Raw genomic sequence first — 47354 nt, 5'->3', positions numbered from 1 at the left:
CCGCCGTCCTCCCCGGGCCCAATGACGCCTGCTGGTGCGGCAGTGGCTCCAAGTACAAGAAGTGCCACCGTGGCGCGGACACCGTGGAGGCCCGCAAGAAGGGCGGCGACACGAACCGCAAGGGCATCCGCCCCGGCATCGTCAGCCCCCGCCGCGTGGTGCCGCTCACCATCGGCCGGCCGGACTACGCGGACTCCGTGGCCGGCCGTCCCTCGCGCTCGCGCAACGAGCCGGACGTGAAGTCGCCGGAGGTCATCGCGCGCATGCGCCGCGCCTGCCAGGCCGCCGCCCAGGTGCTGGTGGAGACCGCGCAGCACGTGCGCGTGGGCATCACCACGGACGAACTGGACGCCATCGCGCACGAGGCCTACCTCAAGCGCGGCGGCTACCCCAGCACGCTGAACTACCACAAGTTCCCCAAGTCGCTCTGCACCTCCGTCAACGAGGTCATCTGCCACGGCATCCCCGACAGCCGCGCGCTGGAGGACGGCGACATCGTCAACCTGGACATCACCATCTACCTGGATGGCGTCCACGGCGATTGCTCGGCCACGTACCTGGTGGGCAACGTGGAGCCCCAGCACCAGCGCCTGGTCCAGATCGCGAAGGAGTGCCTGGACATCGGCGTCGCCGCGGTGAAGCCGGGCCAGCCCATCAGCGACATTGGCCGCGCGGTGGAGGCCCACGCCGTGAAGAACGGCACCAGCGTGGTGCGCGCCTACTGCGGCCACGGCATCGGCGAGACCTTCCACACCGCGCTCCAGATTCCGCACTACTACGAGCCGGAGGCCACCACCGTCATGCAGCCCGGGATGGTCTTCACCGTGGAGCCGATGATCAACCAGGGCCACTGGGACCACCGCACGTGGAACGACGACTGGACCGTCGTCACCGCGGACGGCATGCGCAGCGCCCAGTTCGAGCACACCCTGCTCGTCACCGACACGGGCGTGGAGATCCTCACCGTCCCCTGAGTGAGGCTTTCCCCCTGAAACACCACGGGCCCCGGACGCGCTTCGCATCCGGGGCCCGCTTCATTTCCAGCCGGAGCCCTACGCGCGGCGGCGGCGCAGCTTCAGCGCCAGGCCGCAGAGCATCAGCAGGCTGGTGGCGCCCAGCGGACCGGGCACCGTGCTCTGGCAGTTGCAGCCGTCGGGCTCGTCCGGGTCCACCGCGTCGTCGGTGACGAACACGGCGGTGCTGCGCGCCGGCACCGTGAAGCCGCCCGTGGCCGCGTCGTACGCGGACGTGCGCACCACCGGGTCCGTGGACGCCTGCAGCACCGGGTGCAGCTTGAGCTTCAGGGACTTGTACCCGTCCGACTTGAACGTCTGCGCGTCGTCCGTGCCGTTGAACAGGACGATGGCGCGCTTGCCCTCCGCGTTCGTGCCGTGGTCCTGCATGGCCATCACGATGAGGCCCGGAATCTGATCCGGACCGGTGTTCTCGAAGTGCACCAGCTGCTTCACCTCGTCACCGGTGCGCAGGCGGAACAGCCGCGAGCTCTTGCGGATGGTCAGCATCTCCTCGAAGTGGTCGCGCGCCCGGAGGATGTCCGCGGACGCCGGCTTCAGCGCCGCGTCCGCCAGCAGCGGCCCGAAGAGCGCCCAGTTGCCCTGGTTGTCCGCGGCCGGGGGCAGGCCCACGCCCCAGTTGTTGGACTGGTAGGTCCAGTCCACCTTGTTGAACCAGTCACCGGAGTTGTAGCTGTTGCGGTCCAGCGACTTGGAGCGCAGCAGCTCGTCGCCCGCGTGGAAGAACGGGATGCCCTGGGCCAGCGCCACCAGCGAGATGCCCAGGTTCTGCATGCGCACGCGCTCCGCCATGGGCAGGTCGCGCCGCGCCTTCAACTGCACCGCGTCGAACAGCGTCTCGTTGTCGTGCGCGGAGACGTAGTTGATGACCTCCTGCGGATCCAGCGTGTAGCCCGCCTTGGCGCCGTTGTAGTCCACGCCTTCACCCGTGACGGTCGCGCCCGTGGAGTCCACCAGCGAGTAGTCCTTCAGGTTGCCGGCGAGGCCCACGCGGATCCAATCGCTGTAGAGCAGCAGCTTGTTCTTCTGCGCCGCCTCCGTGCCCTGGTTCGTGCCGTTGGGGTCGGACAGCAGGCCGCTGATGAAGCCCTGGTCCTGCAGACCGCTGAAGGGGCCACCGCCACGAGCGCCGTCACGCAGGCGGTCGTTGAACGCGCCGATGCCCGTGCCCGCCATGTTGAGCTGCGTGGCGTTGGTGCCGCGCGCGTTGTTCTGCACTTCGCCGAAGTCCCAGCCCTCGCCGTAGACGTAGATGGCCTTGCCGTCCACGCCGTCCTTCTCCAGGGTGAGCCCGTCCAGCGTGGCGCGCAGCTTCACCATGTTGGACTTCATGTGGTGGCCCATCAGGTCGAAGCGGAAGCCGTCCACCTTGTACGCCTTGGACCACGTCACCACGGAGTCGATGAGCAGCTTCTCCATCATCGCGTTCTCGGACGCGGTGTTCTGGCAGCAGGTGCTCATCTCCACGTTCCCGTCGTCGTTGAGGCGGTGGTAGTAGCCGGGGACGATGCGGTCCAGCACGCTCTTGGCGTCCTGACCGGCGGAGTTGGTGTGGTTGTAGACCACGTCCATCACCACGCGCAGGCCGTGCTGGTTGAGCGACTGCACCATCTCCCGGAACTCCACCGTGCGCGTCGTGCCCTGCGCGTTGGTGGAGTAGCTGCCCTCCGGCACCGTGTAGTGGAACGGGTCATAGCCCCAGTTGAAGCCGTCCAGGTCCGCCACGGCCTTCACCGCCGCCTGCTGCTGGTCGGAGTCCGGCGGCAGCGACACCAGGTCGCCCTGGGGGTGCTGCTGCGCCGCGCGGTCCTCGTTGATGGTCGCGATGTCGAACACCGGCAGCAGGTGCACGTGCGTCAGGCCCGCCTTCGCCAGCCGGGTCAGGTGCTTCATGCCGTCCGAGTCCCGCGTGAACGCCTTGAACGTGCCGCGCTCGTTCTCCGGCACCGTCAGGTCGTTGATGCTGAAGTCGCGCGCGTGCAGCTCGTAGAGGACGATGTCCTCCGGGGCCTCCAGCGTGGGCTTGGCCAGCGTGCTCCAGCCCTGCGGCGCGAGCGCCGGGTCCGCCAGGTCGACAATCTGGCTCAGCTCGCTGTTGATGGAGAGGGCCACCGAGTAGGGGTCGGTGACGCGGTTGGTGACGACCTTGCCCTCCTTGCGGGCGTAGACCTCCACCTCGTAGAGGAAGAAGCGGTTCTTCCAGGACGCGTCGCCCGTGGCGCTCCAGACGCCCTTGTCACCGGCGGTCATGGGCACGCGGGTGAAGGTGGACGTGGGGCTGCCGTCCGCGAACAGGAGCAGGTTCACGCTCTTCGCCGTGGGGGCCCAAAGGCGCAGCGTGGGGATGCCGTTCTCGAACGTCGCGCCCAGCGCGCCGTCATACGTGTCCAGGTCGTCCAGCACGCCCGCGAACTGCGCGCTGGTGGCGTCCAGCATCACGCCCTCCGCGTTCGTCGCGGACACGGACACCTGGCCCTTGAGCCACGTGGCCGCGTTGGCCACGTCCGCCTCGGCCAGCTTCAGCACCATGCGGCCCTGGAGGTTCTTGAAACGCTCCGCCTGCGCGGCGGTGAGGCCCGCGGGGTCCACCGTCAGCGTCACCGCCGTGCCGCCCTGCACGCCGGCGCTGCTCAGCGTCATACCGCCCGTGGGCGCCGTGTGCAGCTTGAACACCGTGCCAGCGGGCGCCGCGACCTCCGGGCTCCACACCAGCGTGTCGCGCGCAATCCAGTGCGCCCGCGCCAGCAGCAGGTCGCCCGCGGGGGCGCCCGCGGCGCGGATGGTCACCTTCTTGGAGGCACCGGAGTCGAAGGTGAAGATCATCTCCTGGTTGTCCGTCTCCACCTCGAACGTCGCGTTGCCGCCGGGGTAGGCGTTGGTCCACTGCTCATCGAGCGCGACCTTGCACTCGTAGATGCCCGCCGTCAGGCCCTTCGTGGTGAAGGTGTAGATGCCGTCGCCGTCCGGATCCTGCATCATCGTGCGCAGGCATTCCGGCTTCCAGTCCTCCGGGCAGCCCAACTGCTTCTGGAGCGTGCCCGCCACCGTGGCGATGGTGCCGGAGCGGCTGCTCGTCACGTAGTGCGTGTTCGCGTCGAAGTAGAACTTCACCGCGCCCGCCGCCGTCTGGTTCAGCACCACGTCCGCGCCGCCGGGGCCGCCGTGCGTCTGCGCCAGCGAACCGTCCAGCGCGACCTTGAAGTGCCAGGTGCCCGCCGGCACGTTGAACGTGCCCTGCCACTTGTCGTCGTCCGTGTCGTACGTCAGCGCCGTCTGCGCGCAGGTGGGGTCGTTGTTGGCGGCACAGCCGACGCCCGTCTGCAGGTCGCCAATGACAGTCACCGACGTGGGCGCCGCCAGCGACGACATGGGAAGCAGTGCGGCAAAGAGCCCGCCGAACGCGAGCGCTCGCGTCATGCGGGGTACTGCGAAGGGAACTCTCAGGGGAAACCTCCAGGGGGGCGGAAATTTCCGGGCACGGTAGCAGCCACCCCTGTCGCGGGTGATCCACCGTCTGCGTTCAGGAGTTACAGGACCCTCTGGATGATCCGAGTTGGGACTGGCACAGCCACCCCACGACGTCGGATGCGGAAAGACTCAAAACCGAGACGCGGTGCGGCAGGAACCGCGCGCTCCGTTGAGTCCGCCCGCGCCATGCGTCACACGGGTGTACAGAGGAAGACATCCGGGGCATGCCGCGTTGCGGCATCAGCCGATTGTTCCTACGCCCCTTCACCCCTTTCAAGACTGTTGGATACAGTGCCGCGCCCAGATGGCCCCCAGCCTCCCCTGCCCACAACCCAACGCTGCCTCCCACCGCGGTTGGTGGCGCCCGATGTTCCAGGGCCTTGTCGCCCTGTGTCTGGCGGGGTGCGCCACGGCCCCCACTCCGACGAAGCCCGCGCCGGAGGCCGCCGCGACGCAGCCCGCCGCGCCCGCTCCGGAGGCTCGGGCGACCCCCGCGCCCGAGGCCGTGAAGGAGGCCGCTCCGCCTTCTGAGAAAAAGGAGCCAGCGCGGCCCTGGGCGGACGAGGTGCTGTACTTCGTGGTGGTGGACCGCTTCGCGGACGGCGACCCCTCCAACAACGAGAAGGGCGACGTAAAGGCGGCGGGGACCTTCCACGGCGGCGACCTGAAGGGGCTCACCGCGAAGCTGGAGGAGCTGTCGTCGCTGGGCGTGACGGCGCTGTGGGTGACGCCGCTCTTGAAGCAGATCCCGGGCTTCGTCACCGGCTCTGGCTTCCCGGACTGGGGCTACCACGGCTACTGGGCGGACGACTTCCACGCGTTGGATCCGCGCTTCGGCACGGAAGAGGACTTCAAGGCGCTGGTGGACGCGGCGCACGCGCGCGGCATCCGCGTGCTCTTGGACGTCGTCTACAACCACCCGGGCTACAACTCGCGCTACCTGAAGGACCACCCGGACTGGCTGCGCTCGGAGGAGAAGGGCACCTGCGGCTCGGATGACCTGACGACGTGCGTGGCGGGCCTGCCGGACTTCAAGACGGAGCGCCCGGAGGTGGCGAAGTACCTGCTGGACGCGCAGATTGACTGGGCGAAGCGCTCCGGCGTGGACGGCTTCCGGCTGGACACCGTGAAGCACGTGTCCCACGACTTCTGGAAGGAGCACCGCCGCCGCACGCGCGCCGAAATCTCCCCGGACTTCTTCCTGCTGGGCGAGGTGTGGGGCGGCGACGTGGAGGGGCTGGCGCCGTACTTCACCCCGGACGAGATGGACGCCGGGTTCGACTTCGCCTTCCAGGGCAACGCGCTGGGCTTCGTGCAGGGCCGTGGCCGCGCGGTGGCGTTCGACCGCTACCTCCAGTCGCGCGCGAAGGTGACGCCGGGCCACCACCTGTCGCACTTCCTGTCGTCGCACGACGTGGACGGGGCGCTGCACCAACTGCAGGGCAACGTGCCCCTCTTCCGCCTGGCCGCCACGCTGCAGCTCACCACGACCGGCATCCCCGTCATCTATTACGGCGAGGAAGTGGGCCGCGCGGGCGGTGACTGGCCGCAGAACCGCAGCGACATGCCGTGGGGCAAGCAGGCGGTGAAGCCCGGCGAGGGAAAGAAGCGCGACGAGGCATTGCGCGAGTATTACAAGCGCCTCATCGCCATCCGCCGCGCACACCCGGCCCTGTCGCGGGGCACGCACGCGCCGCTCTCCACCGAGGGCGACGTGTATGTCTTCCAGCGGCGCGACGAAGCGTCCGGCGACACGGTGGTGGTGGCGGTGAACCGCGCCAAGACGAAGGGCACGGTGTCGGTGCCGTGGCCGGAAGGTTGGACGGGCGTCGGCGAGGTGGAGGATCTGCTGAACGGAGGGCGGACGAAGGCTGGCGCCACGTTGGACCTGGCGCTTCCGCCGCTGTCCGCGCGCATCCTCGGACGCGTGCCGTGAGGCACCCGGCGGTGCATGCGCAGAACCTGACCCGGACGTGCTGTTGTCACCGGCGCGAGCGGGGCTCTTGCTGGAGAACCTAGATGGCCGGCGTGTCGTTCAAGGACGTGGCGAAGCGGTACGGAGACGTGTCGGTCATCGAGGGGCTCAACCTCGATATCCGCGACCATGAGTTCATGGTCCTCGTGGGGCCGTCCGGTTGCGGCAAGTCCACGGCGCTCCGGATGATCGCCGGCCTGGAGGAGATTTCGGGAGGCACCATCTCCATCGGTGAGCGCGCGGTGAACGCGCTGCCGCCGAAGGACCGGGACGTCTCCATGGTGTTCCAGAACTACGCGCTCTACCCGCACATGTCCGTGCGGCAGAACCTGGAGTTCGGCCTCAAGATCCGCAAGACGCCCAAGCCGGAGATGGACAAGCTGGTGGACGAGGCGGCGGAGATCCTCGGCATCACGCACCTCCTGGACCGCAAGCCCAAGGCGCTGTCCGGCGGCCAGCGTCAGCGCGTGGCCCTGGGCCGCGCCATCGTGCGCAAGCCGGCGGTGTTCCTCTTCGACGAGCCGCTCTCCAACCTGGACGCGAAGCTGCGCGTGCAGATGCGCTCGGAGATCAAGAAGCTCCAGCACCGGCTCCAGGTCACGTCCGTCTACGTCACGCACGATCAGATCGAAGCGATGACCATGGGCCACCGCATCGCGGTGATGAAGGACGGCAAGCTCCAGCAGCTGGGCACCCCGCTGGAGGTCTACGAGAAGCCGGTCAACGTGTTCGTGGCGCAGTTCATCGGCACGCCGCCCATCAACATGCTCACCGCCACGCTGGACGCGGACGGCGCGTCGCTCACCGGTGACGGCTTCAAGCTGCCGGTGCCGCAGAAGCTGCGCGCGGCCACGGCGGGCAAGGGCGGCCGCAAGGTGAAGGTGGGCCTGCGCCCGGACAACGTCCTGCCCGCGGGCACCGCCGCGCGCGGTGAGTCCGCGCCCGCGGAGGCGCGCGTGGAGCTGGTGGAGCCGCTGGGCAACGAGCTCATCGTGCACGCCCGCCTGGGAGACAACCCGCTGGTCTTCCGCCTGCCGCCCCAGGCCACCCCGGAGCCCGGCGCCGCCCTTCCCGTGACGGTGGAGCTGGAGTCCCTGCACCTCTTCGACGCTGAATCCGAGCTGCGGCTTTCCGTTTGATATCCCGGAGGATTTTCCCAATGACGCACCTGCGAACGTTGCTCGCGGCCCTCTGTCTGTGCGCAGTCGGCCTGTTGCCCGTCCCGTCCTTCGCCGCCACGGAGCTGGTGCTCTGGCACGCCTACCGCGCGGAGGAGAAGGCCGCGCTGGAGAAGGTGGTCGCCGAGTACAACAAGGCCAACGAAGGCAAGGTCAAGGTCACCACGCTGGCGGTGCCCTACGACGCCTACGCGGACAAGATTTCCGCCACCGTGCCGCGCGGCAAGGGCCCGGACCTCTTCATCTTCGCGCAGGACCGCCTGGGCGGTTGGATTGAAGCGGGCAACACGGTGGAGCCCATCGACTTCTTCCTGGATGACGCGACCAAGAAGCGCTTCATCCCCACGACGATGGAGGCGATGACCTACCGCGGGACGGCGTATGGCCTGCCGCTGAACTACAAGGTCATCACGCTCATCTACAACAAGAAGCTGGTCCCCACGCCGCCCAAGACGTCCGGCGAGATGGTGACGATGGCCAAGAAGCTCACCGACGCGAAGGCGGGCCGCTTCGGTCTGGCGTACGCGTACAACGACTTCTACTACCACGCGGCGGTGATGAACGGCTTCGGCGGCGGCGTGTTCGACGCGAAGAACACCCCCACGATGAACTCGCCCGCCAACGTGAAGTCGGTGGAGCAGGTCCTCAAGTGGAAGAACAAGGACGGCATCCTCCCCGCGGAGCCCTCCAGCGCGCTGATCACCTCGCTCTTCAACGAGGGCAAGGCCGCGATGGTGTTCTCCGGCCCGTGGTTCCTGGGCGAGGTCTCCAAGGACGTGGAGTACGGCCTGGCGCGGCTGCCCACGCTGGATGAGAACAAGGGCACGCCGATGAAGCCCTGGATGACGGTGGAGGGCGTGTACGTGGCCGCCCCGTCGAAGAACAAGGAAGCGGCATACGACTTCGCGAAGTTCCTCACCGACGCGGGCCCCGGCAAGACGCTGGCCCTGGAGGGCCGTCAGAGCCCCGCGAACCAGGCGGTGTACCAGGACGCGAAGGTGTCCGCGGATCCGCTGCTCAAGGCGATGAAGGACCAGGTGGACGTGGCGGTGCCCATGCCCAACCTGCCGGAGATGTCCATGGTCTGGACCCCGGCCACCAGCGCGATGAACACCGTGTTCAAGAACACCGCCACCCCCAAGGCGGCGTTGGACGCGGCCCAGAAGAGCGTGGCGAAGGACGTCGCCGGCCTGCGCAAGAAGTAAGTGAGGAGCTGAAGTGAGCCAGAACGCCCCCCAGCAGCCCCCTTCCGCGGCCGGCGCCCCCACGCCGGTCTCCACCGCCCCGAGCCATTCCGCGCCGGACCCTTCGGCTTCGGGACCCGCCGGCCGTGCGGGCGGCTACCGGGGGCGAGTGCTGGTGGGGCTCGCCCTGGCGCTGGGCGTGTCCCTGTTCCTGGCGCACGGCCTGCTGGCGCGCGCCAACCAGGAGCGCGCGGCGGAGCGCGAGCAGCGCACCGCCACCGTGTCCCTGCTGGGGCTGGCGGACCTGGTGCAGCGCGCGGGAGGCACGGGCGACGGCGTGAAGGCCGTGGTGGCGGGCTGGCCGGGCGTGCCGGGCAGCTCCGTGCGCGTCATCGCCTTCAGCGGCATCAAGCTGGAGGCGTCGACCTTCCCGGATGACACCGGGGACAAGGCGGCGCCGCGCCGGCTGGTGCGCGAGGAGAAGCCGCTGTACGACCGAGGCCAGCGCCTGCGCGCCGCGGTGGAGACGAACCGCGAGGAGGGCAGCGCGCGCAAGGCGGAGGTGGAGTCGGAGCTGCTCGACAACGGAGCGAGCCGGCTGCTCTCCGCGCCCGTGGAGGTGGACGGGCAGGTGGTGGGCTCCGTGGAGTCCCTCACCCCGGCGGTGGTGAAGGGTGAAACGCCTTCCTGGACGCCGGTGCTGCTGGCGTTCCTGCTGCCCTTGGCTGCGTGCGCGGCGGCGGTGTTCGCGCTGTCGCGTCAGGGCGTGCGTGTGGCGGTGGCGGCGGCGCTGTTCCTGGCGGGCCTGGGTGGCTACACCGTCTATTCGCTGCGCGCGCTGGACGCGGAGCTGCGGCAGACGGAGGACGCGGTCAGCGCGGAGCTGCGCACGCGCGGCGAGAAGGCCCAGGCGCTCATCACCGCCAACAACCTCAACGCGGAGCCCGCGCTCAAGCCCGGCGCGTGGGACGCGGATTCCATGCGCCGTCCGCTGGGGCGGCTGACGGAGTCCGGGGCGCCGGATGAGGCCCGGCTCGCGGCGGCGGGCGCGCAGGTGCGCGGCAACGCGAGCAAGGCGCTGGGCGCGCTGGGCGTGGTGGGGCTGGCGGTGCTGCTGTTCATCGGCCTGGGCGCGCTGCACCGCGCGGTGGCCACGGCGGTGGAGTTCCGGCAGGCCTACGCATACATCCTGCCCGCCATGGTGGGCATGGTGGTGCTGGTGTTCTTCCCCTTCGCCTACGGCATCACGCTGTCGTTCACGGACGCCAACCTCTACAACAGCAGCCAGCCGCTGTCGGAGTTGTGGGTGGGCTTCCGCAACTACGTGGACATCCTGGGCGACTTCAGCTTCGCGAAGACGGCGGCGGACGGCTCGCTGGTCTTCAACTACCTGAACTTCTACTACACGCTGCTCTTCACCATCGTGTGGACGGTCACGAACGTGACCATCGGCGTGACGGTGGGCCTGCTGCTCGCGCTGGCGCTCAACGTGCCGAATCTGAAGATGCGGCCGGTGTACCGCGTGCTGCTCATCCTGCCGTGGGCCATGCCCAACTACATCACCGCGCTCATCTGGAAGGGCATGTTCCACCAGCAGTTCGGCGTGGTGAACCACGTCATCCGGATGTTCGGTGGGGACGGCCTGGCGTGGTTCGACTCGCCGCTCACGTCGTTCTTCACGGCGCTGGCCACCAACGGCTGGCTGTCCTTCCCGTTCATGATGGTGGTGTCGCTGGGCGCGCTCCAGTCCATCCCGGGTGAGCTCTATGAAGCGGCGCGTGTGGACGGCGCCAACCGGTGGCAGCAGTTCACCGCCATCACGCTGCCCGCGCTGAAGCCCGCGCTGGTGCCGGCGGTCATCCTGTCGGTGGTGTGGACCTTCAACATGTTCAACATCATCTTCCTGGTGACGGGCGGCGACCCGGGCGGCTCCACCGAAATCCTGGTCACGCAGGCGTACAAGTTCGCCTTCGAGCGCTACCGCCACGGCTACGCGGCGGCGTACTCCACCGTCATCTTCGGCATCCTGCTGATCTACAGCATGGTGCAGAACCGCATGAGCCGCGCCACGGAGGCCGCGTAACCCATGGCGCTCTTCTCTGAACGTCGCGAGGGCATCTCCCACCTGCCGCTGCACGTGGTGCTGGTGACCTTCACCCTCTTCACCATCTACCCCATCCTCTGGGTGGTGAGCCTGGCCTTCTCCGGCAAGCAGAGCCTGGCCATCGCCACGCTGCCGGAGAACCCCACCTTCTGGGACCGGCTGCGCGCGGTGACGCCGTGGCCGGAGACCTTCAGCGTCTCCAACTTCGCGTCGGTGATGTCGGATCAGCCGTTCGCCAAGTGGATGCTCAACAGCGCCATCGTGGCCATTGGCACCACGGTGCTGGGCGTCTTCATGGCGTGCACGGCGGCGTATGCCTTCAGCCGCTTCAAGTTCCCCGGCCAGCGCGCGGGCATGATGGCGTTCCTCGTGTCCCAGATGTTCCCGGGCACGCTGATGCTGATTCCCCTCTACATCATCCTGGTGCAGTGGCTGGGCCTGGGCAGCAGCCGGCTGGGCCTCATCATCGTGTACGCCACCACGTCCATCCCGTTCAGCGTGTGGATGCTCAAGGGCTACTTCGACACCATCCCCAAGGACCTGGAGGAGGCGGCGCTGATGGACGGCGCGTCTCCGGGGCGCATCTTCTGGAGCATCATCCTGCCGCTGGCGAAGCCAGCGGTGGCGGTGACGGCGCTGTTCAGCTTCATGACGGCGTGGAACGAGTTCATCCTCGCGGCGACGTTCATGGACCAGGAAGCCATGTACACGGCGCCGGTGGGCCTGCGCTTCTTCGTGGGCGGCTTCAGCCAGCAGTGGGGCTACTTCGCGGCCGGCTCCATCATCGTGTCCGTGCCCGTCGTGTTCCTCTTCCTCTTCCTGCAGAAGTACCTCGTCTCCGGGCTCACCGCCGGTGGCGTGAAGGGTTAGTCCCGCGGTCTTTCTTCGCAGTCCTTTCGTCTGTCGTTGCAAGGAGCAAGCACCCCCATGATCAACCCCCGCATCGCAGTCCTCACCCTGGCCGCTTCCCTGTCCGCGGCGCCGGCCCTGGCCGAGAAGGTGCAGTTCAAGGACCCCACCGGCGACGACAAGGGTCCCGGCAAGTACACCTACCCGACGGACCCCGTGTACAAGCCGGGCTCGTTCGACCTGACCGGCTTCAAGCTGGACCAGGGCGGCAACAAGACGGACGTTGAAATCCAGCTGAAGGCGTCGCTGGAGAACCCCTGGAAGATGGCGGACGGCTTCTCCGTGCAGGAGGTCTTCATCTTCATCGACACGGACCACAAGGTCGGCAGCGGCTTCACGGACAGCCCCCCGGGCCTGAACGTCTCCTTCGCGCCGGAAGACGCGTGGGACAAGGTCATCATCATCTCGCCGCAGGGCTCGTCGCGCGTGCGCGCGGAGGCCAACAACAAGGCCGGCGCGATGAAGGGCGCCGTCGTGGTGCCCACCAAGGTGCGCGCCTCCGGCAACAAGATCACCGCCACGGTCATGAACTCCGACCTGGGCGCCGGTTCCCCCTCCACGTGGGGCTACCAGGTCGTGATGCAGTCCAACGAGGGCTTCCCCGCGGAGAACGACCTGCTCACCCGCCGCGTCAACGAGTACGAGGGCCAGCACCGCTTCGGCGGCGGCTCCGACTTCAACTGCGATCCGCACGTGATTGACGTGCTCGCGGGGCAGGGCAAGGGCGACAGCTCTGAAATCAAGGCTCAGTACGACATGCTCGCGTACGAGTGCGCCGGTGACGGTTCCGCAACGAAGAAGGCCACGCTGAAGATGGTCTCCGGCGAGAAGCGCCCGGCGGCGCAGGGTGGCGCGGCGGCGGCGGCTCCGGCTCCGGCTCCCGAGGCGGCGCCCGCGGCTCCGGCCCCGGCTCCGGCGCCCACGCCGGCCGCTCCGGCTGGAACGTCGGTCGCTCCGGCGCCGACGACGGCCACGCCGACGAAGTAGTCGGTGGCGGACTGTTCAAAACAGTCTGTTTCAAGGTTTGATGCAGCACGGGGAGGGCTGCCGCGGAGGTCCCGCGGCGGCCCGGGAGAGGGGATGACCCCCCTCTGGTTCAAAGCTTTCTGAGAAGGGTTTTCCGGACATCATGAAGAATCGCAAGAACGTGGTGCGGGGAGCGTGTGCGCTCACCGTGGCGGTCGGCCTCATTCCTGGGGCGGCCATGGCACAGGACAGCGGCCCCAAGCTCACCATTGGTGGCACGACCTATACGAAGTACCTCTGGGGCACGCAGCGCGACCAGGGCGCGCTGTACAACTTCACCACGGTGCCCGGTGAAGGCTACGGCGACAACGGCATTGGCACGGAGCTGGAGCTGCTGCTGAACGCGAAGATCTCCCCGCAGGTGGAGGTCAACGGCCGCATCCACAGCCGCTTCAACCAGAACTTCTGGACGAACTTCGGCGGCTTCGGTGGCCGGAACCCGCCGACGCCGCCCTGCACCGCGGGCGACTGCGGCGAGTTCGATCCGCGCTCCAACCAGTACATCAAGCTGCGTGGCATGTCCGTGACGCTGCGTCCGGGCTACCTCATCGACTCGGCGCTCATCGGCGCGACGGACCTGGGCCAGTTCGACCCGTTCGTCATCGGCCGCGTCCGTTACATCGACCGCGACAACGCGGCGGCCATCATGCTGCAGGGCTCCAACTTCGAGCGGCGGCTCACGTGGGACGCGGCGCGCATCTCGCTGCCCCGTCTCTGGGCGGGCCCGGGCTTCAGCACGGGCGCCTTCCACGCGCGTGACGCGGCGTACGGCTTCCAGGCGAAGTTCACCCCGAACGAGCTCTTCGACGTGGGCGGCATCTTCCAGTACGCCAACGACCAGGAAGTGAACCCGGAAGACACCAACCTGGACGACGGCCGCGACCTGACCCCGCGCTACCGCAACGGCGTGGGCGGTCTGAAGGCGGGCCTGCACATGGGTTCGTGGCTGGACGTGCGCGGCGCCGTGTACTCGTCGTACTCCAACGCGGACCCCGTGCTGTCGGACAAGAGCTTCGGCGTGGGCGGCTACAGCGCGGTGCTGGCAGGCCGCCACACCGACCAGACGTACATGCTGAACGCGTCCCTCAACGACCCGCTGGACGTGGGCCTGTCGCTGAACTTCCAGCTGTTCAGCATCGGCGCGGACTACATGGCCGTGATGGCCAGCCGCCGCGAGGCGGACGTGCTCCTCACGGAAGGTCACGACGGCAGCTTCGCGTTCCCCGGTCCGTCCAACGCGGCCTACGGCATCTACAAGGGCAACCCCACCCGCATCGGCTACGGCGGTTGGACGAGCGAGGCCCAGCAGGTCGCGACCATCAACGTGGACAACGACTTCACGGACTTCGACGAGCCCATGGCGGAGACGGCCATTGGCTGGAAGGGTGTGACGGCAAACCCGGTCTACACGAACGGCGCGCTGGAGCTGGGCGGTGAGTATTCCTTCATCACCTACAACACCAACTGGCAGGCGTACGGCAGCGCCGACAAGGCGCTGGGCGACAGCCAGTACCCGGGCACGGAGCTGGACTCCGGCGTAGGCCACAACTTCCGCACGGCCTACCAGCCCTTCCAGGACAAGAAGACGCACCTGGTCGCGCTGCGCGCCAAGTACGTGGTGGACGTGCTGAAGGGCATCGATGTGTTCGGCAAGTTCAAGTACATCCACGAGACGGACAAGCGCCTGAACGACCCGCGCTTCCTGCCGTACGAGTCCGGCTCGTGCGTGGGCGGCGGCGTGGCGTGCGACAACTCGCTCCGCAAAGAGTACAGCCCGGGCAACAGCACCGCCGACCTCTACCGCAACCCGGACGTCATCACGAACAGCCAGGGTGACACGGGCTACCAGTTCAAGCCGTTCGACAACATCGCGGACGACGACCGCCTGCTGGACTACACGACGTTCACGGCTGGCGCGGGCTACCAGTTCACGGACGACCTGTACGTGTCCGCCAGCTACTCCAAGTTCTTCGCGGACCTGCTGGACGGCAACACGGCGTTCCAGGCGTACAACAACCACGAGATGGCGTCCGGCAAGCACAACAAGAACCAGGTGCTGGTGAAGGCGCGCTACATCCTGTCCGGCGTGGAGTTCGGCCTGGAGGGCCAGTACGCGTTCGGCACCTTCCGTCCTGACTTCGGCGACGGCTACGTGGTGCAGTACGCGGACGACACCATCGCGGCCGACCACGGCGTGGCGGTGGGTTCGCGCGGCTTCACCAACCGCAACAGCGGTTGGAACAGCCTGGAGGAGCGCAACTTCGAGCACATGCGCGTCAAGGCGTTCATGAAGGCGCAGTTCTAGTCACCGCGCGCTCCGCTTCGGGCGGGGCACGGGGTTGATGAGAGAGGGAGCCCGGGGCGCCTGTGAAGGCACTCCGGGCTCCTTGCGTTTGGGGCACCGCGCGATACACCTGACGGGCGTTCCCTTCGTGCATGAGGTGCCCCCCGATGTTCGTGCGTTCTCGCGTGTCCGCGCTCCTGCTCGCTTCCACCCTGGCCGCGTGTTCCGGCGGCAAGACGCGCGAGGATGCGCTGCTGTTCCGGCTGACGGATCCGGTGGGGGATGACCACGGCGACGGCGAGCTGCTGTATCCGCGCCGCACGGACCTGGGGCGGGGCGACCTGGACGTGGTGTCGGTGGCGGCGTTCGCGGACGGCGAGGCGACGCGGTTCGAAGTGACGTTCGCGCACCCCATCGCGAAGCCCTCGCGCGCGCAGTCGGTGGACCTGGAGGGCGCGACGGTCGCGGAGCGGGCGCGGCACGGCTTCTACACGTTCAACGTGGACCTGTACGTGGACCAGGACCGGGCGCCCGGCTCCGGACGCACGGACACGCTGCCGGGGCGCGGGCTCACGCTGGCGGCGGACTCGGGGTGGGAGAAGGCGGTGGTGCTGACGCCGCGTCCCTATGAGGCGCGTGAGGCGCTGCGCAAGGCCAGGCGGCAGGCGGCGCTGGAGGCGTACGAGAAGAAGACCGGGGGGATTGGCGGCAAGGTGGAGGCGGAGCTGAACGCTGCCACGGAGAAGGAACTGGAGGCGCGGGTGTTCTTCCCCACCCTCATCCAGGTGAGCGGGCGCACGGTGGTGTTCCAGGTGCCGGACCGCTTCCTGGGCGGACACGCGAGCGCGGACTGGGGCTACGGCGTGGCGGTGACGGGCGCGACCATCGAGCGGCGCGTGGCGCTGGGCGGGCTGTTTGGCGGGGACACGTCCGCGAACACGCGGCTGATGGCGATGGGAATCGTGCCCGGGGAGCCGCCGTCCGCCGACCGCTTCGGCGGTGGGCGCAAGGGAGACCCAGCGCAGTCCCCGGTGGTGGACCTGCTGGTGGCGCAGGGGACGACGCAGGAGGAGGTGCTGGGGCCCACGAGGCCGGCGTGGAGCGCGGTGGTGCCGTCTGGGAGGTCGGTAGCCGTGGCTGCTCCGGAGGCGGGCACGGTGGAGGACGCCGGTGTGCCCGTGGACGTGCCGGACGCGGGGCCCGGGGTCGAGGACGCCGGAGTCGTGGGTCCTTCGTCGCCCGCCCCGTGACGGCCGGTTCCCGCGCTGTGCTCGGGAGGTCCTGGTTGCGGTGAGTCCGCGCGGCCGAGGATGGGTGCTTGGGAGGCATCCATGTCTTCGTGCCGGAGCTGGGCGGTCGCGGTGCTGCTGTTGCTGCTGGGCACGGGGTGTTCAGCGACGCGCGGCGTCCGGCTGAAGACGGGGCAGGGTGCGCCGGTCGTCCATGTGCCTCGGGCGGAGGTCGAGCCCGTGGAGTTGGACGAGGACGCGTTCACGGACGCGGTGCGGACGCTGGCGGAGGATGCGCCGGTGTCCTCGCTTCCTCGTGAGGATGCGTATCGGCTGTTCGCGGGTTCGTTCTCCTCGAAGGCCTATGCCCATGTGCGTGGGCGCTTGGGGCTGGTCTCCGTGGAGGAGCCTTCTCGGGCTCGGCTGCTGGGGGACGACTCGGACTGGGAGCTGGCGAGCGCTTATGGGCGGTGGTGCCAGCGCAAGCAGACACCGGGGGACTGTCTTCAATTGCTGGAGGCGGGTTCCACGCTGGATGAGGACGGGCGGCGTTCGCTGGCGTTCGCCATCGCGCTGGATTCAGTGTGGGAGGAGACGTCGGAAGCGCTGGTGGGGATGACGGATCAGCGCGCCGTGCTCACGGCCATCGTCGCGACGAGCACGGTGTACCTGGCGTTGTGGTTGATGCCCGAGCCCGTGTCTAAGGGCATCGCGGCGACAATGACGGTGGTGCTCATTGCCTACCTGGGCATCGACACGGTGTGGAACCTCATCCAGGGCTGGATCGAGTTGTCCGAACACGCTCGTGTCGCCCGGTCGTTCGATGAGCTTCGCGATGCGGGGGAGGAGTACGGGGAGGTGATGGGGAAGAACGCGGCGCGAGCGTTCGTGATGCTGGCGCTGGCGGCGGTGGGCAGCACGGCGGAGACGTTCGCGGCGAAGGTCGCCACGCTCCCGGGTTCAGGGCAGGCCTCGCTGGTGGCCGCGGAGATGGGTGGCTTCCGGCTGGGCGCGGCGGCGCAGGTGGAGTCCGCGGCCGTGTCCTCCGAGGGCGTCGTCACCCTGGTGCTGGCGCCGAACGCGGTGGCGATGTCCGCGCGGGATGAGAAGAGTCCCGTCGCGACGGGTGTGGATGTAAAGGGGCAGGAGCACCACATCGCATCCAATAAGTTCTGGAACGCCACGAATCGCGGTGGCCCATGGTCACCGAAGTTCCAGGAAATCTTCGATAAGGCGGGGATGTCACTCGACGATGCCGCGAATAAAGTGAGCGTGCCGGGGCATCGAGGTCCACATCCGGAGGCGTATCACCAGAAGGTTTTCAAGGTGCTGCGGGATGCGACGGAACCATGCAGAACCATGCAAGACTGCCGCGTCGCCTTGACGAAGGCACTGCGAAGGCTCGCGAGCCAGATTCAAGCAAAAGGGACGGACTTGAATCGATGGGTCACCGGCTTGGAGTGACATAGGAGCGCCGCCCATGCCGACGCACTATTTTGAACTCTACGAGCATGTCGCAGAAGGGTTCTGGTGCCTGGGGCATCCGCTTGATGCTCAGAGGCGAGAGCTCGACGACCCATGGCAATTCAGTGTGGGCGAGCCTGCCCACTTCAAGGGGCTGATCAGGCTCCCGCTAAGCCTGGAGGGAGAATCCCGTGACTTCTCCCACGCGGCGTTCGGTACTCCGGTGGTCAATGCGAAGCTGGCCGCACTCTTCCAGGAGCTGGCTCCCCATGACGTGGAGGTGATTCCCGTTGCGGTCGACGGCCACGCAGGGCCGTACTTCATCCTCAATGCCCTCCGTAAGTTCACATGCATCGATACCGAGGCTTCCGCTGAGGTGGACTACTGGACCGAGGAGGATGGGCTTCCTGAGAAGGTTGGGAAGCTCTTCTCCATCTCGGGCATGCGCATCGACACGTCGAAGGTAGGAGACGCGAAGGTATTCCGTCCGTCGGAGTGGAAGGGCTCGTTCATCGTCTCCGAGGACATCAAGGACGCGATGGAGCGCGCGGGCATCACGGGCGCGAAGTTCGAAGCGGTCACGGGGCCGACGACCTTCGATCCTGTGCGGCGTGCGGAGACGAAGAGGCGAGGCGAATTGTGGGACCAAGCACGCATTGCCCGTCGTTCGGTGTGGCGAGGGCTCGGCACCATGTCCGACGACCTCTACATCCCTCCTGTCGTGGGCGGTCCGTGGCCCGGCGAGCGTCAGAACTGGATTGCCGTCCGTCGTCCTGACGGCGGCATGCTCATTGTCACAGACGGCCTGTCCGACCCATTCAACGACATCCTGGACCGTCCCACCGCCGGCTTCGGATTGGAGCTCGCCATCGAGACTCCGGAGCCGCTCGGGGAGGTGTGGAAGAGCTGGCCGGTGCACCTGCTCGAACGTGTCGCCTATGAGGTCGCTGAGTTCGAGAAGCTCCGCGTCCGACTGGCCAACGGCACGCTGTCCATGGAGGTCGACGGCGTGGGCATGCCCGAAACCCTCGTCACGTCCGAGGGCCGTGTGGCCGTGCTCATCGGCATGGAGACGGACTCGCTGCCCTCGCGCTTCACGCTTCCCGGAGGCGAGGTCCGGCTCCTCACCGTGAAGGTGCTGATGCCCGCGGAGCTGAAATGGCTGCTCCAGCAGGGCACGGGCACAGGGGCGGAGCTCATCCGCCGCTTCACGGCCGCGGGAGAGACGCACCTCTCCCGCTCATGGCGTCAGCCTGTCGTCAGCTAGCGCAGCCGCCAGATGCCCGTGGAGCGCGCGGGGATGCTGGCTTTCCACGCTCCCGTGCCACCCGTGAGCGTCGTCACGCCGGCGTCCAGGAACAGCGGCTCCGCCGTGGTGGCCTCCACGTCGAACGGGCCCACCGACTCCTGCGAGGTGGAGAAGTTGTGGACCACCAGCACCTGCTCGTCGTCCAGCGTCCTCACGAACGCGAGCGTGCGCGACATACCCGTCGTCGCCGTGAACAGCCGCAGTCCTCCGTTGCGCAGCGCCTCCGAACCCTGCCGCGCGTGGATGAGCGACCGGTAGCGCGACAACAGCGAGCCCGGGTTGCTCCGCTGCGCCTCCACGTTCGCCGTCTCCCTTCCGCTGGAGAACGCATACCAGGGCGAGCCCGTGGTGAAGCCTCCGCCCGCCGCCGCGGACCAGGGCATCGGCGTGCGCTTGGACTCGTCGTTGTTGGCGTTGCCGTTCCCCAGGCCCACCTCCTCGCCGTAGTAGAGGAACGGCGCGCCCGGCAGCGTCAGCAACACCGCCGCCGCCAGCCCCAGCTTCGCTCCGTCGTTGGAGAACTGCGTCGCCAGCCGCACATGGTCGTGATTGGTGAGGAAGGGCGCGTCCGCCACACCGGCCGGATAGTTGTTCTTCATCTCCAGCAGCTTCGCCGCCACGCCCCCGCCGTTGCCCGCGTTGATGCCTTCAATCACCCGCGTGGACATGGGGAAGTTGAAGTTGAGCGGCAGCTCGTCCCCGCCCGGCACCGTCGCCGTGGAGCCGTAGTACTTCGCCACCGATGGCGTCTCGCTCCAGTTCTCGCCCACCAGTACCGCGTCCGGCTTCACCGAACGCACGTGCGCGGAGAACTCCTTCCAGAACGCGTGCGTCTCCGGCGTGTCCGCCTGCCCCGCGCCGCCGCCCGTCTCGATGAGGTAGCGCGCGGCATCCAGCCGGAAGCCGTCCACGCCGCGCTGGAGCCACAGCGTCGCCAGGCGCTTCATCTCCTCGCGCACCGCGGGCGTCTGCATGTTCAGGTCCGGCATGCCGCCCCAGAAGACGCCGTAGTACCAGCCGCTGTCCTGCCGGTGCCACGTGCCGGTCTGCGAGTAGATGTCCCAGGGCTGCTTCCAGCCCGGGTCGCTCGCGCGCCACTGGTACCAGTCGCGCTTCGCCGACTGCGCCGAGGACGATGAGTCCACGAACCACGGATGCGATGCGCCGGTGTGGTTGATGACGAAGTCGAGGATGACGCGCATGCCCCGGCGGTGCGCCTCGTCACACAGCCGCTGCAGGTCCTCCAGCGAGCCGTACGCCGCCTGGATGCGCTCGTAATCCGTCACGTCGTAGCCGTGGTAGCTGGGCGACGCGAACACCGGCATCAACCACAGTGCGTCCACGCCCAGGTCGTCCGTCGTCGCCGGGTTGCCGTCGTTCAGGTAGTCCAGCCGCGAGATGAGCCCCGGCAGGTCGCCCACTCCGTCGCCGTTGGAGTCCTGGAAGCTGCGGACGAACACCTCGTAGAACACCGCGCCCCGGTACCACGCGTCTCCCGCGGGCGCGGCGAGCGTGATGCTTCCTGGCGCGGACGGGGTCGGCGCGGGCGTAGGCGAGGAACCGGCGCAGGCCGACAGCAGGGCCGCGCTGCAGAGGGAGAGTCCGCGGAGGGGGCGCATGGCGTCTTCCTCTAACAGCGAACGTTCCACGCGAGCCAGCGCACCCCCCGGATGAAGCGCGCTCACCCGGACGGTAGGCTTGTGGCCAACATGTCTCACCCTCCTCGCCGCCTTCATTCCCTGCATATCCGGCAGGGGCACCCGGACTTCCTCGACCTTCCGTGGGAGCTGCCGCTGGAGGCGTGGACGGAGCGTTCACCGCGCGTGGTGGAGGTGCCGCGCGGTCTGTCCCGGCACGTCGTGGTGTTCGTCAGCTACGGCGCCACCATCTACGCCTTCAAGGAGACGCCCGCGCGCGTGGCGCAGCGCGAGTACGACCTCTTGCGCGGCCTGGAGGAGCGCCGGCTGCCGTCCGTGGTGCCCGTGGGTCTGGCGGTCCAGACGGAGGAGGGGCTGGAGGCCTCGCCCGGGGACAGGCCCGGGCTGCTGATCACCCAGTACCTCGCGTCGTCGCTGCCTTACCGCGCGCTGTTCATGCACCAGGGATTGGAGCGCTACCGGTCGCGGCTCCTGGACGCGATGGCGGGCCTGCTGGTGCGGCTGCACCTGGGCGGTTTCTTCTGGGGTGACTGCTCGCTGTCCAACGTGCTCTTCCGCCGCGACGCGGGCGAGCTGCAGGCGTACGCGGTGGACGCGGAGACGTCCGAGCTGCACGAGCAGCTCTCCGCCGGTCAGCGGGAGATGGACCTCCAGATCATGGAGGAGAACATCGCCGGAGGCCTGGCGGACCTGGCCGCTCGCGTGGAGCTGGCGGAGGAGCTGCCCCAGGAGCTGGAGGCCTGGCAGGAGACGGCCGCGAGCATCCGCCAGCGCTACGAGCGGCTGTGGGCCGAAATCAACCGCGAGCTCATCCTCCAGCCGCACGAGAGCTACCGCATCCACGAGCGGATCCGCACGCTCAACGACCTGGGCTTCTCCGTGGGCGAGGTGGAGCTGCTGGCGAGCGGGCAGGGCAGCCAGTTGCGCATGCGCACCATCGTCACCGACCGCGAGTACCACCGGCACCAGTTGCACTCGCTCACCGGCATCGTCGCGGAGGAGCGCCAGGCGAGCCTGCTGCTCAACGAGATGCAGGAGATGAAGGCCACGCTCACGCGCAAGCTGGACCGCAGCGTGCCCCTGAGTGTGGCCGCGTTCCGCTGGCTGGACGAGCGCTACCACCCCACGCTGTCACGCCTCCAGAAGGACCTGGGCCGCGCGGCCGACACCGCGGAGCTCTACTGCCAGGTGCTGGAGCACAAGTGGTTCCTGTCCGAGCGCGCGAAGCGTGACGTGGGCCTGGACGCCGCCGTGCAGGACTACGTGACGCTCACCCTCAAGCAGCCCGGCATCGCTCCGTTGCTCGAGGACGCCTCACGGGTCGCGAGCTCCAGCGCGGAGGCCGATGCACCGGGCGTGACTCCCGCCGAGCGCTCGTCCGGGTAGCGTCAACGGCAGACGCGGATGGGCGGCTCGATGAGGAACGGCTCGGTGGCGTTCGGGTCGTCCGGGTCGAACGCGGGCGACATGGGCCCCGCGCCGGTGGGCTTCCACTTGCGCGGCACTCGCTCCAGGCCCACGGGGTAGATGGTCAGCGCCCCGTCCTTCCCGATGCGCATGCGCAGGAAGTTCTTCCAGTCCGGCAGCGCGAGCGAACCGAAGGCCTCGTTGGAGTGCGCGCCGAAGAAGTTCACGCTCAGCCAGAGGTACAGGCCGGTGATGAACGGGCCCACGAGGAAGCCGCCCACGAACGTGAACGTGCAGGAGAAGAAGAACTTGCCCGCCAGGTGCAGCCAGCCGTCCGCGCAGTGCGCACCATCCGGTGACAGCACCGGACACACGCCCAGCTTGCTCACCGTGAAGTACGTGGCTCCCCAGGCGACGAAGAACGCCGCCACGATGTGCGCCACGCCGTGCAGGCTGCCCAGGAGCGCGCGCCATTTCCCCAGCGCCGCGTCCGCCAGCCCCGCGAGTCCTCCCACCGTCACCATGCCGAGGATGAGCGTCCACGGCCGGTTGACCATGCTGTTGGCCACCGCCGTCACCACCTCCGGCAGGCGGGAGAGGCCCATCGAGCCCACCTCCGCGTAGGCCGCCAGCGCGAGCAGCAGGTACCACAGGCCGGTGATGAGCCCGAACAGCGGGCTGTAGCGGATGAGGAACAGGTTCTTGCGCGCGAGCTTCCGCGACGTGGCCTCGTCCGGGAAGCTCTTGCGCAGCGTGGAGCCGTCTCGCAGCACGGGCGCCGCGGGCGCGTGCGTGGGGTGCATGAAGGCTCCGCCTCCGCCCGCGGTGATGCGGTGCTGGCCGGTGTCGTCCTCGTGCCGGCGGTAGTGGTGCAGGTCGCCCGCGAGGAATACAGCGATGCGCCGCCCGAGCACCTTCTCCTCCAGGTACTCCAGGTTGTTCTCCAGGTAGCTGCCCTTGGCGCGCCGCGCGGCCGCCGCCAGCACCCACGCGGGCTCCGCGTTGCAGAGGATGACGCGGTCGTCCGGGCCCATCTGCTCCGCGACCTGGCGGAAGTACTCCACCTGGGGCACGTCGATGTCGCTGTTGAGCTGCACGTCCGTGCCGATGAGCCACCAGTTCTTCGGCAGCTTCAGCGCGAAGTAGCTGCGGCTCTGCCGCGTGCGGCGCCCGGCCACCCAGCGCTGCGCGCAGAACAGCCGCATGAAGGCGGACAGGCCGTCGTACCAGTCGTGGTTGCCCGGGATGACGAACAGGTCCGGGTGGGGCGCCTGCGAGCGGCGCATGGCGGCCTCGTAGGGCTGCACCGTGCGCTCCTCGTACGTCTCGCGGCTGGCGCCCGGGTAGACCTCGTCCCCTCCGAATACCAGCACGCGGCCTCGCGGCGTGACGTGCGCTGTCTTGCCGTCCTCTTCCGGAAGCCGGAGCTCCGGCTGCGCCAGCAGGCGCGCCACCGCGTAGGTGGAGTCCCAGCCGTCGCCGATGTCGGAGACGTAGTCGAGCCAGAAGTCGCCGTCCGCGCCGGACTCCTCCGAATAGTCGAAGTAGGGCTGCTGCGGCCGCACCACCGCTTCGATGAGCCGGTGGTCCGCTCTCGCGCCGAACACCGTGGCCACCACCGCGTCCAGGCCCGTGCGCAGCACCTGCCCGGGGTGCAGCCAGCGCACCATGTCCGCGTGCTTCTGGGGCCTGGTGGCGGTGGCGGTGCCGCGCTCGCGCACCAGGTGCGGCGGGGGATTGGGGCCCGGCTCCTCCCATGGCGCGGGCGGGTCGTAGCGGCTGTCCTCTTCTGGCCGCGTGGGCTCACCGGCCATGGCGAGGACCCGGGACGGCGGAGGGATGGGACGGGGCGGCGGGCGGCGCCAGCGTGGACCGGAGAGCCATGGACCCCTGGCTTAGCATGCCTGTGCGGGACTCCTGGAGAGCAGGCAGGCGTGGTTTCCGTTCCCTGGCGGGATGGTCCCTGCGACCCTGGGGCGCATGTCGAACGCCTCCCTGAAGGACTTCCCCGTCGTGGTGCCCTTCCCCGTGCACTGGAGCGAGATGGACGCGTACGGGCACGTCAACAACGCCCGCACGTTCACCTGGTTCGAGTCCGCGCGCATCGCGTACATGGCCCGCATCGGGCTGGTGGGTCCGACCGCCGCGGGCGCGGACACGACGACCGCGGACGGGGTGGGGCCCATCCTGGCCAACACGCACGCGGACTACCTCAAGCCGGTGGTGTTCCCGGTGAACCTGGTGGCGGGCGCGCGCGTCACGCGCGTGGGCACTTCCTCCATCACCTTCGAGCACGTCGTGGCGGGCGCGGACGACGGGGTGCTCTACACGCGCGGCGGTTCCATCGTCGTGACGCTGCGCTACGCCACGCATGAGAAGGTGCCGGTTCCCCCCGGGGTCCGGGCGGCCATCGAGAAGCTGGAGGGCAGGTCCTAGACCGGGAGTGTGGATGGGGGGCCTTGTTCCAGGGTCCAACAGCGTCAGGCCCATGCGACGCGTACGCTGAAGCGGAGCGACACATGTCTCCAACTCCCTCCGCGAACCCCCGCCTCCGCGTCGCCAACCCCCTCACGGCGGACGTGGAGGCCGTGGGCCGCATCGACGCGGTGAAGACGGTGCTGCGCATGTTGACGCGCACCACGGGGCTGCGCCTGGCGGTGGTGGCGCGCGTGACGCCGGAGTCGTGGACGTGCTGCGCGGTGCTGGACGAGCTGGGCTTCGGGCTGAAGGCCGGAGACACGCTGGCCGTCAGCACCACGTTCTGCGACACGGTGCGGAACCTGGGGACGCCGCTGCGGGTGAACCGCGCGAGCACGGATCCGCGCTTCGCGGACCACCCCGCGCCGAAGATGTACAACGTGGAGAGCTACGTCGCGGTGCCGCTGTACCGGCGCGGCGGGGAGTTCTTTGGCGTGCTGTGCGCGCTGGACTCGGAGCCGGCGGACCTCTCCGACGAGGTGCTGGAGACCTTCCGCCACCTGGGCGACCTGGTGGGCTCCCAGCTGGAGCAGGAGGAGGCGCTCACCGAGCGTGACTCGCAGCTGATGGGCGCCCAGGAGGCGTCGGTCCTGCGCGAGCAGCTGATGGGCATCGTCAGCCACGACCTGCGCAACCCGCTCAACGCCATCTCGCTGGCGGCGGCGACGCTGATTCGCAGGACGGACCTGGATGACCGGGCGCGCCGGGGGCTGCGGCGCATCCTCGATTCGTCGGACCGGGCGAACCGGCTCATCCGCGACCTGCTGGACTTCACCCACGTGCGCACGGGCATGGCCCTGCCGGTGAAGCCCCAGCCCATGAACCTGCATGAAGTCGCCGAGCAGGTGGTGGACGAGGTGCGGCTCACCGCGCCGGGACGCTCGCTGGACCTGGTGTGCGAGGGCCGCGGGCAGGGGCGCTGGGATCCGGATCGCATCGCGCAGGTGCTGACCAACCTGCTCACCAACGCCGTGCAGTACAGCGGGGCGGAGGCCTTGATTCGCGTGGAGGCGCGCGGGGACGAGCGGGAGGTGGTGCTGGCGGTGACGAACCCGGGGACGCCCATTCCGCCCGCGCTGCTGCCCGTGCTCTTCGAGCCGATGACCCGGGGCTCCACCGAGGGCAGCGAGCACCGCAGCGTGGGGCTGGGCCTCTTCATCGTGGATCAAATCGTCCGCGCGCACGGCGGCGCGGTGGACGTGGTGTCCACCCAGGAAGCGGGCACCACCTTCCGGGTGCACCTGCCGCGCGGCTGTTGATCAGCCCGTGCCCAGCGGGTGCATCCGCACCGCGCGGAGCAGCTCCGCCACGCGCTCGGGGGCGGGGGGCACCGGGCCCACCTTCGCGAGCTTCCCCGCCGCGAAGGCCGTGCCCCTCCGGGCGCAGGTCTCCAGGTCGTGGCCTTCCAGCCTCGCCGCCAGCACGCCCGCGAGCAGCGCGTCGCCCGCGCCCACGGTGCTCGCCACCGCCACGGGGGGCGGCAGGGCCCGCCAGGCGCCGTCGTCCGACACGAACAGGGCGCCGTCCGCTCCCAGCGACACCACCACCAGCCCGATGCCTGTCGCGTGCAGCTCGCGTGCGGCCCACGCGATGTCGCCCGCGTTCCTCAGGGGGCGTTCGACCAGCTCTTCCAACTCGTGCGTGTTCGGCTTCACGAAGTCGGGCCTCGCGGCCACCGCGTGGCGCAGCGGCGCTCCGCTCGTGTCCACCGCCACCACCGCGCCCTTCGCTCGCAGGCGCTCCGTCAGCGTGGCGTAGATGGACGCGGGCACTCCCACCGGCACGCTGCCGGACAGCACGAAGCAGCCGTTCTCCTCCGCGAGCGCATCCAACGTCGCCAGCAACGCGCCCAACGCCTCCTCCGGCACGCGCAGGCCCGGCAGGTTCAGGTCCGTCACCGCGCCGCTCGTGCGGTCCACGACCTTGATGTTCACGCGGCTGGAGCCCGGCAGCCGGAGGCAGCGGTCCTGGATGCCTCGCTCGCGGAACAGCGTCTCGAACAACGGCACCGTGTCCTCGCCCAGGAAGCCCGTGGCCGTCACCGGACGCGTGCCTTGCGCGAGGAAGGCCGCCACGTTGATGCCCTTGCCTCCCGGCGTGCGTGTCTCCGCCACCACGCGGTTCACCGCGCCCGCCGTGAACCCCGGACACTCCAGTGTCTGGTCGATGGCCGCGTTCAACGTGACCGTCACCACGCCCGGCTTCGTCGGCCTCACGCCTTCGCTCCCTTCCGGGCCAGCAGGCCGCGCACCAATCCTCGCACCTCGGAGGCGTTGCCGCACTCCAGCGCGGCCTGGGCCACGTCTTCCGCGTCCGCCATGGAGATGCCCCTCAGCAGCGCCTTCACCGCCGGGATGCTGGGGATGGCCACGCTCAGCTCCGTGACGCCCAGGCCGGACAGCACCACCGCGCCGGACGGGTCTCCCGCGATGCCGCCGCACGCGCCCACCCAGATGCCCGCCTTCCTCGCCGCCTTCACCGTGAGGTCCACCATGCGCAACACCGCCGGGTGCAGGCCGTCCGCCCGGGACGCGAGCACCGGATGCTGCCGGTCCATGGCCAGCAGGTACTGCGTCAGGTCGTTGGTCCCGATGGAGAAGAACGACACGTCCCGCGCCAGCTGCTCCGCCATCATCACCGCCGAAGGGACTTCCATCATGATGCCCGTCTCCACCGGATCCGCGCCCACCTCGCGGCGCACGGACTCGGTGATGGCGCGGGCCTTCGCCAGCTCCTCGGGCATCGCCACCATCGGATACATGATGCGGACCGGGCCCTCCATCGACGCGCGCAGGATGGCGCGCAGCTGCGTGCGGAACAGGTCCTCCCGTTCGAAGCACAGCCGGATGCCGCGCATGCCCAGGAAGGGATTCGTCTCCGCCGGCAGGGACAAATACGGCACGTGCTTGTCCCCGCCGATGTCCAGCGTGCGCAGGATGAGCGGCAGGCCGTTCAGCGCGCGCACCATGGTGAGGTACGCGTGGAGCTGCTCCTCCTCGCCGGGCGGCTCGTCGCGCTGGAGGAAGAGGAACTCCGTGCGCATCAGGCCCACGCCCTCGCCGCCCGCGTCCACGGCCTTGCCCGCCTCCGCGGCCTCGCTGATGTTCGCGGCCACCTCCACGCGCCTGCCGTCGAGCGTGATGGCGGGCCGGTAGCGCTCCAGCTGCTCCTGCTTGCGCCGTAAGCGGATCCGCTCGCGCTGGTGCGCGGCCTTGGCCCTGTCCCGCGCCGAAGGCCTCACGACGAGCACGCCCGCGTCGCCGTCCAGGATGCAGTGCTGCCCGTTGCGCAGGTCCAGCACCGACGGCCCCACCGCCACCACCGCCGGCAGGTCGAGCGAGCGCGCGATGATGGCCGTGTGCGACGTGGTGCCGCCGCCCGCCGTGCACAGGCCCAGCACCATGGCGGGGTCCAGCTTCGCGGTGTCCGACGGCGTCAGGTCCTCCGCCAGCAGCACCACCGGATGATCCGGGAAGGTGGGCTCGCCCTCCAGCACCCGGGCCAGGGGCCGCAGCACGCGCCGGCCCACGTCCCGCAGGTCGGCGGCCCGAGCGGCCAGCACCTGTTCGTCCATCGCGGCCAGCGCCTGCGCGCGGCTCTCGAAGACGCGGTGCCAGGACGCGCCCGCGCTCAGGCCGGTGTCGATGAGGCCGTGCGACTCCCTCAACATCTCCGGGTCGTCGAGCAGCTCCAGGTGCGCCTTGAAGATGGCGGCCCGCTGCGCTCCTGCCTTCTGGAGGAAGCCTTCGTGCAGCTGGCGCAGCTCCGCCGCCGCTCCGGCCAGGGCCGACTCCAGCAGCTGATGCTCCCGCGCGGCGTCGGCGGCCCACTCCTCCACCTCCAGCCGTTCGCGCTGGAAGGCCCACACAGGCCCGGCCGCGATGCCCGGCGACGCGGACAGGCCCGCGACCAGCGTCCCCTCGTAGTCGAGCACGGCGGCGGGCACGGGCTCCGGTGCCAGTGCGCGAGCGGCGGGAGGCTCCTCGCCCAGGCCGACGTCGAAGGCTTCTTGCAGCGCGAGGAGCACCGCCGCCGCGTCGTCCCCCGCCGCGGTGAGCGTCAGCCTGGAGCCGCCCCGAGCACCCAGGCGCAGCAGCGACAGGAGGCTGCGGGCGTCCGCCTGCCGTCCCTCGTGGTGGACGGTGACGTCCGCGCGGAAGCGGCGCACCACCTCCACCACCGCGGTGGCGGGGCGCGCGTGCAGGCCGTCCGGTGAAGGGGAGAGGACCTGGAGCGAGAGGCCTTCGAACGCGGGAGCGTCCTGCTGCTCCGGCAGGGCGCCGGAGCCCTGGAGCGCCTGGATGATGGCGGCCGCGTCCAGGGTGGAGGCCAGGGCCACGGCCCGGGCCTCGTCGTCCAGCACGCCGGTGAGGCTGGCGAGCACCTGGAGATGTTCATCGGACTGCGCCGCGATGCCCACCACGAGGTGCGCATGGCCGTCCTCGCTCCAGACGACTCCGGCGGGGAACTGCACCACGACGACGCCCGTCTGGTGCACGAGGTGGCGCGCCTCCGGCAGGCCGTGCGGAATGGCGATGCCGTGGCCGAGGAACGTGGCGGACACCTGCTCGCGCTTGAGCATGCTGTCGACGTAGTCGGGCGAGATGAAGCCGGACTCCACCATCACCTGTCCGACCAGGCGGATGGCCTCCGCCTTGTTGGTGGCGGACCATCCCAGGCGGACCTGTGACGGCGTCAACGACAGCATCGGTGCTCCTTGCCTCTGGTGCGCGCGAGCTTCACGCGGGGAACGACGGTGCATCCTGCCCGGTGTCCGCCCACGCCCGCGCGGGCGTCCCGAGCCCCGTCTTCCGGGTAACAACCCACAGAGGAGAAGACCTCCCGGCCCCCACGTGGCTCCGACATGACGGACAGGCGACGTCCAGCATCCGCGCGCGTGACGGCCCGCATGGGGGTGTTAAAGGAGGAAGCCGTCATGTCTGACAGCGTCCTGGACTTCTACGAAGGGCTGGCCGAGGAGTACCACCTGCTCTTCGCGGACTGGGAGCAGTCGGTGGACCGGCAGGGCGCGGTGCTGGACGCGCTCCTGCGCCGCTCGGGAGCGCCGCCGCCGCGCCGGGTGCTGGACTGCGCGTGCGGCATCGGCACGCAGGCGCTGGGGCTGGCGGCGCGGGGTTATTCCGTGCACGCCACGGACCTGAGTCCCTCCGCGGTGGCGCGCGCGGAGCGGGAAGCCCGCGCCATGCACGTGAGCATCACCACCGGCGTGGCGGACATGCGGATGCTGGACTGGCAGGTGCCGGGCACCTTCCACGTGGTGATGTCCTGCGACAACGCGATGGCGCACCTGCTGGAGGACTCGGACCTGGACGACGCCGCGACCGCGATGGCGTCGCGCCTGGTGCCCGGGGGCCTGCTGGTGGCGAGCCTGCGCGACCACTCGGCGCTGCTGGAGAAGCGGCCACGCTTCACGGCGGAGCGCGTGCTGGACACGCCGCTGGGCCGCCGCGTGCTGTTCCAGGTCTGGGATTGGGCGGTGGATGAAAGGCAGTACACGGTGCGCCAGTTCATCCTGCGTCAGGAGTCCGGCATCTGGCACACCACCGAGCACACCGGCGTCTACCGCCTGCTGCAACCGGTGGAGCTGGAGCAGGCGCTCACCCGGGCAGGGCTGGTGGATCCGCGTTGGTACACGCCGGAGGAGACGGGCTTCAATCAGCCGCTCATCACCGCGCGGAAGCCCTGAGCATCGCGGGGAGGAGCGGCGCCGCGTGACGGCGCACGGTGTCCGCGGCCTTCCACCACACGCGGGCCTTGTGCGCCCCGGCTTGCAGCGTCTCCATCAGGTGCAGGGACGGCATCAGCGCGAGCAGGAGGTGCAGGGCCAACAGCCAGCCCAGCCCTTCCCGGACGAACGACGGGAGCGGCTTCGACTCCTGGGACGGAGCTGACGACCTGTCCATGGCACCCCTCTTGACGACAGTTGTAGTCATGAGCGATATGCCATGGCTACAGTTGTAGTCAAGGGGCCTTGTCGCGGGGCAGGGCCCAGACGTCTTCATCCGGCCGGTAGGCGCGGGCGTCCTTGCCGGCGGTGCCGTGGGCCTTGGTGTCGAGCAGGCCCGCGTGCCAGAGGTTTTGTTTGAGTTTGAAGACGGTGGACGGGTTGATGTCCGGCCCGCGCAGCCCGGGCTTGAGCGTCCCGGAGGGGTCCGCGAGGAAGAGGGCTGTCGCCAGCGCCGGGTCGTCGTGGCCGGCCGCCACGGCCAGCTCCGGCAGCGTGAGACTTCCGCCGTGGTCCGTGAGGGTCCGGTGGATGAGGCGCACCGCGGGCTGACGGATGAGGACGAAGCGCGCCACGGCGGCGAAGGCCGCGTGCACGTCCAGCAGGCGCTTGCGCTTGTCGTAGCGGGTGTCGGGGTCGAACTGGAGCGCGGCCAGGAGGTCGGCCACGGTGCGGCCTTCGAGCGTGGGTTGCCAGTCCAGGTCCAGCAGCCCGAGCGTGTTTGCGCCGGTGGCAGCGTGGCGCCGCGAGCTGTCGCTCCCCAGGTCCTTCCAGTGCGCGGCGAGCGACTTGATCAGCTCCCCGGTAGGAGCACCCCGGTCCGCGAGGAACGCGGCGGCGAGGTAGTTGAGCGGATGATTGAGCTGGAGGCTGCGCGCGGCGGGGACGCCTTCGAGCAGCGAGGAGGCCTGGCTGACGGCCCGGGGCAGCGGGGTGGGGTCCGCGGGCGGAATGACCTCCACCCAGTGCTTCGCGTCCCGGGCGAGGATGCCGACTCCGATGCTGCGCGCCTGGTTCAGGGTGGGGGCGCGGAGGTCGGCGGCGGAGGCCGGCAGCGCGAGGTACGCGTGATGGACGCCCGCGCGGTAGCTGTGCGCCTGGCCCAGGCCCTGGACCCAATCCCTTTCAGAGGCCTTCACCTCGATGCCCGTGACGAGGACGCCTTCGGGCCGCGCCACGCTGCACAGGATGTCCGGCCGGGTGCCCTCCAGCGTGAGCCGCGTCATGGGCTCCAGGTCCCGGGCGAACGGGCTGCGGACATACGAGGGATGCGCATCCACCAGCAGGTGCAGGACGCGCGACTTGCGCAGCCCATGCGTGAGCAGGTGGTGCTTCAGCTCGCGGACGACCCTGGCTTCGGCGTGGGGCATGCGGCTCAGGTGCGCTTCGCGTCAGCGGGGGCGTTGGGGTGGCGCGCGAGCATCATGCGCAGCTGGGGCTGACGGCGGACCAGCTCCTGCTTGAGCAGGTGCGCGATGAGCGCGGGCGGCGCGGCGCTCCAGCGCGCGATGTTCTGCACCAGCATGGGCGAACGGTAGGTGCGCCCGCACAGGAGCGACGTCGTCTTGCCGTCCACCGGCATGCCCACGAGCGCGCCCAGGGCTCGGCCTTCCGTGTTGAGGATGAGCTCCACCTTCTCCTCGGAGGGCCCGGTGGAGAAGCGCTGGCGCAACAGCTCTCGCGCGGTGCGGCGGGTCTGCTCCGGCACGTCCCGGTCCACCGTGAGCTTGTGGTGCTCCATCAGCCGGCGCATCGCCCACAGGCGGCGGAAGAGGGCGGCCGGCAGCTGCGGGTTGCGCACGAGGAAGCGGCGCACGCCTGTGTCGGACGCGAAGGCGGCTCGGGCCACCAGCGCCTCCAGGCCCACGGGGTTGCGGTGGTGCCTCGCGATGAGCCGTGCGTGCGCGAGGCCCACTCGCGAGTTCTCCAGCACGGCCTTGATGACGGCGGGCACCGGGTCGAAGCACAGCGCGGACAGCTCCGGGTCCTCCGCCCCATGCGCGAGCGCCACCCGCTGGTCCTCCGGTAGCGCGTGCAGCCGCGTCTCGAAGAGCTTGCGGTAGTCGCCCTGCACCGTCTCCGGCACGTCGTCCACGGGGCCGGCTTCGTCGTCGGCGCTGTCTCCCGCTTCCGCCTCCGGCAGCGGTTCCGTGTCGCTCGCGTCGAGCGCCGGCGCGGGATGATCCGTCAACGGGGCCGGAGCTTCCGGCGGCCGCACCGTGTTCACGGGACTCGCGGCCTCCGTGCCCGGCAGCAGCGCTCCCTGGGACACCAGCCTCGTGAGGATGTCTCGCAGCTTGTCTGGCGGGAACCCCGTCAGCGCGGGCAGGTCCTTCTCGCGCGTGTGGCCGTCCAGCCGCGACAGCACGAAGCCCTCCTCCGCGTTCAGCGGGAGCCGCCGCAGGTCCACCGTGGGGTTCAGCTTGGGCGTCCAGTCACTCATGCGCGCCCCCGAGTCTTTCACGACACGCGCGGTTCGCGCTTCCTTCCGTCTGGGCCGTCCGTACCGGATTGTTCCCGGTCCGTCCGAAAACGACAGGCCGCGTCGAGGACCGCCTGGCTGCCCTCCTGCCCTCGGTCCCGGTCCGGGTTGCGGCCCTGGCGGAGCCGACCGGTGTCGGTGCAGGCACGAAGGAGGCCCTCATGGGTTGACGAGAGGCGGGCAGCTGGACACAACTTCACTTCATGTCCGACCGCATCCAGACCTATGCCGAGTTCTGGCCGTTCTACCTGCGCGAGCATTCGCATGCGTCGACACGCTGGCTGCACCTCGCCGGCACCAGCCTGGGCGTGGGTCTGGGTATCACCGCCGCCGTCACCGGACGCGGCGCGCTGATTCCCGCCGCCCTGGTGTGCGCCTACGGCTTCGCGTGGGCCAGCCACTTCAAGATCGAGCACAACCGCCCCGCGACCTTCAAGTACCCGCTCTGGTCGTTCATCTCCGACTTCCGCATGGCCGGGCTGATGCTGATGGGCCAGCTGGGCCCGCACCTGGAGCGCGCGAACTCCGGCGCGCCGGCCGGCGCCACCCTGGCGCCGGCCCCCGTCGAGAGCCGCTGACGCTCGCGGCTCCGCGGTCCGCTACCTCGGCGGTGGCGGACCGAAGCGGCCCGCGCGGTACCCCTCGAAGGACCTCAGGATGTCCTCCTGGGTGTCCCCGATGAACGGCCCGTGGCTCACCAGCGGCTCGCGCTGCGGTTGACCCGCGTACAGCAGCACCCGCGCCCGCGTCGTCCCGGTGACGCGGACCGTGCTGTCGCCTCCCGACACCGGCCGGTCCAGCCAGCCCACCTGCCCGGGCTTCAGCGACCGGCGGTCCGGCCCCACCGCGACCTCTCCCTCCAGCACGTAGAAGAAGCCGTTGTACGAAGCGGGCAGTTCCTGCGCGATGGACGCGCCCGGCTCCAGCTGGAGCTCCGCCAGCGTGACGGGCACGTAGTTCTTCGTCGCCGACCGCACCGTCCCCGACGTGCCGCTGTACAGCCGCACCTCCACGCCCGGCTCGCGCCGCACCGGCAGCTCCGCGTACGGCAGGTCCTGGTAGCCCGCGGGCACCCAGCGCTGGGCCTTTGGCAACGTGAGCCAGAGCTGGAGGATGCGCGCCTGGCCCAGGTCGCCCTCCAGTCCCTCGCCGTGGATGACGCCGCTGCCCGCCGTCATCCACTGCACGTCGCCTTCACCCAGGCTGCCGCTGTCGTGGGTCATCCCGCCCTTCACCACGAGGGTCACCGTCTCGAAGCCCGCGTGCGGATGCGGCCCGCCGATGGGCTTGCCGTCGATGCGGTCGTCCATCAACAAGATGAACGGATCCGACCGCGCGTAGTCCTCCGGTGAGATGACCGGCACCACCGTGTGCGCGGGCCCGAACTGCCCCTGCGTGGGCTCCGGCAGGTCGATGATCCGCTCCAGCCTTCGCTCCAGGACGTCCATTCGCTGCGTGCTCATGATGGTTCCCTTCCGGGCTCAGGTGAGCGCCGGGTAGCTGGTGAAGCCCTGCTCCTCGCCCTGGAAGAAGGTCGACGCGTCCGGCGTGTTGAGCGGGGCGGACCGGCGGAAGCGCTCCGGCAGGTCCGGGTTGGCGAGGAACGGCACGCCGTACGCCACGAGGTCCGCCTCGCCGCGCTCGATGACTGCTTCACCGGCCTGCGCGTCGTAGCCCCCATTGGCGATGAGGACGCCCGGGAAGGCCTTGCGGAGCGCCGGAGTGATGCGCTGCTCGGGCGCCGGAGCGGCGGGGCCCGTGACGAGCTCCGTCACGTGCAGGTAGCCCAGGCCCAGCTTGCCCAGCTCCCGCGCGATGTACGTGAACGTCTCCGCGGGCGTGGAGTCGTGCATGCCCGTGTACGGGAAGTTCTGCGGAAAGAGCCGGTAGCCCACGCGGTCCGCGCCGAACACCTCCGCCACCGCCCGCGCCGCCTCCAGCGGGAGGCGCGCCCGGTTCTCGATGCTGCCGCCGTACGCGTCCGTGCGCTGGTTGGAGCCGTCCCGCAGGAACTGGTCCAACAGGTAGCCGTTGCTGCCATGCAGCTCCGCGCCGTCGAAGCCGGCCTCCTTCGCGTTGCGAGCGGCCTGGCGGAACTGCTCGACGATGCCGGGGAGCTCATGCGTCTCCAGGGCCCGGGGCGTCCCCGCGCGCTTCTTGCCCTGGAACGTGAAGACCTCCTGCTCCACCGCGATGGCGGAGGGGGCCACCGGCAGCTCGCCGCCATGGAAGTCCGGGTGCGAGACGCGCCCCACGTGCCACAGCTGCGCGAAGATGAGGCCGCCCGCCGCGTGGACCGCGTCCGTCACCTTGCGCCAGCCCGCCACCTGCTCCGGCGAGTGGATGCCCGGCGTGCGGATGCCCCCGACGCCCTGGGGACTGACCTGGGTGCCCTCCGAGACGATGAGGCCCGCGGACGCCCGCTGCACGTAATAGGTCACCGCCAGGGGGTTGGGGACGTTGCCGTCCACCAGCGCCCGGCTGCGGGTCATGGGGGCCATCACCAGCCGGTTCTTCAGTTCGAGCCGGCCCAGACGCAAGGGGGAGAGCAGCTTCAGTGTATTTGCCATGGCCGTTGAATGCTCCAGGCGCTATGGACGTTCCATGGCATCCAGTCCAAATAAATTGACCGATCGTCCAGGAGTGCTGGAGGGACAGGGTGCGGATGTGCTGGCGGACGTCCTGGACACCCTGCGCCTGTCCACCCGGATGCACGGCCGTTTCGAGCTGTTCGCGCCGTGGGGGCTCCAGTTCGGGACGTCCCCGGGCGCGCACATCATCCTCGTCGCGCGTGGCGGGGCCCGGCTGGAGGTGGAGGGCGTTCCAGGCGCCCTGGAGCTGTCCGCGGGGGACCTGGCGGTGCTGCCGCATGGCGGAGGCCACACGCTGCGCGACGCGGAGGACAGCCCCGTTCATGTCCTTGCTCCGGGAGCCTGCGCGAGCGCCCGGGGAAAGGGTTCCATCCGGCTGGGCGGCGACGGAGAGCGGACGACGCTGGTCGCGGCGTCGTTCCAGTTGGGCGTCGCGCCGCGCACGCTCCTCTTCAAGGAGCTGCCTCGTGTCATCCACCTGGCCGCGGACGACGCGGCGACGGCACCTTCACTGGCGTCCACGGTGCAGTTGCTGCTGACGGAGAGCGCGTCGTCGCACCCGGGCGCCACCGTCATCATGAGCCGGCTCGCGGACATCCTGCTGGTGCAGGCCCTGCGGGCCCACATCATGAAGTCGGAGGAGTCGTGCCGGGAGAGCGGGCTGCGGGCGCTGGCGGATCCGCAGATTGGCAAGGCGCTCGCGCTCATCCACGAGCGCCCCGAGGAGCCCTGGACGGTGGAGAGCCTCGCGTCCTCCGTGGCCCTGTCGCGGTCCGGCTTCGCCGCGCGCTTCAGCGAGCTCGTGGGAGAGCCGCCGCTGGAGTACCTGGTCGGGTGGCGGATGATCAAGGCCGCCCAGCTCCTGCGCGAAAGCGAGCTGCCCCTGAGCGAGGTCGCTCCGGCCATCGGCTACCAGAGCGAGGCGTCCTTCAACCGGGCCTTCAAGCGTTGGGACGGGACCGCTCCCGGCGCGTACCGCCGCAGCCACCGCCGGGCGTGAGTAGGCAGTTGGAGGTCCGTTGGAGACGCGACGCCTCAACCTGACCGACTGTCGGACAGGTTTTGAGGCAGCCGTGCCCGGGTGGGCTCCTGGCTGTTGAGTTCGTTGTTGCGCGCAATCTGGATGACCGTGCGGTGGCGCGGCGGCGAACACCGGGGGCATCCGCGCGCTCGCGGTGATGAATCCCCCGTGGCCCCCGCATGCACCCGCGGGTCCACAGCCGGGGTGCGTCGTCCATCGTGTGCGGGCCTCCTGGGCTTCGCTCGCGGGGGGCTGTTGGAATTAGAATCGAGGCGGCGCGTGCCCCTCTCCCATGACGACCTCTCCCAAGCAGCGCGGTGATGCCGCGTCCTTCGCTTCCTATTTCGCCCACCGCGCCATCGCCGAGCGCGGCTTCGTGTGGGGCGCCCCCGACGGAGCCCAGGCCCTGGCGGACGCCGCGGACGTGGTGGTGCACCGGTGGGACGCGCGCGGGCTGAAGCTGGCGTGCATGGTGGACCGTGAGGAGACCCCGGAGCGGCGCTTCTCCCTGACGCGCGAGCAGGTGACGGCGCTGGTCCTTCGCTGCCTCGATGCCGGCGCGGCGCGCTCCCCGGCGCGGCGTGCGTCCATCGAGGTGTTCGAGCTGGGACGGCCGCCCATGTCCGAGGACCGGGCGCGGCTGGGAGCGCTGCGCAGGGCCTCGGGCGCGGAGGGTGTCGACATCACGCCGTGGATCCTCGACCCGTCCACCGGGGACCTCTGGTCCGGTGCTCCGCTGGGCGGCTTCTTCGTCGGACGGCGCTTCTTCCAGGAGGTGATGCGCGGCTACGTCGCCGCGCATCGGCCTCCCGCGTAGGGCGCGTCAGGCGGGGGCGGGCCGGCCCCGGTCTCGGCTGGAGAAGCGCCACGTGTCGGGGAAGCCCCGCTCCGCGAGGAGCGCCTGGCACCTGGACAACCGCGCCTCCACGTCCGGCGTGCGCGGGTCGAAGAGGAGCCCCGCCACCGTTCCGCTGTGCGCCACCTGGAGCCCCACCGCGCCGGAGGACTCCATCACCTCCAGCAGCATTTCGAAGTGGGGCTTGGGCAGGAAGCGCTGGTTGATGCGGGCGCTGGCCGTGGCCACCTCTCCCAGCAGCCGGTAGTCCCGCGTCGCGAGCGCCTGCTCCAGCGACGCTCTCAGGCGCTGGAACGTCTCGATCTCCTCGCTGTCGTAGCGGGCGGGCGCGTGGGCCAGGGTGTCCACGCCCTTGCCGCCCGCGTCCAGGTTGATGCTCACCACCCGCAGGTCGAGCACCTCGCCGCTGAAGCGGTGGAGCACGACGCCCTCGCGATGTCCGAAGAGCAGGGCGCTGTTGCCGAAGATGGTGGAGTCCGACGCCGTCTCCGCCTTCACCGCCAGCCGCGCGGTGTCCTCCGGCGTCAGCGGCCGGTCCAGCGCCGCGGACACGGCGCGGATGGTGGCCACCACGTCGCTCGTGGATGAGCCCAGCCCCCAGCCCACCGGGATGTTGCTGTGCACCACCAGGTGCGCGCCGCGCGGCTCCACGCCCGCCCACTCCAGGGTGAGCGCGGCGGCCCGGCCCGCCTTGGTCTTCCACGCGGGCTCCACGGTGAGCCCCGCGCCGGACGTGAGCTGGAAGCGCGCCTCCGAGCGCAGCATGCCGCACGGCAGCGACAGCAGGCCCCGGTGCAGGCGCCCGTCCGCGTCGCGGAACACGCCCTGGAGCAGCTCCCCGTGGTGGCCCACGGCCTCGCCCTGGCCCACGAGGGAGGGCGCCCCGGCTGCTTCCGCCACGGGCACGGCCGTGAGGGGGACCGCCGGGGAAGTCGCCGCGTCCGGAGCGGCGGCCCGGGTGGCCAGGGCGTCGCCGACGAGCTTCTCCAGGCCGTGGATGGTGCGGTGCTTGAGCAGTTGCCGCAGGCCCAGCGTCACGCCGAACTGGTCGGTCAGGCGCGCCAGCAGCTGGAGGGCGCGCATGGAGTGCCCTCCCAGCTCGAAGAAGTCCGCGTGGATGCCCACGCTGGTCAGGCCCAGCACCTCCTTCCAGAGGGCCGCCAGCCGCTCCTGGAGCGGCGTCTGGGGCGCGACCGGCGGCGCGGCGGGCCCTTCGTCGCCAAAGGCCGGGGGCAGGGCCCGCTCATCCACCTTGCCGCTGAGATGGCGGCGCAGGCGCGAGACGAACTGGTAGCGCTCCGGCAGCATGTAGTCCGGCAGCGTCCTCGCGAGGAAGTCCTGGAGCCGGGCGCCGTCCACGTGGTGCCACGGGGAGGCCTCGCCTTGCGCGTGGGGGTGCTCCATCCACACGCTCGGGTCGTGGTACTCGCCGAAGCCCTGCTCCACGTCCACCGTCACCGGCTGCATGGTGCCCGGGAGCGTGTACTCGCCGGACGCGGTGAGCCGCTGGCCGCTCCACCGCTCCCACGAGGCCAGGTCCGCGCGGATGTACTGTGAGCGCGGCTCCACGTGGAGCATCCGCCCGCCCACGCGCTCGTGGATGCGCAGCCACGGGTCCTGGAGCTGTCCGTCCTCGCGGCGCGCGTGGCACCACTGTTCGAAGGACAGGTCCGGGCGCGACGCCTTGCCCGTGGGCCGCACCGGGACGACCACCCGGCCCAGCCCGTGCGCGCGCGCCAGCGCCTTGAAGCCCCGCAGGATGAGCGTGGCGAGCCCCCGGCCCAGGGCGTCCTCGGCCACCACGCCGGTGAGGATCATCAGCGTGTCGGCGGGGACGCCTCGCGCCGCGTCCTCGAAGCCCTGCCGCAGCCCCGCGTCCCAACCCGCGGGCAGGCCCTCGCGCGTGCCGTCCCAACGGATGGGCAGCGCGTTGCCGGCGGCCACCACCGCGTCGTCCTCGTCGACGAGCGCGAACTGGTGCGCGGCGAACTCCTCCGCGAGCCTCGGCCAGAACTCGCGCAGGACGGTGTCCCCCGCGAAGAAGTCCGGCCACGCGCCCACGTGCAGGTCGTCCATGGCCCGCTTCAGCTCCGGGCGCTGGGCGAGCGTGAACATCCGGTAGCGCAGGCCCTCTCCCTGGAGCGTGCTCGCGGCCTCGTGCAGCTCCACGGTGGCCACCAGACCGTCGCCGCCGCCCGGCTTCTTCGCGTGCCGCACGATGCAGCCGGCCACGGCCGGGTGCGCGGCGAGCCGGGATTCAATCTCCTCCAGCTCCACGCGGTTGCCGCGGACCTTCACCTGCTTGTCCACGCGGCCGATGAACTCGACGTCGCCCGCCTCGGTGTACCGGCCCAGGTCTCCGGTGCGGTACATCCGCGTGCCCGGCTCCGGGTGGAAGGGGTCTGGCAGGAAGGCGCGAGCGGTGCGCGCCGGGTCGCCCAGGTAGCCTCGCGCGAGCCCTGGCGTGCTCACGTACAACTCGCCCGTGACGCCGAAGGGCACGGGGCGCAGCGCTTCATCCAACAGGTAGAGGCGCGTGTTGGCGATGGGCCGGCCCAGCGGAACGATGTCGCCCTCCACCGGCCGCGCGCAGTCGAAGCGGCTGGCGTCCACAGTGACCTCCGTGGGGCCGTAGTGGTTCGCCAGACGTGCGGGGAACGTCGCGAGGAACGCGTCGCGCAGCTCGCGCGGCAGGTACGCGCCGCCGGAGAGGATCCGCCGCAGCGACGGCAGCTCCGGGATGCGCCCGGCACGCCGCGCGTCCACCAGCTCCCCCAGCATCAGGGGCACGCACTGGAACAGGGTGATGGATTCGCGGCGCACGACCTCTGCCAGGTACTGGGGCGAGCGGGCCGCGGCGTGCGGCGGAATCACCACCCGCGCGCCCACGGTCAGCGGCCAGTAGAGGTCCAGCACGAACGGGTCGAACGTGAACGAGGTGAGCAGCAGCACCGCGTCGCTCGCGTCCAGCGCGTAGTCCCGCTGGGTGGAGGCGACGACGTTGGCGATGCCCCGGTGCTCGATTTCAATGCCCTTCGGCACGCCCGTGGTGCCCGACGTGAACAGCACGTAGGCCAGCGCGCGCCCACCCAGCGAACCCGCCGGAGCGGTGGGGGGCCGGGACGCGACGCCAGCGCGCTCCGCGTCCATGGAGAGCACCGTCAGCCCCGGGCGCTGGAGGCTTTCAACCGGCTGCCCCAGGGTGATGAGCAGCCGGGCTCCTGCCGCGTCCAGCACCTGGGCCTGACGCTCCTCCGGATGCTCCGGGCTGACGGGCACGTACGCGGCTCCCGCCTTGAGCACGGCCAGCAGCGCGAGCACCAGCTCCGGTGACGGCTCCAGTCGCACGCCGACCCGGTCCTCCGGGCCCACGCCGTGCGCCCGCAGGTGGTGGGCCCAGCGGTTGGCCTCCTGGTCCAGTTGCCGGTACGTGAGGTGTCCGCCCTCCCAGGACAGCGCCACCGCGTCCGGCGTGCGCTCCACCTGTGCTTCCACCATGCGGTGCACGCCGGTGTCCGCGTCGAAGGGCAGCGCGGTGTCGTTGAACGCGTGCAGCAGCCGCTGCTCCGACGTCGTGGACAACATCCGGTAGTCCGCGAGCGCGCGGGTGGGGTCCGCCACCAGCTGTTCGACGAGCGAGAGGTACTGCTCCAGCATCCGCTCCGCGGTCGCGGCCTTGAACAGGTCGGTGTTGTAGTTGAGCCGGACGATGACGCCGCTGGCGACGTGGTCCACGATGTACGTGAGGTCGAACTTGGACGTCTCGCTCTCGGCGACCTCGATGCCGCGCAGGAACTCCAGCTGGAGCCCGTCGAAGCGGACCTCGTCGGCGAGCCGCAGCTTGTTGTTCTGCAGCCCGTACATCACGGAGAAGAGGCGGTTGCGGGACAGGTCCGCGTCCGGGTTCAGCTCCTGGATGGCCAGCACGCTGGGGTAGACGTGGTGGTCATAGGCCTCCGCCGCCGTCTGACGCGTGTCCTCCAGCAGCTGCTGGAAGGTCATGCCGGACCGCACGGTGCAGCGCATGGGCAGCGCGGTGGCGAAGAGCCCCAGGAGCGGCGCCACGCGCTCGTCGTCGCGGTTGGCGATGGGCGTGCCCACCACGAAGTCCCGCTGTCCGCTCAGCCGGTGCAGCTGCGCGTGCAGCGCGGAGAGGAAGACGATGTTGAGCGTGGTGTGGTGCCGGCGGGCGAAGGCGTCGATGGCGGCGCTGCGCTCCCTGGGGATGACGCGGTGGACCTCCGCGCCGTTGAACGTCTGGAAGGCGGGGCGCGGGAAGTCGAGCGGCAGCTCCAGGGGCGGCGGGAGCGTGGCGAACTTCTGGAGCCAGTAGCGGCGCTGGGGCTCCAGTCCGCCGGAGGCGACGGCGTCGTGGATCCACGTGGCGTAGTCCACGTAGCCCAGCCGCAGCTCCGGCAGGCGAGGGGCTCGCGCCGCGCGGAAGGCGTTGTAGAGCTCACTCAGCTCCCGCGCCAGGTTCATGGTGGAGGTCTCGTCCCAGATGATGTGGTGAACGAGGAAGAGGACGAGGAAGCGGTCGCCGGAGAAGTGCGCGAGCTTCACGTGGAACATGGGGCCGTTCTCGAAGTCGAGCGACTGCCCGCTGTGGTGCCGCGCCAGCCTCTGCACCTCCGCGTGGAAGTCCGCGTCCGGGACGTCGCGCCGGTCCAGGTACAGCGACTCGCGGGTGACGGCCACGTGCGGGCGGACGCGCTGCACGGGCTGCCCGTCCACGTAACCGAAGTGCAGCCGGAAGATGTCGTGGCGGTCCACCAGCGTCTGCCAGGCGCGGGTGAAGGCGTCCAGGTCCAGGGCGCCGGTGAGCACCAGGTCGCCGATGCACACGTTGTAGAACGGGCTGTCCGGCTCCAGCTCGTGCATGTACCACTCGGGGAACTGGTACGTGGCCAGCGGGTAGTGCGCCTGGGGCTCCAGCCTGCGCAGGGGCGGCAGCGCCACCGCCGGCGCGGCACCGTCCGCGGGGACGCTCTGCAAGGCCTCGATGCGCTGCGCGATGCGCGCCACCGTCTGGCCTTCGAAGAGGTCGCGCACGGACAGCTCCACGCCGGTGAGGGCGCGCAGCTTCGCGTTGGACTGGATGGCCACCAGCGAGTGCCCGCCGAGCGCGAAGAAGTTGTCCTCCGCGCCCACGCGGGGCAGGCCCAGCAGGTCCGCCCAGACGTCCGCGATCCGCTGCTCCAGCGGCGTGCGGGGCGCCACGTACGCGGTGAGCGAACCCTGGTCGCCCTCTCCCGGCGCGGGGAGCGCGTTGCGGTCCACCTTGCCGTTGGGCAACAGCGGCAGCGCGTCCATCAGCACGAAGGCGGACGGCACCATGTAGTCCGCGAGCCGGCTGGACAGGTGCTCCGCGAGCGCGGCCGGGGTGACGGCTTCCGCCTCCTTGACGGCGGCGTAGGCCACCAGCCGCTTCGCGTGGCCCTTGTCCCCGCGCGCGACGACGACCGAGTCCCGCAGGGCCGGGTGCTGGGCGAGCGCGGCCTCCACTTCGCCAATCTCGATGCGGAAGCCGCGGATCTTCACCTGGTGGTCGATGCGGCCCAGCACCTCGATGCTGCCGTCCTCCAGGAAGCGCACCAGGTCACCGGTGCGGTACAGCCGCTGGCCGGGCTCCGTGGCGAACGGGTCCGGCACGAAGGACCGGGCCGTCTTGAAGGGGTCCCCCAGGTAGCCGCGCCCCACGCCAACGCCGCCGATGTACATCTCCCCCGCGACGCCGATGGGCACCGGCTGGAGGAAGGTGTCCAGGATGTACGCCTGGAGGTTGGGCAGCGTGCCGTTGATGGGCAGGCTGGCCCAGTGCATGGAGGGCGCGGAGCGCATGGGGTAGTGCGCGCTGTCGTCGGAGACCTCCGTGGCGCCGTAGGCGTTCACCATGGGCACGCCCGGCCACAGCTTGAACCAGCGCGCGCACAGCTCCGGCAAGAGCGGCTCACCGTTCACGATGAACCAGCGCATCCCAGACAGGTCGTAGCGGCCGGGGTTCGCTTCCAGCTCCTCCAGCATGATGCGCATGTGCGTGGGCACCGTCTCCAGGACGGTGACCCGTTCGTCCCGCATCTTCGCCAGCAGTTGGACGGGCTCCCACGCGGACTCGTCCTTGAAGATGGCCGTGCGCGCGCCCACGAGCAGCGCGCAGACGAACTGCCACACCGACACGTCGAAGCTGGGCGTGGCGATTTCGGCCACCACGTCCCGGGCGGTGATGCCCAGGGTGTGCTGCTTCGCCCACAGGTGGTTGAGCATGCCGACGTGTTCAATCATCACGCCCTTGGGCAGGCCGGTGGAGCCCGACGTGAAGATGACGTACGCGAGCGCCTCCGGCGGCACGTGCACGTCCGGGCGCGTCCAGGGCGCTTCCTGCTCCAGCAGCTCCGTCACCCGCGCGACGGGGCGGCCGGAGGCGATGTCCCGGGCGTCCGCGAGGTGGCGCTCCTCCGTGAGCAGCATCACGCACTGGCTCTGCTCCACGACGGAGCGCAGCCGGTGCCGGGGCAGGGCCGGGTCGATGGGCACGTACGCCCCGCCCGCCTTCCACACGGCGAGCATGGCGATGAGGAACTCCAGCTCCCGGTCCAGGAAGAGCGCGACGATGCGGTCCGTGGAGACGCCCGCGGCGAGCAGGTGGTGCGCCAGCCGGTTGGCCCGCGCGTCCAACTCCCGGTACGTGAGGGAGCGGCCTTCACATGTGGCCGCGATGGCGTCCGGTGTGCGGTCCACCTGGGCCTCGAACACTTCGTGGAAGCACTCGTCGCGCCGCCAGGGCACGTCCGTGCGGTTCCAGTCCAGCAGCTGCCGCTGGTGCTCCGCGGGCGTGAGCAGCGGCAGCCGGGAGAGGCGCAGGCGCGGGTCGCGCGCGGCGCCCTCCAGCAGGGTCTGGTAGTGGCCCGCCAGCCGCTGGACGGTGGCCGCGTCGAAGAGGTCGGTGTTGTATTCGAACCAGGCGACCAGGCCGTCCTTGTCCTCGGTGAGGCTCAGGGTGAGGTCGAACTGCGCGGAGCCGGTCTCCACGTCCACCGGCGTCAGCGTCATGCCGTCCAGCTCCAGGCGGGGCGGGGGCATGTTCTGCAGCGCGAACATGACCTGGAAGAGGGGCGGGCGGCTCAGGTCGCGCGGCAGTTGCAGCGCCTCCACCAGCTTCTCGAAGGGGACGTCCTGGTGGGCGTAGGCGCCCAGCGTCGTCTGCCGCACGCGGCCCAGCAGCTCCACGAAGCGCGGGTCGCCGGAGAGGTCCGTGCGCAGCGCCAGCGTGTTGACGAAGAAGCCGATGAGCCCCTCGGTCTCCACGTGGCCGCGGTTGGCGATGGCGCTGCCGATGACGACGTCCTCCGTGCGCGCGTAGCGGCCCAGGAGCACGTTGAAGCCCGCCAGCAGCGTCATGAAGAGGGTCACGTCCTGGCGGCGCGACAGCTGCTGGAGCGCGTCCGTCAGCGCCCGGCCCAGCTTCCAGGCGTGGCGCGCGCCGCGGTAGCGCTGCGCGGCCGGGCGGGGCCGGTCCGTGGGCAGCTCCAGCGAGGGCGGCGCTCCCGCCAGCTGCTGCTTCCAGTACGCCAGCTGCGCGTCCAGCCGCGCGCCGCGCATCCACTGGCGCTGCCACACGGAGAAGTCCCCGTACTGCACGGCCAGGGGCGGAAGCGCTGCGGCCTGCCCGGAGGTGAAGGCGCCGTAGAAGGCGGCCAGCTCGCGCACGAAGACGCTGATGGACCAGCCGTCGGAGATGATGTGGTGCATCGTGACGAGCAGCACGTGCTCCATGCCGCCCAGGTCCAGCAGGCGCGCGCGCAGGAGCGGACCCGTGGCCAGGTCGAAGGGCCTGCGCGCCTCCTCCTCCACGCGCTGGCGCACGGCGTCCTCGCTGGCGCCGGACAGGGCCTCCACGTGCACCGGCACCTCCACCGTGGGGTGCACGCGCTGCACGGGCTGGCCGTCCACCAGCGCGAAGGTGGTGCGCAGCGTTTCGTGGCGCTGCACGAGCGCCTGGAGGCTCTTCGCCATGGCCTGGACGTCCAGCGGGCCCAGCAGCCGCACCGCGCCCGCGACGTTGTAGGCGGTAAGGCCGGGCTCCAACTGGTCGAGGAACCACAGCCGCTGCTGGGCGAAGGACAGCGGCAGGGGCGCATCACGCGGCGCGGGGACCAGCGGCGGCAGGGCTTCCCCCGAAGCCTCGGCACGCGCGCTGTCCACGCGGGCGGCGAGCCCCGCCACCGTGGCCGACTCGAAGAGGATGCGCAGCGGCAGTTCCGTGCCCAGCGCGGAGTTGAGGCGCGACATCACCTGGGTGGCCAGCAGCGAGTGGCCACCCAGCTCGAAGAAGTTGTCGTGCCGTCCCACGCGCGGCACGCGCAGCAGGCTCGCCCAGGTGCCGGCGATGAGCTCCTCCGTCGCGCCCTGGGGTGGCAGGAAGGCCTGCGCCGCCTGGGGGCGCAGGGGCGCGGGCAGCGCGCGCAGGTCCACCTTTCCGTTGATGGTGAGGGGCAGCGACTCCAGCAGCATCCACGCCTGGGGGATGAGTGACTCCGGCAGCCGTTCCTTGAGGAAGCCGCGCAGTTCCTCGACGGTGGGCGCCGTCTGGCCCTGGCGCGGGACGACGTAGGCCACCAGCTCCCGGGAGGGCGCGGTGGGGGCGTCCTCCCGCGCCAGGTTTCGGGCCGGCGGTTCACGCTGTTCGGAAGGGGATTCGGAGAGCCGGTGGGGCGTGGACGACATGTTGGAGCGGTCCTCGGGAGGGTTGTCGAAGGAGAGGGGATGCGACGCGTGCAGCCCGGGCTCAGAAGTAGGACTGGAGGACGCCACGGCGGCGCACGTCGAGCGTGGCGCAGTGGAACGAGCCTCCCAGCCGGTAGAAGTTGGTGAAGTTGCAGGTGATGGGCTTGAAGCCCCAGTCCTTGAACGCGCGGATCAGCGTGTGCTCGTTCTTGTCCACGACGAGGCGCTGCTCATCGAGCATGAGGATGTTCATGCTCAGCCACTTGCCGCTGAAGTAGAGGATGAGGTCGTCCGACGCGCAGGGCGGCGGCGCGCGGAGGATGTCCCACGACTTGAACATCCGCGGCAGTTCGTCCACGCGCTCCGGATTCACCAGCAGCTTGCCGGGGGCCAGCGGCATGAACGTCGTGTCGATGTGCATGGGCTTGGTGTCCCGGCACTTCAGCTCGTGGAGGCGGTACTCGCTGCCCAGGTGCCGCCGAAGCCACTCCACGCCGAACGCGTTCGTCACGTGGCTGCGGATGTAGAAGAGGTCCCGGCCGCAGCGCACGAAGTCCGCCGCGTCGAAGAGCGGCTCGAACTCCGTGAGGGCGTAGCGCATGGGCTCGTCGTCACCCGGCACCTCCCAGGTGTCGTCGAACGACTCGTCCGTCAGCTGCGGCTTGGGCGCGGAGGTCCACCGCGCGCCCGCGTGGAAGTACTCTTTCAATAGCTTCCGGTACGGATGTACTTCGAAATAGCGGGAGCGCCACGGCATGGGCGTCTCGATGAGGTGGTCGCCCACGACGAGCAGCAGGTCGCGGGGCATGGCCGTGTAGAGGCCGCCCGGCGAGTGCCAGTCCGGCGTGGAGAAGGGCTTTGTGTGCGAGACGCGCTCGGGGCGGCGGACGCGGATGCCCTCGGCCTCCAGGATGTGCGCGAACTCGTCCAGGTCGCGGTTGGCCGCGTCCACCATGTCCTGGGGGAAGGGCTTGCCGCCGTGCTCCTGGAAGAAGCCCCAGTGCTTGCGGGGCATGGTCGACTTGAGGGTCACGTGCCACGAGGGCACCGTGGCGCCGTCCGCGACGCCGACGATGACCTCCTCGAGCGGATCCCATTCGGTGTGCGAGGAGACCACCGGAAGTGACTGGGGCTGCGGGGCCAGCGACGGATGCTGAGGAGCCAGTTGGAGGTTGGTGCGTTGCATGGCGTGTCTACTCCGCGAGGGGGTGAGGGTCAGGGCAGGGG

The 47354-nt window shown here is 70.1% G+C and carries 30 protein-coding genes; 18 read left to right on the top strand and 12 right to left on the bottom strand.

Features of this window, described 5'->3' with window-relative positions; all coding sequences use genetic code 11:
- A partial coding sequence (map, locus tag D7Y21_RS17670; RefSeq protein ID WP_121714560.1) for a type I methionyl aminopeptidase occupies window positions 1-974 on the top strand: 974 nt, incomplete at its 5' end.
- Window positions 975-1052: 78 nt separating this feature from the next.
- Here map and pulA read toward each other — a convergent pair.
- Window positions 1053-4451: a pullulanase-type alpha-1,6-glucosidase gene (gene pulA, locus D7Y21_RS17665; RefSeq protein WP_121714558.1), complete on the bottom strand. Its 3399-nt coding sequence runs from the start codon at window positions 4449-4451 to the stop codon at window positions 1053-1055.
- Between the two features lie 418 nt (window positions 4452-4869).
- Between pulA and D7Y21_RS17660 the strand changes: the two genes are divergently transcribed.
- The 10 genes from D7Y21_RS17660 (at window position 4870) to D7Y21_RS17615 (ending at window position 19122) form a co-directional block, all read left to right on the top strand.
- Window positions 4870-6438: an alpha-amylase family glycosyl hydrolase gene (locus D7Y21_RS17660; RefSeq protein WP_121714556.1), complete on the top strand. Its 1569-nt coding sequence runs from the start codon at window positions 4870-4872 to the stop codon at window positions 6436-6438.
- Window positions 6439-6521: 83 nt separating this feature from the next.
- Window positions 6522-7616, top strand: coding sequence for an ABC transporter ATP-binding protein (locus D7Y21_RS17655; RefSeq protein ID WP_120619352.1), 1095 nt, complete (start codon window positions 6522-6524; stop codon window positions 7614-7616).
- A 20-nt stretch (window positions 7617-7636) separates the two neighbouring features.
- A complete protein-coding gene (locus D7Y21_RS17650; protein ID WP_121714554.1) occupies window positions 7637-8860 on the top strand; it encodes an extracellular solute-binding protein in 1224 nt (407 codons plus the stop codon).
- Window positions 8861-8873: 13 nt separating this feature from the next.
- Window positions 8874-10922 (top strand): carbohydrate ABC transporter permease, encoded by a 2049-nt coding sequence (locus D7Y21_RS17645; protein ID WP_121714552.1) that lies wholly within the window; start codon window positions 8874-8876, stop codon window positions 10920-10922.
- Window positions 10923-10925: 3 nt separating this feature from the next.
- Window positions 10926-11813, top strand: a complete 888-nt coding sequence (locus tag D7Y21_RS17640; RefSeq protein WP_120566979.1) for a sugar ABC transporter permease — start codon at window positions 10926-10928, stop codon at window positions 11811-11813.
- A 57-nt stretch (window positions 11814-11870) separates the two neighbouring features.
- Window positions 11871-12839, top strand: coding sequence for a glucodextranase DOMON-like domain-containing protein (locus tag D7Y21_RS17635; RefSeq protein ID WP_120566980.1), 969 nt, complete (start codon window positions 11871-11873; stop codon window positions 12837-12839).
- Between the two features lie 142 nt (window positions 12840-12981).
- Complete coding sequence (locus tag D7Y21_RS17630) at window positions 12982-15183, top strand: hypothetical protein (RefSeq protein ID WP_120566981.1); 2202 nt, start codon at window positions 12982-12984, stop codon at window positions 15181-15183.
- 146 nt (window positions 15184-15329) lie between these two features.
- Complete coding sequence (locus D7Y21_RS17625) at window positions 15330-16412, top strand: glucodextranase DOMON-like domain-containing protein (RefSeq protein WP_158627306.1); 1083 nt, start codon at window positions 15330-15332, stop codon at window positions 16410-16412.
- A gap of 81 nt (window positions 16413-16493) precedes the next feature.
- Complete coding sequence (locus D7Y21_RS17620; RefSeq protein WP_121714548.1) at window positions 16494-17855, top strand: AHH domain-containing protein; 1362 nt, start codon at window positions 16494-16496, stop codon at window positions 17853-17855.
- Between the two features lie 127 nt (window positions 17856-17982).
- A complete protein-coding gene (locus tag D7Y21_RS17615) occupies window positions 17983-19122 on the top strand; it encodes an imm11 family protein (protein WP_233612161.1) in 1140 nt (379 codons plus the stop codon).
- Here the strand turns inward: D7Y21_RS17615 and D7Y21_RS17610 are convergent.
- The gene (locus D7Y21_RS17610; RefSeq protein ID WP_121714544.1) at window positions 19119-20783 is read right to left on the bottom strand and encodes an alpha-amylase family glycosyl hydrolase; all 1665 of its coding nucleotides are present in this window, start codon (window positions 20781-20783) and stop codon (window positions 19119-19121) included. The genes D7Y21_RS17615 and D7Y21_RS17610 overlap by 4 nt on opposite strands.
- A 90-nt stretch (window positions 20784-20873) precedes the next feature.
- Between D7Y21_RS17610 and D7Y21_RS17605 the strand changes: the two genes are divergently transcribed.
- Window positions 20874-22208, top strand: coding sequence for a DUF4032 domain-containing protein (locus tag D7Y21_RS17605; RefSeq protein WP_121714564.1), 1335 nt, complete (start codon window positions 20874-20876; stop codon window positions 22206-22208).
- A gap of 2 nt (window positions 22209-22210) precedes the next feature.
- Here D7Y21_RS17605 and D7Y21_RS17600 read toward each other — a convergent pair whose 3' ends face one another.
- The gene (locus D7Y21_RS17600) at window positions 22211-24043 is read right to left on the bottom strand and encodes a metallophosphoesterase (RefSeq protein ID WP_199724622.1); all 1833 of its coding nucleotides are present in this window, start codon (window positions 24041-24043) and stop codon (window positions 22211-22213) included.
- Window positions 24044-24209: 166 nt separating this feature from the next.
- Between D7Y21_RS17600 and D7Y21_RS17595 the strand changes: the two genes are divergently transcribed.
- Together D7Y21_RS17595 and D7Y21_RS17590 are read left to right on the top strand one after the other, a co-directional pair.
- Window positions 24210-24665, top strand: a complete 456-nt coding sequence (locus D7Y21_RS17595) for a thioesterase family protein (protein ID WP_120567018.1) — start codon at window positions 24210-24212, stop codon at window positions 24663-24665.
- A gap of 83 nt (window positions 24666-24748) precedes the next feature.
- Window positions 24749-25966: a GAF domain-containing sensor histidine kinase gene (locus tag D7Y21_RS17590; protein WP_121714542.1), complete on the top strand. Its 1218-nt coding sequence runs from the start codon at window positions 24749-24751 to the stop codon at window positions 25964-25966.
- Here the strand turns inward: D7Y21_RS17590 and pfkB are convergent, their stop codons facing one another.
- A complete protein-coding gene (gene pfkB, locus D7Y21_RS17585) occupies window positions 25967-26923 on the bottom strand; it encodes a 1-phosphofructokinase (RefSeq protein ID WP_120566987.1) in 957 nt (318 codons plus the stop codon).
- Window positions 26920-29415: a phosphoenolpyruvate--protein phosphotransferase gene (gene ptsP, locus D7Y21_RS17580; RefSeq protein WP_121714540.1), complete on the bottom strand. Its 2496-nt coding sequence runs from the start codon at window positions 29413-29415 to the stop codon at window positions 26920-26922. Before ptsP ends, pfkB begins: the two co-directional genes overlap by 4 nt.
- Window positions 29416-29643: 228 nt before the next feature.
- Between ptsP and D7Y21_RS17575 the strand changes: the two genes are divergently transcribed.
- Window positions 29644-30414, top strand: coding sequence for a bifunctional 2-polyprenyl-6-hydroxyphenol methylase/3-demethylubiquinol 3-O-methyltransferase UbiG (locus tag D7Y21_RS17575; RefSeq protein WP_120578983.1), 771 nt, complete (start codon window positions 29644-29646; stop codon window positions 30412-30414).
- Here the strand turns inward: D7Y21_RS17575 and D7Y21_RS17570 are convergent.
- Genes D7Y21_RS17570 through D7Y21_RS17560 form a run of 3 tightly spaced genes read right to left on the bottom strand, consistent with a single transcriptional unit; the run spans window position 30395 to window position 32896 of the window.
- Window positions 30395-30631: a hypothetical protein gene (locus tag D7Y21_RS17570; RefSeq protein WP_120566990.1), complete on the bottom strand. Its 237-nt coding sequence runs from the start codon at window positions 30629-30631 to the stop codon at window positions 30395-30397. The genes D7Y21_RS17575 and D7Y21_RS17570 overlap by 20 nt on opposite strands.
- Window positions 30632-30689: 58 nt before the next feature.
- Window positions 30690-31823, bottom strand: a complete 1134-nt coding sequence (locus D7Y21_RS17565) for a hypothetical protein (RefSeq protein ID WP_121714538.1) — start codon at window positions 31821-31823, stop codon at window positions 30690-30692.
- A gap of 5 nt (window positions 31824-31828) precedes the next feature.
- Window positions 31829-32896, bottom strand: coding sequence for a hypothetical protein (locus tag D7Y21_RS17560; RefSeq protein WP_199735436.1), 1068 nt, complete (start codon window positions 32894-32896; stop codon window positions 31829-31831).
- Window positions 32897-33138: 242 nt separating this feature from the next.
- On the opposite strand from D7Y21_RS17560, the gene D7Y21_RS17555 reads away from it, so the two are divergent.
- Window positions 33139-33513: a DUF962 domain-containing protein gene (locus tag D7Y21_RS17555; RefSeq protein WP_120567482.1), complete on the top strand. Its 375-nt coding sequence runs from the start codon at window positions 33139-33141 to the stop codon at window positions 33511-33513.
- A 21-nt stretch (window positions 33514-33534) separates the two neighbouring features.
- Here D7Y21_RS17555 and D7Y21_RS17550 read toward each other — a convergent pair whose 3' ends face one another.
- A complete protein-coding gene (locus D7Y21_RS17550) occupies window positions 33535-34398 on the bottom strand; it encodes a pirin family protein (protein ID WP_121714534.1) in 864 nt (287 codons plus the stop codon).
- An 18-nt stretch (window positions 34399-34416) separates the two neighbouring features.
- Window positions 34417-35505, bottom strand: coding sequence for an alkene reductase (locus tag D7Y21_RS17545; RefSeq protein WP_121714532.1), 1089 nt, complete (start codon window positions 35503-35505; stop codon window positions 34417-34419).
- Window positions 35506-35602: 97 nt separating this feature from the next.
- Between D7Y21_RS17545 and D7Y21_RS17540 the strand changes: the two genes are divergently transcribed.
- Window positions 35603-36526, top strand: coding sequence for an AraC family transcriptional regulator (locus D7Y21_RS17540; RefSeq protein WP_233612159.1), 924 nt, complete (start codon window positions 35603-35605; stop codon window positions 36524-36526).
- 313 nt (window positions 36527-36839) lie between these two features.
- Window positions 36840-37364 carry a hypothetical protein gene (locus D7Y21_RS17535; RefSeq protein WP_121714530.1) on the top strand — a complete coding sequence of 175 codons (525 nt, stop codon included), beginning with the start codon at window positions 36840-36842 and terminating at the stop codon, window positions 37362-37364.
- Window positions 37365-37370: 6 nt separating this feature from the next.
- On the opposite strand, the gene D7Y21_RS17530 is transcribed toward D7Y21_RS17535, so the two are convergent.
- Together D7Y21_RS17530 and D7Y21_RS17525 are read right to left on the bottom strand one after the other, a co-directional pair.
- Window positions 37371-46127 (bottom strand): non-ribosomal peptide synthetase, encoded by an 8757-nt coding sequence (locus D7Y21_RS17530; RefSeq protein ID WP_121714528.1) that lies wholly within the window; start codon window positions 46125-46127, stop codon window positions 37371-37373.
- 61 nt (window positions 46128-46188) lie between these two features.
- Window positions 46189-47313 (bottom strand): inosamine-phosphate amidinotransferase 1, encoded by a 1125-nt coding sequence (locus tag D7Y21_RS17525; protein ID WP_199735435.1) that lies wholly within the window; start codon window positions 47311-47313, stop codon window positions 46189-46191.
- Between the last annotated feature and the right edge of the window lie 41 nt (window positions 47314-47354).

This window comes from Corallococcus sp. AB045, from assembly GCF_003668895.1.
Taxonomy (GTDB): Bacteria; Myxococcota; Myxococcia; order Myxococcales; family Myxococcaceae; genus Corallococcus; species Corallococcus coralloides.
Note: the sequence above shows the minus strand (reverse complement) of the source record. Positions and strands in the feature narration are given on the sequence as shown.

Bases quoted from the DNA above. Each gene is read 5' to 3' on its own strand.
- pulA (WP_121714558.1), bottom strand. From the start codon at position 4,451: ATGACGCGAGCGCTCGCGTTCGGCGGGCTCTTTGCCGCACTGCTTCCC.
- D7Y21_RS17660 (WP_121714556.1), top strand. From the start codon at position 4,870: ATGTTCCAGGGCCTTGTCGCCCTGTGTCTGGCGGGGTGCGCCACGGCC.
- D7Y21_RS17655 (WP_120619352.1), top strand. From the start codon at position 6,522: ATGGCCGGCGTGTCGTTCAAGGACGTGGCGAAGCGGTACGGAGACGTG.
- D7Y21_RS17650 (WP_121714554.1), top strand. From the start codon at position 7,637: ATGACGCACCTGCGAACGTTGCTCGCGGCCCTCTGTCTGTGCGCAGTC.
- D7Y21_RS17640 (WP_120566979.1), top strand. From the start codon at position 10,926: ATGGCGCTCTTCTCTGAACGTCGCGAGGGCATCTCCCACCTGCCGCTG.
- D7Y21_RS17635 (WP_120566980.1), top strand. From the start codon at position 11,871: ATGATCAACCCCCGCATCGCAGTCCTCACCCTGGCCGCTTCCCTGTCC.
- D7Y21_RS17630 (WP_120566981.1), top strand. From the start codon at position 12,982: ATGAAGAATCGCAAGAACGTGGTGCGGGGAGCGTGTGCGCTCACCGTG.
- D7Y21_RS17625 (WP_158627306.1), top strand. From the start codon at position 15,330: ATGTTCGTGCGTTCTCGCGTGTCCGCGCTCCTGCTCGCTTCCACCCTG.
- D7Y21_RS17620 (WP_121714548.1), top strand. From the start codon at position 16,494: ATGTCTTCGTGCCGGAGCTGGGCGGTCGCGGTGCTGCTGTTGCTGCTG.
- D7Y21_RS17610 (WP_121714544.1), bottom strand. From the start codon at position 20,783: ATGCGCCCCCTCCGCGGACTCTCCCTCTGCAGCGCGGCCCTGCTGTCG.
- D7Y21_RS17605 (WP_121714564.1), top strand. From the start codon at position 20,874: ATGTCTCACCCTCCTCGCCGCCTTCATTCCCTGCATATCCGGCAGGGG.
- D7Y21_RS17600 (WP_199724622.1), bottom strand. From the start codon at position 24,043: ATGGCCGGTGAGCCCACGCGGCCAGAAGAGGACAGCCGCTACGACCCG.
- D7Y21_RS17595 (WP_120567018.1), top strand. From the start codon at position 24,210: ATGTCGAACGCCTCCCTGAAGGACTTCCCCGTCGTGGTGCCCTTCCCC.
- D7Y21_RS17590 (WP_121714542.1), top strand. From the start codon at position 24,749: ATGTCTCCAACTCCCTCCGCGAACCCCCGCCTCCGCGTCGCCAACCCC.
- ptsP (WP_121714540.1), bottom strand. From the start codon at position 29,415: ATGCTGTCGTTGACGCCGTCACAGGTCCGCCTGGGATGGTCCGCCACC.
- D7Y21_RS17575 (WP_120578983.1), top strand. From the start codon at position 29,644: ATGTCTGACAGCGTCCTGGACTTCTACGAAGGGCTGGCCGAGGAGTAC.
- D7Y21_RS17570 (WP_120566990.1), bottom strand. From the start codon at position 30,631: ATGGACAGGTCGTCAGCTCCGTCCCAGGAGTCGAAGCCGCTCCCGTCG.
- D7Y21_RS17565 (WP_121714538.1), bottom strand. From the start codon at position 31,823: ATGCCCCACGCCGAAGCCAGGGTCGTCCGCGAGCTGAAGCACCACCTG.
- D7Y21_RS17560 (WP_199735436.1), bottom strand. From the start codon at position 32,896: ATGAGTGACTGGACGCCCAAGCTGAACCCCACGGTGGACCTGCGGCGG.
- D7Y21_RS17555 (WP_120567482.1), top strand. From the start codon at position 33,139: ATGTCCGACCGCATCCAGACCTATGCCGAGTTCTGGCCGTTCTACCTG.
- D7Y21_RS17550 (WP_121714534.1), bottom strand. From the start codon at position 34,398: ATGAGCACGCAGCGAATGGACGTCCTGGAGCGAAGGCTGGAGCGGATC.
- D7Y21_RS17545 (WP_121714532.1), bottom strand. From the start codon at position 35,505: ATGGCAAATACACTGAAGCTGCTCTCCCCCTTGCGTCTGGGCCGGCTC.
- D7Y21_RS17535 (WP_121714530.1), top strand. From the start codon at position 36,840: ATGACGACCTCTCCCAAGCAGCGCGGTGATGCCGCGTCCTTCGCTTCC.
- D7Y21_RS17530 (WP_121714528.1), bottom strand. From the start codon at position 46,127: ATGTCGTCCACGCCCCACCGGCTCTCCGAATCCCCTTCCGAACAGCGT.
- D7Y21_RS17525 (WP_199735435.1), bottom strand. From the start codon at position 47,313: ATGCAACGCACCAACCTCCAACTGGCTCCTCAGCATCCGTCGCTGGCC.